The sequence below is a fragment of the Paenibacillus sp. S33 genome (genome assembly GCF_053615415.1).
Genome location: NZ_JBSIEZ010000001.1, coordinates 1375687 through 1433357, shown reverse-complemented (window position 1 = coordinate 1433357; position 57671 = coordinate 1375687). Strand labels below are relative to the sequence as shown.

The 57671-nt window shown below is 46.3% G+C and carries 56 protein-coding genes, 1 pseudogene and 1 other annotated feature (1 of these 58 running past the window's edge); of the genes and pseudogenes, 17 read left to right on the top strand and 40 right to left on the bottom strand.

Going from position 1 to position 57671, the window contains the following annotated elements; all coding sequences use genetic code 11:
- Positions 1-202 precede the first annotated feature (202 nt).
- Both ACWGXJ_RS06665 and ACWGXJ_RS06660 read left to right on the top strand, forming a co-directional pair.
- A complete protein-coding gene (locus ACWGXJ_RS06665; protein WP_029516322.1) occupies positions 203-1426 on the top strand; it encodes a quaternary amine ABC transporter ATP-binding protein in 1224 nt (407 codons plus the stop codon).
- A complete protein-coding gene (locus ACWGXJ_RS06660; RefSeq protein ID WP_452566436.1) occupies positions 1401-3998 on the top strand; it encodes a glycine betaine ABC transporter substrate-binding protein in 2598 nt (865 codons plus the stop codon). The genes ACWGXJ_RS06665 and ACWGXJ_RS06660 overlap by 26 nt, the downstream gene beginning before the upstream one ends.
- 96 nt (positions 3999-4094) lie before the next feature.
- Here the strand turns inward: ACWGXJ_RS06660 and ACWGXJ_RS06655 are convergent, their stop codons facing one another.
- The 6 genes from ACWGXJ_RS06655 to ACWGXJ_RS06630 form a co-directional block, all read right to left on the bottom strand.
- Positions 4095-5318 (bottom strand): ABC transporter permease, encoded by a 1224-nt coding sequence (locus ACWGXJ_RS06655; RefSeq protein WP_254351548.1) that lies wholly within the window; start codon positions 5316-5318, stop codon positions 4095-4097.
- Position 5319: 1 nt separating this feature from the next.
- Entirely contained in the window at positions 5320-6684 is a 1365-nt protein-coding gene (locus tag ACWGXJ_RS06650) for an HlyD family secretion protein (protein ID WP_235307717.1), read from the bottom strand.
- Positions 6685-6707: 23 nt separating this feature from the next.
- Positions 6708-7292 carry a TetR/AcrR family transcriptional regulator gene (locus ACWGXJ_RS06645; RefSeq protein ID WP_025721531.1) on the bottom strand — a complete coding sequence of 195 codons (585 nt, stop codon included), beginning with the start codon at positions 7290-7292 and terminating at the stop codon, positions 6708-6710.
- A 257-nt stretch (positions 7293-7549) separates the two neighbouring features.
- The gene (locus tag ACWGXJ_RS06640) at positions 7550-8914 is read right to left on the bottom strand and encodes an ABC transporter substrate-binding protein (protein ID WP_452566435.1); all 1365 of its coding nucleotides are present in this window, start codon (positions 8912-8914) and stop codon (positions 7550-7552) included.
- A 124-nt stretch (positions 8915-9038) separates the two neighbouring features.
- The gene (locus ACWGXJ_RS06635) at positions 9039-9860 is read right to left on the bottom strand and encodes a carbohydrate ABC transporter permease (protein ID WP_452566434.1); all 822 of its coding nucleotides are present in this window, start codon (positions 9858-9860) and stop codon (positions 9039-9041) included.
- On the bottom strand, positions 9857-10825 hold the full coding sequence (locus tag ACWGXJ_RS06630; RefSeq protein ID WP_452566433.1) for a carbohydrate ABC transporter permease: 969 nt from the start codon (positions 10823-10825) through the stop codon (positions 9857-9859). Before ACWGXJ_RS06630 ends, ACWGXJ_RS06635 begins: the two co-directional genes overlap by 4 nt.
- A 192-nt stretch (positions 10826-11017) precedes the next feature.
- Between ACWGXJ_RS06630 and ACWGXJ_RS06625 the strand changes: the two genes are divergently transcribed.
- The gene (locus ACWGXJ_RS06625) at positions 11018-11338 is read left to right on the top strand and encodes a hypothetical protein (RefSeq protein ID WP_452566432.1); all 321 of its coding nucleotides are present in this window, start codon (positions 11018-11020) and stop codon (positions 11336-11338) included.
- Between the two features lie 113 nt (positions 11339-11451).
- Here ACWGXJ_RS06625 and ACWGXJ_RS06620 read toward each other — a convergent pair whose 3' ends face one another.
- Positions 11452-11826, bottom strand: coding sequence for a PH domain-containing protein (locus tag ACWGXJ_RS06620; RefSeq protein ID WP_103048873.1), 375 nt, complete (start codon positions 11824-11826; stop codon positions 11452-11454).
- Positions 11827-12197: 371 nt separating this feature from the next.
- Between ACWGXJ_RS06620 and ACWGXJ_RS06615 the strand changes: the two genes are divergently transcribed.
- Positions 12198-12986, top strand: coding sequence for a polysaccharide deacetylase family protein (locus ACWGXJ_RS06615; protein ID WP_061829598.1), 789 nt, complete (start codon positions 12198-12200; stop codon positions 12984-12986).
- Between the two features lie 203 nt (positions 12987-13189).
- Here the strand turns inward: ACWGXJ_RS06615 and ACWGXJ_RS06610 are convergent, their stop codons facing one another.
- The 3 genes from ACWGXJ_RS06610 to ACWGXJ_RS06600 form a co-directional block, all read right to left on the bottom strand.
- Complete coding sequence (locus ACWGXJ_RS06610; protein WP_452566431.1) at positions 13190-14518, bottom strand: prolyl oligopeptidase family serine peptidase; 1329 nt, start codon at positions 14516-14518, stop codon at positions 13190-13192.
- 100 nt (positions 14519-14618) lie between these two features.
- A complete protein-coding gene (locus ACWGXJ_RS06605; protein ID WP_452566430.1) occupies positions 14619-15500 on the bottom strand; it encodes an AraC family transcriptional regulator in 882 nt (293 codons plus the stop codon).
- A gap of 735 nt (positions 15501-16235) precedes the next feature.
- Entirely contained in the window at positions 16236-17180 is a 945-nt protein-coding gene (locus tag ACWGXJ_RS06600) for an MBL fold metallo-hydrolase (protein ID WP_452566429.1), read from the bottom strand.
- 193 nt (positions 17181-17373) lie between these two features.
- Here ACWGXJ_RS06600 and ACWGXJ_RS06595 point away from each other — a divergent pair, with 193 nt between their 5' ends.
- Positions 17374-17781, top strand: coding sequence for a MerR family transcriptional regulator (locus tag ACWGXJ_RS06595; RefSeq protein WP_254326524.1), 408 nt, complete (start codon positions 17374-17376; stop codon positions 17779-17781).
- Positions 17782-17953: 172 nt separating this feature from the next.
- Here the strand turns inward: ACWGXJ_RS06595 and ACWGXJ_RS06590 are convergent, their stop codons facing one another.
- Complete coding sequence (locus ACWGXJ_RS06590) at positions 17954-18181, bottom strand: hypothetical protein (RefSeq protein ID WP_452566428.1); 228 nt, start codon at positions 18179-18181, stop codon at positions 17954-17956.
- A 728-nt stretch (positions 18182-18909) separates the two neighbouring features.
- Here ACWGXJ_RS06590 and ACWGXJ_RS06585 point away from each other — a divergent pair.
- Entirely contained in the window at positions 18910-19305 is a 396-nt protein-coding gene (locus tag ACWGXJ_RS06585; protein WP_452566427.1) for a hypothetical protein, read from the top strand.
- 345 nt (positions 19306-19650) lie between these two features.
- Positions 19651-19910 (top strand) — a binding site (T-box leader).
- A 124-nt stretch (positions 19911-20034) separates the two neighbouring features.
- Positions 20035-20493 (top strand): DUF5662 family protein, encoded by a 459-nt coding sequence (locus ACWGXJ_RS06580; RefSeq protein ID WP_250267713.1) that lies wholly within the window; start codon positions 20035-20037, stop codon positions 20491-20493.
- A 313-nt stretch (positions 20494-20806) separates the two neighbouring features.
- Here ACWGXJ_RS06580 and ACWGXJ_RS06575 read toward each other — a convergent pair.
- From ACWGXJ_RS06575 to ACWGXJ_RS06540, 8 genes and pseudogenes are all read right to left on the bottom strand, one after another.
- Positions 20807-21220: pseudogene (locus ACWGXJ_RS06575) on the bottom strand (transcriptional regulator); the annotation flags it as partial.
- Positions 21221-21395: 175 nt separating this feature from the next.
- Positions 21396-23024, bottom strand: coding sequence for a chaperonin GroEL (gene groL, locus ACWGXJ_RS06570; protein WP_013369880.1), 1629 nt, complete (start codon positions 23022-23024; stop codon positions 21396-21398).
- Positions 23025-23097: 73 nt separating this feature from the next.
- Positions 23098-23379, bottom strand: a complete 282-nt coding sequence (gene groES, locus ACWGXJ_RS06565; RefSeq protein ID WP_007429271.1) for a co-chaperone GroES — start codon at positions 23377-23379, stop codon at positions 23098-23100.
- Between the two features lie 358 nt (positions 23380-23737).
- On the bottom strand, positions 23738-24505 hold the full coding sequence (tatC, locus tag ACWGXJ_RS06560; protein ID WP_452566426.1) for a twin-arginine translocase subunit TatC: 768 nt from the start codon (positions 24503-24505) through the stop codon (positions 23738-23740).
- 112 nt (positions 24506-24617) lie between these two features.
- Positions 24618-24869: a twin-arginine translocase TatA/TatE family subunit gene (locus ACWGXJ_RS06555; RefSeq protein ID WP_013309213.1), complete on the bottom strand. Its 252-nt coding sequence runs from the start codon at positions 24867-24869 to the stop codon at positions 24618-24620.
- A gap of 103 nt (positions 24870-24972) precedes the next feature.
- Complete coding sequence (locus tag ACWGXJ_RS06550; RefSeq protein WP_013309212.1) at positions 24973-25455, bottom strand: MogA/MoaB family molybdenum cofactor biosynthesis protein; 483 nt, start codon at positions 25453-25455, stop codon at positions 24973-24975.
- 113 nt (positions 25456-25568) lie between these two features.
- Positions 25569-26057, bottom strand: a complete 489-nt coding sequence (gene moaC, locus ACWGXJ_RS06545; protein WP_013309211.1) for a cyclic pyranopterin monophosphate synthase MoaC — start codon at positions 26055-26057, stop codon at positions 25569-25571.
- 52 nt (positions 26058-26109) lie between these two features.
- Positions 26110-26742 (bottom strand): 5-formyltetrahydrofolate cyclo-ligase, encoded by a 633-nt coding sequence (locus ACWGXJ_RS06540; protein WP_254326656.1) that lies wholly within the window; start codon positions 26740-26742, stop codon positions 26110-26112.
- 270 nt (positions 26743-27012) lie between these two features.
- Here ACWGXJ_RS06540 and ACWGXJ_RS06535 point away from each other — a divergent pair, with 270 nt between their 5' ends.
- A complete protein-coding gene (locus tag ACWGXJ_RS06535; protein WP_452567875.1) occupies positions 27013-28977 on the top strand; it encodes an ABC-F family ATP-binding cassette domain-containing protein in 1965 nt (654 codons plus the stop codon).
- A 546-nt stretch (positions 28978-29523) separates the two neighbouring features.
- Here the strand turns inward: ACWGXJ_RS06535 and tsaD are convergent.
- From tsaD to tsaE, 4 genes are read right to left on the bottom strand one after another with little or no spacing between them, the layout of a single operon-like run.
- Complete coding sequence (gene tsaD / locus ACWGXJ_RS06530) at positions 29524-30588, bottom strand: tRNA (adenosine(37)-N6)-threonylcarbamoyltransferase complex transferase subunit TsaD (RefSeq protein ID WP_452566425.1); 1065 nt, start codon at positions 30586-30588, stop codon at positions 29524-29526.
- Positions 30585-31100 (bottom strand): ribosomal protein S18-alanine N-acetyltransferase, encoded by a 516-nt coding sequence (gene rimI, locus ACWGXJ_RS06525; protein ID WP_039269584.1) that lies wholly within the window; start codon positions 31098-31100, stop codon positions 30585-30587. The genes tsaD and rimI overlap by 4 nt, the downstream gene beginning before the upstream one ends.
- A gap of 17 nt (positions 31101-31117) precedes the next feature.
- Positions 31118-31954 (bottom strand): tRNA (adenosine(37)-N6)-threonylcarbamoyltransferase complex dimerization subunit type 1 TsaB, encoded by an 837-nt coding sequence (tsaB, locus tag ACWGXJ_RS06520; RefSeq protein WP_039269583.1) that lies wholly within the window; start codon positions 31952-31954, stop codon positions 31118-31120.
- 3 nt (positions 31955-31957) lie between these two features.
- A complete protein-coding gene (gene tsaE / locus ACWGXJ_RS06515) occupies positions 31958-32437 on the bottom strand; it encodes a tRNA (adenosine(37)-N6)-threonylcarbamoyltransferase complex ATPase subunit type 1 TsaE (protein ID WP_023987468.1) in 480 nt (159 codons plus the stop codon).
- A 133-nt stretch (positions 32438-32570) separates the two neighbouring features.
- Here tsaE and ACWGXJ_RS06510 point away from each other — a divergent pair, with 133 nt between their 5' ends.
- The 5 genes from ACWGXJ_RS06510 (at position 32571) to ACWGXJ_RS06490 (ending at position 37053) form a co-directional block, all read left to right on the top strand.
- Positions 32571-33101 carry a cysteine hydrolase family protein gene (locus tag ACWGXJ_RS06510; protein ID WP_069291351.1) on the top strand — a complete coding sequence of 177 codons (531 nt, stop codon included), beginning with the start codon at positions 32571-32573 and terminating at the stop codon, positions 33099-33101.
- 611 nt (positions 33102-33712) lie between these two features.
- A complete protein-coding gene (locus tag ACWGXJ_RS06505) occupies positions 33713-34897 on the top strand; it encodes an acetyl-CoA C-acetyltransferase (protein ID WP_250267699.1) in 1185 nt (394 codons plus the stop codon).
- Between the two features lie 55 nt (positions 34898-34952).
- Positions 34953-35693, top strand: coding sequence for an acetoacetate decarboxylase (locus tag ACWGXJ_RS06500; protein WP_061829615.1), 741 nt, complete (start codon positions 34953-34955; stop codon positions 35691-35693).
- Positions 35694-35734: 41 nt separating this feature from the next.
- The gene (locus ACWGXJ_RS06495) at positions 35735-36400 is read left to right on the top strand and encodes a CoA transferase subunit A (protein WP_452566424.1); all 666 of its coding nucleotides are present in this window, start codon (positions 35735-35737) and stop codon (positions 36398-36400) included.
- Positions 36397-37053: a 3-oxoacid CoA-transferase subunit B gene (locus tag ACWGXJ_RS06490; RefSeq protein WP_452566423.1), complete on the top strand. Its 657-nt coding sequence runs from the start codon at positions 36397-36399 to the stop codon at positions 37051-37053. Before ACWGXJ_RS06495 ends, ACWGXJ_RS06490 begins: the two co-directional genes overlap by 4 nt.
- A 241-nt stretch (positions 37054-37294) precedes the next feature.
- On the opposite strand, the gene ACWGXJ_RS06485 is transcribed toward ACWGXJ_RS06490, so the two are convergent.
- Together ACWGXJ_RS06485 and ACWGXJ_RS06480 are read right to left on the bottom strand one after the other, a co-directional pair.
- On the bottom strand, positions 37295-37474 hold the full coding sequence (locus tag ACWGXJ_RS06485; protein WP_069291346.1) for an H-type small acid-soluble spore protein: 180 nt from the start codon (positions 37472-37474) through the stop codon (positions 37295-37297).
- Between the two features lie 56 nt (positions 37475-37530).
- A complete protein-coding gene (locus ACWGXJ_RS06480) occupies positions 37531-37770 on the bottom strand; it encodes a hypothetical protein (protein ID WP_061829618.1) in 240 nt (79 codons plus the stop codon).
- Between the two features lie 211 nt (positions 37771-37981).
- Between ACWGXJ_RS06480 and ku the strand changes: the two genes are divergently transcribed.
- Entirely contained in the window at positions 37982-38896 is a 915-nt protein-coding gene (gene ku, locus ACWGXJ_RS06475) for a non-homologous end joining protein Ku (RefSeq protein WP_013309197.1), read from the top strand.
- Positions 38897-38918: 22 nt separating this feature from the next.
- Here ku and ACWGXJ_RS06470 read toward each other — a convergent pair whose 3' ends face one another.
- The 8 genes from ACWGXJ_RS06470 to ACWGXJ_RS06435 all read right to left on the bottom strand — a co-directional run bounded on the left by ACWGXJ_RS06470 (position 38919) and on the right by ACWGXJ_RS06435 (position 47676).
- The gene (locus tag ACWGXJ_RS06470) at positions 38919-40730 is read right to left on the bottom strand and encodes an ABC transporter ATP-binding protein (RefSeq protein WP_452566422.1); all 1812 of its coding nucleotides are present in this window, start codon (positions 40728-40730) and stop codon (positions 38919-38921) included.
- Between the two features lie 20 nt (positions 40731-40750).
- Positions 40751-42247, bottom strand: coding sequence for a nucleotidyltransferase domain-containing protein (locus ACWGXJ_RS06465; protein ID WP_322173269.1), 1497 nt, complete (start codon positions 42245-42247; stop codon positions 40751-40753).
- Positions 42248-42292: 45 nt separating this feature from the next.
- Positions 42293-42778 (bottom strand): lasso peptide biosynthesis B2 protein, encoded by a 486-nt coding sequence (locus tag ACWGXJ_RS06460; protein ID WP_322173271.1) that lies wholly within the window; start codon positions 42776-42778, stop codon positions 42293-42295.
- Between the two features lies 1 nt (position 42779).
- Positions 42780-43082: a lasso peptide biosynthesis PqqD family chaperone gene (locus ACWGXJ_RS06455; protein WP_025720436.1), complete on the bottom strand. Its 303-nt coding sequence runs from the start codon at positions 43080-43082 to the stop codon at positions 42780-42782.
- A complete protein-coding gene (locus ACWGXJ_RS06450; protein ID WP_322173273.1) occupies positions 43069-44112 on the bottom strand; it encodes a serine kinase in 1044 nt (347 codons plus the stop codon). The genes ACWGXJ_RS06455 and ACWGXJ_RS06450 overlap by 14 nt, the downstream gene beginning before the upstream one ends.
- A 191-nt stretch (positions 44113-44303) precedes the next feature.
- Positions 44304-44432: a paeninodin family lasso peptide gene (locus tag ACWGXJ_RS06445; RefSeq protein WP_134902123.1), complete on the bottom strand. Its 129-nt coding sequence runs from the start codon at positions 44430-44432 to the stop codon at positions 44304-44306.
- A gap of 53 nt (positions 44433-44485) precedes the next feature.
- Positions 44486-46411, bottom strand: coding sequence for an asparagine synthase-related protein (locus ACWGXJ_RS06440; protein WP_452566421.1), 1926 nt, complete (start codon positions 46409-46411; stop codon positions 44486-44488).
- Positions 46408-47676, bottom strand: coding sequence for a sulfotransferase family protein (locus ACWGXJ_RS06435; RefSeq protein WP_452566420.1), 1269 nt, complete (start codon positions 47674-47676; stop codon positions 46408-46410). Before ACWGXJ_RS06435 ends, ACWGXJ_RS06440 begins: the two co-directional genes overlap by 4 nt.
- Positions 47677-47890: 214 nt before the next feature.
- Here ACWGXJ_RS06435 and ligD point away from each other — a divergent pair, with 214 nt between their 5' ends.
- Positions 47891-48793, top strand: a complete 903-nt coding sequence (gene ligD / locus ACWGXJ_RS06430; protein ID WP_061830254.1) for a non-homologous end-joining DNA ligase — start codon at positions 47891-47893, stop codon at positions 48791-48793.
- Positions 48794-48862: 69 nt separating this feature from the next.
- Here the strand turns inward: ligD and ACWGXJ_RS06425 are convergent, their stop codons facing one another.
- Together ACWGXJ_RS06425 and cls are read right to left on the bottom strand one after the other, a co-directional pair.
- Positions 48863-49807: a YitT family protein gene (locus tag ACWGXJ_RS06425; protein WP_081276708.1), complete on the bottom strand. Its 945-nt coding sequence runs from the start codon at positions 49805-49807 to the stop codon at positions 48863-48865.
- 195 nt (positions 49808-50002) lie between these two features.
- Positions 50003-51433, bottom strand: a complete 1431-nt coding sequence (gene cls / locus ACWGXJ_RS06420; RefSeq protein ID WP_061830255.1) for a cardiolipin synthase — start codon at positions 51431-51433, stop codon at positions 50003-50005.
- A 146-nt stretch (positions 51434-51579) separates the two neighbouring features.
- Between cls and ACWGXJ_RS06415 the strand changes: the two genes are divergently transcribed.
- Both ACWGXJ_RS06415 and ACWGXJ_RS06410 read left to right on the top strand, forming a co-directional pair.
- A complete protein-coding gene (locus ACWGXJ_RS06415) occupies positions 51580-52611 on the top strand; it encodes a M23 family metallopeptidase (protein WP_023987449.1) in 1032 nt (343 codons plus the stop codon).
- 44 nt (positions 52612-52655) lie between these two features.
- A complete protein-coding gene (locus tag ACWGXJ_RS06410; RefSeq protein ID WP_061830256.1) occupies positions 52656-53117 on the top strand; it encodes a bactofilin family protein in 462 nt (153 codons plus the stop codon).
- 43 nt (positions 53118-53160) lie between these two features.
- Here the strand turns inward: ACWGXJ_RS06410 and ACWGXJ_RS06405 are convergent, their stop codons facing one another.
- From ACWGXJ_RS06405 to ACWGXJ_RS06385, 5 genes are all read right to left on the bottom strand, one after another.
- Positions 53161-54246, bottom strand: a complete 1086-nt coding sequence (locus ACWGXJ_RS06405; RefSeq protein ID WP_061830257.1) for an AI-2E family transporter — start codon at positions 54244-54246, stop codon at positions 53161-53163.
- A 242-nt stretch (positions 54247-54488) separates the two neighbouring features.
- On the bottom strand, positions 54489-55271 hold the full coding sequence (locus tag ACWGXJ_RS06400; RefSeq protein WP_061830258.1) for an ABC transporter permease: 783 nt from the start codon (positions 55269-55271) through the stop codon (positions 54489-54491).
- Positions 55264-56184: an ABC transporter ATP-binding protein gene (locus ACWGXJ_RS06395; protein ID WP_069291337.1), complete on the bottom strand. Its 921-nt coding sequence runs from the start codon at positions 56182-56184 to the stop codon at positions 55264-55266. The genes ACWGXJ_RS06400 and ACWGXJ_RS06395 overlap by 8 nt, the downstream gene beginning before the upstream one ends.
- Before the next feature lie 109 nt (positions 56185-56293).
- On the bottom strand, positions 56294-56785 hold the full coding sequence (locus tag ACWGXJ_RS06390) for a hypothetical protein (RefSeq protein ID WP_061830260.1): 492 nt from the start codon (positions 56783-56785) through the stop codon (positions 56294-56296).
- A 132-nt stretch (positions 56786-56917) separates the two neighbouring features.
- Positions 56918-57671, bottom strand: partial view of an LCP family glycopolymer transferase gene (locus ACWGXJ_RS06385; protein ID WP_452566419.1) — the 3' portion only. 224 nt of this gene lie beyond the right edge of the window; 754 of the gene's 978 nt are visible here — the last part of the coding sequence; the start codon falls outside the window, past its right edge — the gene reads right to left on this strand; its stop codon occupies positions 56918-56920.

Sequence of the window (57671 nt, the reverse complement as noted above, 5' to 3'; positions counted from 1 at the left end):
AGCATATCAGAGGAAACTTTGTACAGTTTTTTCTGTACGTACTTTATGAACAGTTTTTTTGTTTGAAATGTAAGCAATGCTTCTGTTACAATTAATTTTGTCATTAACCGTTCAGGATGTTCAGAATTATGATTTTTATACTCAATCCTTAATGCAACAAGGGGTTAATACCAAGCAAAGTATAGAAAGAAGAGGTGTATGTATGACGATTTTGGAAGTCAAAAATGTCAGCAAACTCTTTGGTCCTCACGCAGAGCAAGGTGTTCCGCTCCTGGAGCAAGGCTGGGGCAAGGAAAAGTTGGCCAAAGAAAAACAGATTACTGTTGGTGTCAATAAGGCCAACATGGAAATTAAGCAAGGTGAAATTTTCGTAATTATGGGGCTATCGGGCAGTGGCAAGTCCACTTTGGTGCGAATGCTAAATCGCTTGATTGAGCCTACCTCCGGTGAAATTCTGGTCCACGGCAAAGATCTCCGTAAGATGAACAAAGAACAACTTCGCGAAGTTCGTCGTAAAACCATCAGCATGGTTTTTCAAAAATTCGCCCTGTTCCCACATCGGACTGTATTAGAAAATGTAGAATATGGTCTTGAAATTCAAAAGGTAGAAAAAGCACAGCGTCAGGAAAAGGCGCAACAAGCGCTGGAACTGGTTGGTCTTAAAAACTGGGGCGATAAAATGCCCGATGAATTGAGTGGCGGTATGCAGCAGCGTGTCGGCCTGGCACGGGCGCTGGCTAATGACCCTGAAGTGCTCCTGATGGATGAAGCGTTCAGTGCATTGGACCCTCTCATTCGCCGTGACATGCAGGATGAGCTGTTGGAGCTTCAAGATAAAATGAAGAAAACAATTGTGTTTATCACCCATGATCTGGATGAAGCGTTGCGGATTGGTGACCGGATTGCCTTGATGCGAGACGGTGCGGTCGTACAAATCGGTACACCGGAAGAAATTATGATCCAACCGGCTAACTCTTATGTAGCCCGCTTCGTCGAGGATGTGGATCTGTCCAAGGTATTGACGGCTGCTCATGTCATGCTTCGTCCAGAAACCATCACCATGGATCGTGGTCCGCGTGTGGCTCTGGAATTGATGCGGGAGCGTGGGATTTCCAATTTGTTCGTCATTGACCGTACTAAAAAGCTACTGGGTGTTATTAACGCCGAGGATGCTGTTCATGCACTGCGCAATAATTTGAAAATTGAAGATATTTTGATTACTGACGGACCGCAGGTTGCTGCCGAGACTGTCATTAATGATTTGTTTGAAATTACAAGCTCGTCCAAGGTGCCGCTGGCTGTGGTCGATGACAAGCAAAAGCTGCTGGGCGTTATCGTCCGTGGAGCATTGCTTGGCGCACTTGGTGGAGATGTTACCACTACAAAGGAGGTGAATGCCCATGATACCGAAACTGCCAATCGCTGAGTGGATTCAATCCATTGTCGACTGGATGGGTATTCATCTGGCTGGATTGTTTAATGTTATTTCTTCTATTATAGAAGCTGTAGTAGGCTTTTTCTCAGGCCTGTTCATGCTTCCGCATCCTCTGGTGTTCATCGTGATCATCGGGATTATCGCTTTTATGATCGGGCGGGTTCAGCTTACGCTGTTTACTGTCATCGGCTTCCTGCTGATTGATAATCTCGGCTATTGGAGTGAAACAATGAATACGCTCGGACTGGTCATCACGTCTGCACTCGTATCCATTGTTATCGGGATTCCCATCGGGATCTGGTGTGCATACAGTAAATCCGCATCCCGCATTATCACGCCTTTACTTGATTTTATGCAGACGATGCCTGCGTTCGTGTACTTGCTCCCAGCGGTTACCTTTTTCAGTCTGGGTGTTGTACCTGGTGTTATCGCATCTGTTATCTTTGCTATCCCCCCAACCATTCGCATGACTAACTTGGGGATTATGCAAGTATCAGGTGAGCTCATCGAAGCCTCAGATGCTTTCGGTTCAACCTCTGCGCAAAAGCTGTTCAAAGTTCAGCTTCCACTGGCATTGCCTACCTTAATGGCTGGTATTAACCAGACGATTATGCTGTCACTATCCATGGTTGTTATTGCTTCCATGATCGGTGCAGAAGGCATCGGTGCTGTTGTATACCGTGCTGTGACACAGCTGCAAATCGGTAAAGGTTTTGAAGCCGGCTTAGCTGTTGTCGTTCTGGCTATTGTGCTTGACCGTTTTACGCAAAACCTGTTTAAACCTACGCAAAAAGGCAAAAGCCGCGTATCCAGCAAGCAAAAAGTATGGATTACTTCTGCAGTTACAGCTGTCATTTTGATCGCTGGTGCTTCCCAATATTTTGTTGATACAGATCATTCCGCATCTGGCAAAGGTAACGCTGCTGCCAACCCGGTTGGCGAAGAAGTCGGTTACAAAATTATCGGTATTGATGCCGGGGCAGGCATTATGAAATCGACTGCCAAAGCAATTCAAGACTACAATTTGTCTGATTGGAAGCTGGTTGAAGGTTCCGGTGCAGCTATGACGGCCACACTGGACAAAGCCATTAAAGCGAAAAAACCGATCATTATTACGGGTTGGACTCCTCACTGGATGTTCAACAAGTATGATCTCAAATATTTGGAAGACCCTAAGAAGTCTTATGGTGAAGCCGAGGGGATTCATACGATTGCCCGTAAAGGCTTGCAACAGGATGCTCCTATCGCTTATGAGTTTCTAAAACGTTTCAAATGGACACCGGAAGATATGGGTGAAATGATGGTTGCCATTCAAGCCGGAACCAGTCCTGAACGAGCTGCCCAGGATTGGGCGGAGAAACATGCCGATAAGGTTCAGGAATGGACTAAAGGACTGCAACCTGTCAATGGCGACACGTTCAAGCTGAGTTATGTCGCTTGGGATTCCGAAATTGCCAGTACGAATTTGCTAAGTTATATTTTGGAGAACAAACTAGGTTACAAAGTAACCGCACTTCAAGTGGAAGCAGGTCCTATGTGGACGGGTGTCGCTAGTGGTGATGTAGATGCTTCACCGGCTGCATGGCTGCCGTTAACACATGCGGATTACTGGGCTAAATACAAGGATAAGCTCGACGATCTTGGGGCTAATATGAGCGGTGTTAAAACCGGATTGGTCGTTCCAGCTTACATGGATGTTAAATCGATTATTGATTTGCAGGATAACGGAGCCGAAGCGGCTCCGGCTTCCGCCACAACCGAGGACTTTGGCAAAGAGGTCGGTTACCGCATTGTCGGTACCGACCCTGGCGCCGGACTAATGAAGCTGACCGCTAAAGCTATTAATGACTATGGCTTATCCGACTGGAAGCTGCTTGAAAGCTCTGGAGCTGCTATGACCGCTACACTGGATAAAGCTATCAAAGCCAAGCAGCCTATCGTCGTAACAGGTTGGACTCCTCACTGGATGTTTAACAAATATGATTTGAAATACTTGAAAGATCCTAAAAAAGCGTACGGTGATAAGGAAGAAATTCATACAATCGCCCGCAAAGGTTTAAAGCAGGATGCTCCTGTGGCTTATGAATTTCTAAGCCGCTTTAAGTGGACTGCTGAAGATATGGGTGAAGTGATGATCGCGATTCAGGACGGTATTGCCCCACAGCAGGCTGCCAAGAACTGGGCTGATAAACATCCTGACAAGGTACAGGCATGGATCAAGGGCCTACAGCCCGTCAACGGTGATCCTTTGAAGCTGAGCTACGCTGCTTGGGATTCTGAAATTGCCAGTACGAACGTATTGAAATATGTATTGGAACAAAAATTGGGCTATAAAGTAACAGCCCTGCAAGTGGAAATCGGCCCGATGTGGACTGGCGTGGCCGGCGGAAGTGTAGATGCTACTGCTGCCGCTTGGCTTCCATTGACGCATGCTGATTATTGGGCTCAATACAAGGATAAGGTGGATGACATCGGAACCAGCATGACTGGCGTTATGTCCGGGCTTGTCGTTCCATCCTATGTGCCGATTGATTCTATCGAGGATCTTAAGGCGCCGCAATAATATTTTTTCCGTTTTTAAACCATACGAATAAGTAAAAGGCAGATCAGGGTTTACTCCTGATCTGCCTTTTTATGATATCCATATTTAAAGTTGCTCTCAGCCTTTTAGCGTGAATCCTTCTTGAGCGGGCACATCGGCATGCTGCCCTGTCGTCTGGTGCTGTCTAAAGAATAACGGATAGATCACAAAGGACACCAGCAGACTCACACAACCAATGACGCCTAGAGCGATCATATCTTTAAAGATGTAGGTGATATCCAGTCCTTTGAGCGTGATGTTCCGTACAGCATCCAGGTAATACGTCAGTGGCAATATTTCAGCAAGCCCCCGCAAGAAGCCGGGCATTGCCTCTAATGGCCACGTATAGCCTGACAGCATAAAGGAAGGAACAGCAATCAGCATCAGCGTTTGGGTCGCATCCACTCTGGTCTTGGAAAAGAGACTGAATAAGAAGCCTAATCCGCACAAGGCAAAGTTAAAGACCAGCGACACCAAAATTAACGGCAGTACCTGTCCCCTAAACGGAATATCAAAGCATAAAGCACTGATACTGAATACAGTCAGCACATTGAAAGCTCCCGCTGCATAATACGGTGCCAGTTTGGCAATAGCCAAACGCCAAGGGGTATTTCTCCATGCACCAAATCTTCCCCAAGTCCCTGCTTCCTTATCACGCGTGCAGGACAACGCGATACCAAGCAGCAAACACTGCTGGAGAGCCGCAGAGATAACCCCTAGTGGCATGAAAAGCTTATAATCATATACCGGGTTAAATAGCACTCTGGATCGGAACGGGATGGTAGTCAGCGTCGACGCGGCCTGATCGGCGTTCATTCCCTTTTGTTTCATGGAATTGACCGATACTCCAGCGCTCACGCTGCTAATGACCTGATTCGCAATCCGACTGGCACTATTGGAATACATCATATTACTGCCGTCAATCAGCGTGAGCACGGGTGGGTTCTCCCCATGCTTAAGCCGAGTCGTAAAGTTGTCGGGAATGACGATTCCGACCTTAGCTTCCCCGGTCTCTACCTGACGGACAGCATCTTCCTGATTGGTCGCTTGCCGTGTAACGGCAAATGAGTCGGTCGAATCGAACGCCTGAATGATCTGGCGACTGAGCTGTGAATTATCTCCATCGTACACTGTGACAGGCATCTCGGTAATCCGCTGATGTGAATATAGGAAGCCGAATAGTATCGTATACACAATCGGCGTAATCAGCAGAATAGCCATAAAGCGGCGGTCCCGGAAGATGCTCAGCCATTCCTCGCGAAACACATCGCGGATACGAAGTCTTTCCTGTGAATCCTGCATATTACTGCGCCCCTTTGCCTGTAAACAGGACCGTGGAGCCTGTTGGAACCGAAGCAGCAAGGTCCGGCAATGCTACTTTAACACCGAAGGAACGGACATCCTTGTCACCGGAGCTTTGGCTCGGTTTTTGAATGGCAAAGTCAGCAGCCGATTCTAACAGAATGACTTTACCCTTCAGCTCCTTACCGCCAGACAGCAATTTAATTTGGACAGTATCCCCTGCTTGAAGGCCATTCAGAGACGTTTCAGGTACATAGAATTTAGCCCAACGTTGTGTCGAAGTTTCAATGGTATAGACCGGGAATCCTGCGCTAGCCATTTCACCTAAGCTAAGCGACTTGGATTTTACGATTCCATCTTCGGCCGCATATAGCGTCGTGTAGCTCAAATAGGTCTGAGCCTCTTGAAGCGCGGCTTCCGCTTGGGCTACCTGAGCATTGGCACCTGCAACCGCAGATTGAGCCTGCTCAACTGTGGATTGCGCCGCCTTCACAGCAGATTGCGCTTGCTCTACTGAAGCCTGAGCAGCTTTGACATCTTCCTGTTGCACAGCAACTTTGCCCGCTCCTGCCTGTGCTTCCTTCACCGCAGCCAAGGCTTGACGGTATTGAGCTTCAGCCGCCGTAATTTCCTCCTTGCGGCTTCCCTCCCGTGCCATATCCAATTTTTGCGACTCTGCATTATACTTGGCCACTGCCTGTTGATGTTCCAATGTCGCTTGATCCAAAGATGCCTGGGTTGCTGCTCCGGCTTCTTGAAGCTTTTTGGCACGCTCCAGATTTTTAACGGTCAGGTCCAGCGTTTCCTTGGCTATCTTCACAGATACTTGCAATTGCTCAAGCTCCTGCGGTCTTGCCCCGCTCTTGAGCGCATCCAGTTTTGCCTTGGCGGCGTTCGCAGCCGCTTTGGCCTGTTCGATCTGGCTGGAGGATGCCTCAGCGGTCACACTGACCGATGTCGTACCTTGGCTCTTCTTGGCCTGAGCGGCGCTCACAGTAGCCTGTGCCTGACCTACGCCTGCTTGAGCCTGCAACACACTGGCTTTTGCTTTGGATACATTACTCTTAGCTGCCAGCAACGCCGCCTGTGCCTGCTTCACCTTATCTTCCAACTCGCGACTTTCCAGATGGGCTAACACCTGCCCCTTTTTAACCTGATCGCCTTCTTTGACGAGCATCTGGTCAATCCGTCCTGCCATTTTAAAGCTGGCATTGAGGGTATCCGACTCCACATAAGCCGTAGGTATGGAAGAAGACTGATCCGCAGACAAGCTGCTCCCACCCCGTGGGAAAGCAGTCAAGGCATAAATTCCTACCGCGATTAAAATAATAAGTACGACGTAAATCGTATATTTTTTAGCTTTCATGTTTTCATCACTCCATCTGTCTATTAATGTTGCATGCCCAATGCATTACACACAAATACTTCGATACTTTCTCGAACCTCTTGCAGATTCATCGTTTCGCCCCAAACCATGGACCGCATCGGAGCGAAAATGTAAATCCCAAATAAGCAATTGGCTGTTGTTTTGGCATCCAGCTTACTTGAAATTTTCCCATATAACTTACCGGAATCGATCTCCGCCTCCATAAAATCAAAATAGTCTGCCAGCACCTGCCTAATATTAAAATGCTGTTCCTGTGAGACCCATCCCTTGCTAACCAGTAAACGGCAAAAATCCGGCTCTCTCCCAATGAACTCAATATGTACTTGGATCAGCTTGCGAACCCTCAATTCTACCTGATCCATAGGAACCTGAGCCATCGCTTCATGGATATCCTGCACAAATCGCTCCATCCCCATCTTCAAAATGTAAATGTACAATTCTTGCTTGTTTTTAAAATTGTAGTACAGGGTTCCTTTGGCTATGCCACAAACCTTAGCAATTTCTTCCATGTTTGTTTCGTTAAATCCTCGTTCGGAAAAAGCTTTAAGTGCGCCGTTAAAAATAATTTCCTTCGTTTGCTGTTTCATGCTTCCTCCTTTTTTGAACTGACCGTCCAGTACAAAAATTATGTATTTATTATAAGCCCATCTTTAGTTACCCAGCAATAGGAAAAATGAAAATAATTCATTTTAGACCTTTCGTCTAAACGCTTATTCTAAAAAAATAAAAATGCAAAAACGGATCGAATAAGTGAGGGGGTCACTCATTCGATCCGCTATGTCATAAAATCGGGTGATAAGGGGGCCATTCTACAGATTATCAACCGATTTTAAGGGAAGGCCGACTATTTTTTCACCGTTTGATTGTATTGCGCAATTTTGCCTGTAATTTCTTGTGCAGCTTGATCCAATGCCTGTTTTGGCTGTTGCTGGCCACTCAGAACGGCCTCGATTGCACCTTCGACGATTTGGCGCGCTTCTGGGAATACGCCCATCACTGCGCCCTGTGTAGCGGTGGATTGTGCCGATGCGTGCAATTGGTCAACCGCCGTCTGGAATTGCGGATATTTTACCATATTGTCTTTGAGTACCTTCTCGTCATAGGCTGCTTTCGTGATCGGGAAGTACCCGGTATTTACACTCCATTGTGCCTGTACAGCTGGGGAAGCGACGAATTTAATGAACTCCCACGCTGCCTTCTGTTGGGCTTCAGGCTTGTTGTTCATAATGTACAAACTCGCGCCGCCTACAACCACGCCGCCTTCTTTAGCTTCATTGGCTCTTGGCAGGAATCCTGTGCCTACTTCAAATTTATCGCCAACCTGCTCCACAATATTACGCAGCGAAGCGGTGGAATCCAGCGTCATCGCAATTTGTCCTGCGGAAAAAGCCTTTGCCGTATCGTCCGAGTTACGTCCCAGATTGGATACAACCTTTTCATCGACCATTTTCTTCCACCACGTCAGCGTTTTTACACCGGCATCCGAATTCAGCATGGATTCCGTTGCCGCTTGGTCACGACCATTGCCATTATTCACATAATCCGCGTTCTGATTGGCAAACAGTTGCTCCATAAACCAGCCGTAGATGGCAATGGAAGCACCGGATTTACCATCCTTGCTCAAGGCTTTTGCAGCCTTTTCGAACTCATCATACGTTTTCGGAGGATTAGCTGGGTCAAGTCCTGCGGCTTTGAATGCATCCTTGTTATAGTATAGTATCGGGTTTGACGTATTGAACGGCATAGCGTTTAATTTACCATCAATCGTGTAGTAACGTGTAATATTTGGCTCTAACTGCGACAGATCGAACTTGTCTGCATCAATAAATTGTTGTACAGGTGTGATCATTTTGGAGTCGATCATGAATTTACTACCGATTTCGTATACTTGAATGATGTCCGGTCCGCTGTTGGAACCAAGCGACGCCTTCAGCTTGTTCAAGCTATCATCATATTTGCCTTGATATACTGGCTCTACCTGAATGTCCTTATGACTGGCGTTAAAATCAGCAGCGATCTGCTTGATTGCTTTTTCACCGTTACCGGACATCGAATGCCACCAAGTCAGCTTCACTGGAGAAGTCGCTGCTGCCCCTTCACTACCATTACTCGGCTTCTCTGCAGCAGTATTATTGCTACAACCTGCTGCAACCACCATGGCAGTCAGAATAAGCAGGATCAATGTACTTTTCAGACGAAAAAATCTCATAATCTCTCTTCTCTCCCTTTGATTAAATGATCTTGAATTGGCATTCTCTTGCGATATTCTTGTGTGTTGAAGCTCTGTATATGGGCTGCTTGCGCAGGTGTTGCTTTTCATTTGAAATATGTGATCAGCCTTTAAGCGCACCCGCTGCCATTCCACGTACCAACTGCTTTAGTCCAAAGATCAGCAGGAGCAGAGACGGTAAAATGACAAGGGCCGTACCCGCAAACACCAGATTCCATGAAGTCGATTCCTGAAATTCGAGCATGGATATTCCGATCTGTACCGTACGCATATTCTCACTATTGGTGATCAGTAAAGGCCAGAGATACGAATTGTACATATTCAGGAACGAATACACAGCCAGTGTTCCAAGCGCAGGGCGCGATAATGGAAGCACATGGAACACAAAGTAACGGATATGTCCGCACCCATCCATACGAGCCGCCTCAAACAGTTCCTTGGGAAGCTGGAGAAAAAATTGCCTTAATAGGAATGTTCCGAATGCCGTCGCCAGAAAAGGAACCGTCAATCCTTGATATGTATCAAGCCAGTTCCAGCTTCGTACCGTCAGGTAGTTTGGAATAATGGTCACTTCCCAAGGGATCATCATCGTCGCTACAAACATGCTGAAGATGAAGTTTTTTCCCTTGAATTCCATTTTGGCAAAGGCGTAGGCCGCCAAGCTGGCTGTAATCAACTGCCCAATCATCGTCAGACCCGAAATGAGAAATGTATTTCCAATAAAGGCTGCAATCGGAACAATTTCAAACACTTCAGTGAAATTTGCCATATGAAAAGAATGTGGAAGAAAGCTTGGTGGATAAGAGCTTGCTTCCTCCGGCGACATGACTGCCATAAAAAACGTATATATAACCGGATACAAAATGAGAGCAGCTGCAATCGTAAGCAGTACATACAACAATGTTGAATTCAGGTGTCGTTTCATTGGTAATGCACCTTTCTTTCCACCCATTTGAACTGAATCATCGTGAGCAGCAGAATGACGGCAAACAAGACAATCGCCTGCGCGCTCCCCGTTCCAAACCGGAAATTAACGAAAGCTTCCTGATAGATGGAATACACGAATACATTCGTACTGTTCACCGGACCGCCTTTGGTCAAAATGTTAATTTGAGCAAAAGACTGGAAGGCTCCAATGATGGAAACTACTGTTACAAAAAAGATCGTCGGTGATAACAGTGGCAAGGAGATACGCCAGAACGTGACGAGCGGGCCAGCTCCGTCCATTTTGGCACTTTCATACATGTCATCTGGAATCCCTTGAAGTCCGCTCGATAAGATAATGTAATTGAAGCCAAGATTCATCCAGATGGTCATCATGGCTACTGAGAACAGCGCCCAATCCGGGCTGGTCAGCCACGGAACCGGATTAATATGTAGCAGGGAAAGCACATAGTTGAACATCCCCAGTGTCGGATGAAAAAGAAATTTCCAAATGACCGCAGATGAACCGACCGACAACACCATCGGCAGCGAAAAGGCAAACTGGAAGATACGCATTCCCCGCAATTTACTGTGTGTAAGTGCAGCCAGTACCAGCGCCAATAAAATACCTACTGGTACTGTTAACAGTGCAAACAGGAGTGTGACCTTAATTCCTTGTAGAAACAGTCCCGAGCTGAAAAGTGTAGTAAAATTATCTAACCCCACATAAGCTGCAACGTTTCCTGCGGGATCTGTAGAATGCAAGCTGAGATATACGGACTTGATCATCGGGTAAAACATAAATACAGCAAACAAAATAAGCGATGGAGCCAAAAAGGTATACGCCAGCGCGTTTTCGCGCAATCTTTGAATTTTTAGCGAACCCGTGCGTATGCGGGGTTTAGACGAAGCCTGTTGCTGACTCCTCCTCGTCCCTAGTCCCATAGATTTGTTAAGCTCACCCAAAACGGAGCGCCCCTTTCTTTTCAAACCAACCTCAGTAAGTGTATCGTTTTGATGTAAAGGGAACGTCAAGTGGACTGGAGTAAAATGTTAATGTTTTTTCATTTTGTAAAAGCAACTCTCTATAGGTATAAGCACAAGGACATAGACTCCTACATATAATGCATCATTACAGGGTATGGAGGTTAGAGGCGAATGCCATACAACACCGTCAGTCCGCAAACGTTATATCAAGCTAGACCGGAATTACAGGCGGAACTCAAAAATATCCGCGATCATTTGCATTATCAATTAAGCCCCTACATGAATCACACGGTTAGGGTGCAAACGATGGATCATCAAGTATATGAAGGAACGATTATACACATCGATGCGCATCATTTGTATTTAAGAGTTCCTCAGCAATATCACTCACCCTTCTCAGGCACCACCACCCCTGATCGCTCCTATGCCTACAACAATGTCATTCTGCCGTTGGTGTTATATAATTTATTGGTTATAACTCTGTTGAGCTGACGCTCGATCCACATCTCTCTCTAATTAAAAGACAAAAAAACCTCCAAATTTGTAAGGAGCCTTCTTGGCACATTACGAAGTTGGAGGTTTTAGTTATTTGTTTTTCATAATCATTAGTTCTCACAAGAGATACCTGCTTCTTGCTCTAGTACAGCTATAAACCTTTCTATACAATCTCCACTCGGCAGGTGGGTGAACACCTCGTTCACACCCTGATTGATCAGCGTGATGTTCCCCCTAGAATCCGACAAATCCTTATCCAGCTTAGCCAGTGAAATATGGTGATAATTGATGAACTTGACCCAAGGAGTACCCATAGTGCAGGAATAAAAGATGATTCGTTGGGATGTCACTGCCAGCATTCCATGATGCGATATCTTCTGGGAGCTCTGTTGCAAATCATACGTACACCCCATACATGATCGGATGTGTTCGCCCGCTTCTAACGTCAGACTAATAGCTCGCAACTCTTTTTCATTTGTTTGCATCCCGTCTCATCTCCTGTTCGAAGTTCAGGAACGAGTCGCAGCTCCTTGACCTCAGATCAGCTTTTGCGGCTTGTCCTGTCGACCTCTTCATTTTTCGTCAGATTAAGACTCTCACGAACTGGACAATGACCTACCTCAACTGCACATTGAAACCAAGGATGGATATGTACAACTTAACATGGGTACAGGATGTTATCAACAAGCAAGCTATCACTCTTTTTCAGCATAACTTTGTAATCTACGCATTGCTGAAGAAGCAATTAGATCTAATTTTAAGTGATTGGAATGGATGAATTTCAGAAACGAGGAATGGTATACGCTTCTTCTTGGCAAGCTAATGTGAGAATACGTTAGAACGGAGAAGAAGCCTTATGAAATATAACCGTTTGCTGTGCGCTGGAATTGCTGTTTCTTTACTGTGTATCAGCTCTTGTCCCACTCCATCTACCAATGCACAAGCCCCATCATACGCCTCCCCTACTCCTACAAAGGGAAGGGCCTATTACGAAGAACGGGGCGACATTGTGTGGGAAGTTCCTACCCATCGTAAGCTTATCGCTCTCACATTCGATGACGGACCGGACAAAAGCAATACGCCTGCCATTTTGGATTTGCTTAAAGAGTACAATGCTAAAGCGACCTTTTTTGTCGTCGGCAGCCGTGTAGAAAAGCTTCCTGATATTGTGAAACGAGAACGAGCAGAAGGGCATGAAGTAGGCAATCATACCTTTTATCATTCATCTTTTCAGTATATTTCCCGTAACAAAGCTCTATCAGAATTGGATCAAGGCCAAGCGAGCATCGTTCAAGCAACTGGTGCGGGAACCCATCTTTTTAGGCCCCCCGGCGGCTCCTATACCGATTCGTTAGTCAAGCTCTCCAAAGAGAAGGGACTGAAAATTATTTTATGGTCCTGGCATCAGGACACCTTGGATTGGCGAAAACCAGGCATACACCGTATCGCTAATAGGGTGCTTCGCAACGCCCGTAATGGCGACATTGTCCTGATGCACGATTATGTACATCAAAGTACACAAACCGTCGAAGCCCTGAAAATCATTTTACCGGAGCTCAAGAAGAAAGGGTTTACCTTCGTCACGGTATCCGAATTACTCTCTAATCGGGAGAAACCGGATGGGCTCATTGAAGTGAATAAGTAAAAGAGAGCAATAAAACTCCGTCAATTATTTGTTGACGGAGTTTTATACATGAGGATTTTGCGAAAACCCAATAAGGAACTGATAATTCTCCGAGCGATAACGTGTTGTTAACGAATGACTCAGAGAATGTACGGTAAGGCTGGCTTGAACTTTAAAGAAGCCTATTACATCATATTGCTATTTCCATTTGCTAGCTGTACCTTTCAGTCCAACGTTTTGGAGGCTAGCCATTGCATCATCGTTATTTTCTTTCCGTTAATCACCTTCGATACTTCGTTGTTATAAACGTAAATCCAAGACCAGTGGCCATTGTATTCATACGGTGTTTGGTCCTTCTTTTTGTACAAACCAGAGGTATCTACTACGCTATCAAATAACGACATATGAACATCCTTTGCTCCAGCATTCACTAAACGGTTGTAGGTCGGAACCGTATAATCGTTCGGCGGTACTACGGTGTCGGTTTTGGCAGCCACAAACCAGATCGGCAGGTCCTTCATTTCGTTAATCTGTTCATCGGTTATAAGGCTATCCTTCAAGGCTTCACATGCAACCACAGCGGCTGCAAAATAGTCTTTATAATCACGGATCATCAGCATAGTCATATAACCGCCGTTGGAGTCTCCTCCAATGTAAATTCGATTTGTATCAATGTCTTTGTTCTTGGCCACGTACTCCTTAATTAAGGACATCAATGCTTGCTCGTATTTGGAGGTCCCGTCTCCGAAGCCTGTAAAACCATCCATCCAGTAGGTTGGAGTCTGAGGTGCCAGCACATAAGCCCCTTCAAAATAGGATTGAATATCTTTAGATGCAAAATTCGCTGCATTATTTCCGGAAATCGGAATCGTCGGATCTGTACCTCCCTCACCCATACCATGCAGCCAGATCACCAAGGGGTTTTTCACTTTGTCTTTTGACGGTGCATAGTCCGCATAGGTTAAAGTAATCCCGTCAAAAGTAGCTTTGCCGGTTGCAAATTGATCAACTAGCTTCCGTATCTGACCTGCGGAAGTATCAATTTTCAAGCCGGAAATCGTTCCTGATGTGGTTTTAAAAGCTTTTTGCTGCGTGATTGTGTATTTGTTATCATTCCATGCGTTAAACCCGGAACCTGCCGCATCATAATGAATAGCTGAGCTTAGTGTTAAGGCTGGGCCGACTTCCATTTCTAATACAACGTAGCTTCCGGTTTTATTTACAGGGTTGCCACTTTTGTCCGATACATAGGCCTTGGTGACTTTCCGGTTGCCACTCTCAATAAAGGGATTTACCAGCCTATTGTCGCTTCTTCCCACATGCACCTTAAATGTATCCTTTGTTATCGCATCTTTAGGTACTGGCTTACCCAGGTTAACAATGATCTTTGTAATGGCTGCTCCCCAATCCTTAACCTCCGCAACCGTCCGGTACGAGGTGGGCTGTATCTTTACATCCTTGGCCCATGCAGCGGAATTGAAAGCAAGGGTCGTACCGATAGCTAAAGTGAATAACATAGTTGTTTTAGCAGCCTTTTGAAACCGTTTAAACATGATGTCTTACCTCCCAGGTCCATTAATAAAACGCTTACATTATTTATTTTAATGATTTTTTTATTTGTATCCTGTCTTTTATTAGCCTATTTCTGGTCAATTACTGACTCCTTGCTCCAGAATACCTCTTGTTCTCTTTTCGATATTGATGCGGTGTTGCCTGATAAACCTTTTTAAATACCCTGGCAAAAGACTTCTCGTTCGGAAATCCATGCTCCAGCGCAATTTGTATGATGGAATGATCCGTATTCATGAGAACTCGAAAAGATCTCTCCAGACGGATGGCATTGATATATTGAAATAGGGTCATCCCTACATGCTTCACAAAAAAACGGGACAAATATTCGGGAGACAACCCAAAAACCTGAGCTATCGAATCCAAGGATAAACTTTGATCGTAATTCTTTTTGATATAATCGGTTATCAACATCAGCCGCTCCAAATATTTATCGGAGTTAAAGCCACGGATAGATTCATGATCCATTTTAAAATGCATTAATAACAGATACACCAGTTTATAAGATAATGACGTTAAATGGATATGCGCTAAAGGGTCATTATGCCGGTTGAGATAAGCCACAAATAAGGTGTTTAATAAGTCACGCAGCTCCGCAAAATGCAGTAATCTCTGCTCGTTAGTTTCAAAAATGGATATGCAGTCAAATGAAATCGGGTCACTGCCGTTAACATTTTCTCGAATAAATTCAGAAGGAATCAGAACGGTTATAGCCTCTCTTCCTTGTCCCTTAGCCACAGAAAAGGAATGAATAGCATTCGAATTAATGAGCACAATATCTCCTTCTTTGGAGCTATAACTCGCGCCATCAATATAGATATTATCGATTTTTCCTGAAAGCACATAGGATATTTCGATGCTGTCGTGCCAATGCCTAGGTATGTACGCTGGTTCATTGGAGGAATGAACTATAATTTTTAACGGAAAATGATTGTCTGCCTGGACCAGCTCATATTTGTATTCCAAGTTTGTCGCTCCTCTCAGATGTGAACTCATAAATAGAAGAAAATGGCTTCAGCAAAGTGCCGAAACCACTTGTATTTAACCTTCCTTTCTCTATAAACAAAAAAACCTAAGTATAACAAAATACATAAGATCCTTAGATCTTAACATTTTGTTCCTTAGGTTTTGCCTGCGTAACAGTAACAATCCTAGTGCTATTCATTTAATTAAGCTAAGTATATAGTGGGTTGAAAATCATGTCAACGCTTTCATTCAAGGCGTAATAAACGAAAAGGTCTTATAATAATTCATTCTAATTAACAACTTCCTTGCAATTGTATAATGGGGTATACAAAGTAGCAATGATATTTCTGAGAATTTAATTTTCTAAAATATCTCACCTTCTCTTGGCCGCATAGGTATGCTCTATCCCGCTCCCAACTCTCCAGAATGACGATATCTCGTAGTGTAGACTTATCCGGCCCCATAATATAGTTATTTTGCTCTAAAGCAAGCAACTAACATTTATGCTTTCTGTACACCTCCGCGTCTTTATTTCCAGATCTAACATATTACGGCAGCCTGCTGAAAAGTTGTAGACTGAACGGCGATGTTAAGCTAACGTGGCAGGTTAGCCTAACAAGCAGACTGCCAATTACGTTTGAAAATACCCAAACGTGCTGCCGGGTTGACATTCAGAACTGGCCTTGCGAATCTGCTTGCGAATCTGGTGGAGTTAAAGGGAGTGCTAGTTGTGTCTCATCTATTATTTTGAACAAGCATTGTATTGAAGAGCCAGCGAAAATTCCATCTGAAATACTGAGCTAGATGCCAATCTTCATAGCCATTTAATACACCTTCATTTAACCAGTAAGACTCTGGTTTTCCGCTCGTCGCAGCTTCAGACACATAAGCGATCGTTTTTTCTAAAAAGCGAATGACATCTAGGATTCTATCTGGAGTGGACACATCTCCATGCCCGGGAATGACAGTATCTATCTTCAGATCTCTTTGAATGCGTCTAAGGATGCGTATCCAAGCGTAGGGATTACCGTATGGCATGACCGGAATCGTCTTGTTGGTTATTAAATCACCAGCAATCAAGGTTCGTTCTTCAGGCACGTAAATAACGGCATCGCTTAAAGAATGGCCGCCTCCGTAGGATAAAACTTCGACAGTGCGTTTTGCTCCTTTTATAACTAGTTTATCGTCAAAAGTTATCGTGGGTATCACCCTACGAAGGGAAGGGACAGCATCATACAGGGCTCTCTGCACGGAAAGATCATAGCCGATTTCGGTTAACATGTGCGGATTTTTTTCTTGTGAACGTACTTGATGTAGGCTATTTATTAACTTCTGAATGTTTTGTTGCATTAGATCAATATTCACTTTACCCATTTTAGATAGCAAATCTCTTGTCCAAACGGTAGATATAAAATCACTTTCCATGAATTCCTGATTGCCGTTGACATGATCTCCATGAAAATGAGTATTGATCACATATTTAATTGGTTTATTCGTTAATTGTTCTGCGGTTTGACGTAACAAAGCACCAGAATGCGGTAGGTTGGTTGTGTCCACAACAACGGTCAAATCCCCAATGTCAATAATTGCTGCATTCCCCAGCGAACCACTACCAGGTACCGAAATAGCACCCCAGATACCTTCCGCTGCTTGTTGAATCGTGAAATATTTGTTGTTCATTGTTTATGCCTCCATCAAATTTATGTTTCATGTATATCAATTAGCAACTTTAGCTTACAAGTTAGAGTCAACTAGAAATCAAGCACAAATTTTTGAAATGAAGTTAGAGGTGCAAATATCGACTTCGAGTTGACTTAAAGATGTATAATAGTTTTAAATTTTGGTTTAGAAAAAAGGAGTGACATAAAAAACAATGCTTACTATAAGTCAAGTATCAGAAAGAACGGGGCTAACTCCTTATACGATTCGCTATTATGAAAAAATTGGAGTGCTACAGGAACCAAATCGAAGAAATGGAAGGACACGCATTTATACCGAAAGTGAGGTTTCATATATACAATGTTTAATTAGATTAAAAAAATTGGGATTGTCGCTTGAGGAGATTACGGAATTTACTCGTGACGGATGTGTACTGGATAAAATTCAACAAGGGGAAGAAGTTGCTAATTTTACTCCTGCCTTACACATACGGATAGAAATTCTGGAAAAGCATCTGGTGGAACTGGAATCCAAGCGGCAGGAACTTGAGTGCATGATTTCCCTTGCTAACGAGAAGATAGCCCTGTACCAAAAACTTACGAAAGACGATATAGTAATGTAGAAGACCTGGTTCACCACCAGCATATACGATGGCAACAGAATTGATTGAACTAACGAGAAACGTTAGTTCAATGAAATAGCGATAGTCTAGGGCTTTATTTTCCCGTCCTAGGCTACCATTGTTTCTTTTGTTGTAGTTATCAACGAACTTTTAAAAAGTAGACTCATACCAGTTACCCAGTTGAGCCCTTTACATCTACTCTAAATTCAAACTGATTCCTCATGAAAAAGGTTCCGTTAATCTTAACCGACTCCGGTGTAATATTCTCCACTGCTCCACTGTAATCCACAATATCTATCAAACCCTCGTTCAACGGCTGAACCATATATACTCTTACCTGGCTTAATGCAGCAGCAAATAGTTCTAAATCCGATTTTAACACTTTATATGTATGCTTCATGCTGATCACCTCGGTCATTCATTCGATGAATGATCTGAGAAATCCTTCAATATAATATTCCCCTGCCGACAAAACCAAACAAGCGCATAGGCTATTGCCAAATACGCTTGTTGGGCTCTACTTTTTACCATCCTTAAAAAATGAGTCAAGTCAAGTGAAGTAGTATTATCCAACAACAATTCTTTTCACGTAATTAAATCCAACACGCTTTAGTAATTATGACTAACAGGATAAAGAGCACCAAAATTGCACCCGTCGATGTGAAAGGACAAAATTGTTTGGCCTTATGCTCATGTCCACATTCACTCACATGAACTCCTCCTTTTTTTAAGTTACGGTATATAGTATGTGTCCTTAAAGAAATTGACAGGGCTAAACAGCAAATCAAAAAACATCCCACCAGCTTAGCCAGCAGGGTGTCACCGATGCTTTCGGATTGCACAACAGTGCTTCCGTATGTGTTGTTATAAGCGTAATTCATTGGGTCTATTTTGTGAATATATATAAAAATATTCCTAGGACTGATAGACTATCTTAAAATAAAACTGAGGTGAATAATCGAATGTCAATATCGTTAAAAAAAATATGTATTGCAATTTTTACAGTAATCATTTTTTTCATTCGTTCTTCCTGGCGTATATGCTCAAAAACCTTACGAAAATTACACTACTATAGGTGATTGGACGCTAGGCTCCGCCTTTTCCGATCTACAACCAAAGTTCAAAAACATGAAAATAGAAACGGAATATTATCAGATCGCATACAGTGGAAATGTTGCTTTTTTTGATAACAATCAGTACCTTCATTTCCATAAGGGAATTCTTGAATATGTAGGTGTTTACCAAAAGGGAAAAGATATCAAACGCAAGGTCGTGGTGGGTGATACAGTAAAAAAAGTTGTGGAAAAGCTAGGCAATCCATTGACTCAAATGAACGCATCCGAATCAATTTATTATTCTTATGGTACTGATTATACCGATCCTGAGTTAACGGTAGAGATCAAAAACGGAAAAGTTTTCTCCGTCCAGCTAGAAAAATTCACAGAAGGGTTCCCGGACGAAAACAGGGCAGTTCAATACTATCTGAATAAAAACAAAGATAAATTAGTTTCACAAAATGATTGAACCCCGGAGCAATCCAGGGTTTTAATATTCCGTATAGTACCTATTAGCGCTTCCTGGGGGCGTTGGCGGCGTAGTAACCTTTGGATCTCTATCCCAGTCCTCCAGGATTACAATGTGTCGCGTGTCCGTTTTGTTTTCACACAAGAGAAGATATAGTTATCCTGCTCCAAGGCTAGCAAACCCGCCTTTATGTCCTCTGTACGCCTCCCTGTCTTAATCTCCAGATCTAACATATCACGGCGGCCTGCTGAAAAGTTGTAGACTGAACGGCGACGTTAAGCTAACGGGCAGGATAGTTCCAACATTCTTGTATTTACAAACTCAATAGGTATTTGGTAAAATTACACAAATGCAATGACGAGAAGAGTAAATAAGGTTTACTTTAACAGAGAACTCTGGTAGCTGAAAAGGAGTAAAGGAGATCTTATTGAATCAAGTCTCTGAGCATCACATCGAAACTTGAACTAGTTCGGGGGATGGTGTGACAGGAGCTCCTGTTACAGAGCTAGAGTATAAGTATGTGTTGGCATGCCGTACTCGATGAGGCTAATCTGAAGACAGATTAGCGAACTGGGGTGGTACCACGACGAGATCTCGTCCCCAAGACTTCGTTCTTGGAGGTGGGATTTTTTATCTTTTTGGAGAAGTAGAAAGCCAATTAGCATTAATAATCATGGGGAGGCCTTTCAAGCAAAATGAAGGTTATTATGGAAAGGAGATATGAATCCAATGATGAAAGCTTATTTGAAATATTTCTTATACATCCTTAATCACAAATTGAATGTTCTCATTGAATGTTGGAAGGAAGGCTTGTATATTCAGGGGATTATTCATGATTGGTCGAAATTTTCACCGGCTGAGTTCTTTCCCTACGCAAAAAAATTTCACTCTGGAAAACCTTTGAATTTAGAAGATGAGTTGAATTGGAAATACGCATGGCTTCGTCACCAACGTAAAAACAAGCATCATTGGGAATATTGGGTTGTTAATCCCGACACCAAAGAGGTATTACCCATGCCGAGGAAGTATGTCGTCGAGATGGTATGTGATTGGCGCTCCTTTTCAAGGAGATGGGGGAGAAAGGTAAAAGAATCTACCCTAAACCTTACAGATAGCATAGTTGTTCATCCTGCAACGAAAAGAGAACTTGAGCTTCTAACATCCCTCAAGGGAAAGATAAACCATTGAGCTAACGGGAAACGTTAGTTCAATGAAACAACGACAGTCTAGGACTTTATTTTCCCCGTCCTCGCCTACCGTTGTTTCTTTTATTGTAGTTGGCAAAACTTTTATTTTCAATGAACTTTTAAAAAGTGGCCTTATACCAGTTCCACCTAGAAATATCCGTCTGTAAGCAGTTCTTCAACTAAAAATCCCCGCCGACCAATTAAGGTTAGCGGGGATTGCTGTACTGACGTTTAGGAACCTCCAACTTGCACAAGGATTTAGATACCAGGTACAGTCATGAAAAATAAAAAGCTACTCGCAACAATTAACAGTCCTACACCTTTTCAATTAGATTGGAGAACTCTATTTTGATTTCAGGAGTCGCATAGACTTGGAAACGCATAAACAGGCCAATACAATTTATAAAGTAAGTCTCATTATTTATTATATGTGACTTTACCATTGTAAATAACAATTGTTTAAAACAAACACTGTACCTTTCTCTGTTTAAATAATAGTAGGCCATTTCGTAACCAAACCATGCAATGTAGTCGGGTACTACTTGTTGGCTGTACATATCAGTAGATGTCGGGAGTTGAGTAACGGCATCAATGTCTTTTTTAAACCTTGAAAGTACATCATCATCAACATCCAAATTATATTGATTAGCAGCTATCATAACGTTTAACAGCTTTGAAAGTTTCTCACCTTCCATGGTATCTGCTGTTTCGGCTATGTATTCAACATATGAAAAAGGATGCTAATGAGAAAATAAGAATTCACTTTACAGATATATTGAACTTCAATTTCACGAAAGATCATCTCCCTTTGCAAGAAATGTGATTTTTTCGTGATTTAATGAAGAAAGGCTCCCTCTCGGGAGCCTTTTAAATAGCGGTATTACAGGGTTTTTGGACCCTTTGTTACATCATGCCGCCCATACCACCCATGCCGCCCATGTCAGGCATTGCAGCCTTTTCTGGTTCTGGCTTGTCAGCGATAACCGCTTCGGTAGTCAGGAACATTGCTGCTACGGAAGCAGCGTTTTGCAATGCATAACGAGTTACTTTCGCAGGGTCCACGATACCAGCTTCGATCATGTTTACCCAGTCGCCAGTAGCTGCGTTAAAGCCTACACCAACTTCTTCGCGTTTCAGACGCTCAACGATTACAGAGCCTTCTTCACCTGCGTTAGCAGCAATGGTGCGGATTGGAGCTTCCAGAGCGCGCAGCACGATGTTCACGCCTGTTTGCTCGTCGCCTTGCAGTTCAACAGCTGCAACTGCTTTGTATACGTTCAGGAGCGCTACACCACCACCGGATACGATACCTTCTTCAACCGCAGCACGGGTTGCATTCAGGGCATCTTCGATGCGCAGTTTGCGTTCTTTCAATTCTGTTTCAGTTGCCGCACCGACTTTGATGACTGCTACGCCGCCGGACAATTTAGCCAGACGCTCTTGCAGTTTCTCTTTGTCGAACTCGGAAGTGGTTTCTTCCAGTTGCGTACGGATTTGGCTAACACGAGCGTCGATGTCGGCTTTGTTTCCAGCACCGTCAACCACAATCGTATTTTCTTTAGTGATACGCACTTGACGTGCTGTACCCAGTTGGTCTACGGAAGCTGTTTTCAGGTCCAGACCCAGTTCTTCTGTAATCACTTGACCGCCTGTCAGGGCAGCGATATCTTGCAGCATTGCTTTACGACGGTCACCAAAGCCTGGAGCTTTAACAGCTACAGCGTTGAATGTACCACGCAGTTTGTTAACAACGAGCATAGCCAGTGCTTCGCCTTCGATGTCTTCAGCGATCAGAACGAGTGGCTTGCCTTGTTGTACGATTTTTTCAAGCAATGGCAGGATTTCTTGTGTATTTGTGATTTTTTTGTCTGTGATCAGGATATACGGATTGTCCAGTACAGCTTCCATTTTGTCCGTATCTGTAATCATGTACGGGGAAATGTAGCCACGGTCAAATTGCATACCTTCAACCACTTCCAGCTCTGTTGCAAAACCGCGGGATTCTTCAACAGTGATTACACCGTCTTTGCCCACTTTTTCCATAGCTTCAGCGATCAGTTCGCCTACTTCGTCATCAGCAGCGGAAATACCGGCTACTTGAGCAATGGATTGTTTGCTTTCGATTGGTTTGGAGATGGCTTGCAGTTCAGCAACAGCCGCTTTAACCGCTTTGTCGATCCCTTTACGGATACCGATTGGGCTTGCGCCAGCAGTTACGTTTTTCAGGCCTTCTGTGATGAGGGCTTGAGCCAAAACAGTAGCAGTAGTCGTACCATCACCAGCTACATCGTTCGTTTTGGTTGCTACTTCTTTAACCAGTTGAGCGCCCATGTTTTCGAACGCGTCTTCCAGCTCGATTTCTTTTGCAATCGTTACACCGTCATTGGTGATGAGCGGGCTACCGAATTTTTTCTCCAGTACAACGTTACGGCCTTTCGGTCCGAGTGTTACTTTAACAGCATTAGCCAATGCGTCAACCCCGCGCAACATAGAGCGACGAGCGTCTTCACTGAATTTAATATCTTTAGCCATTTGTGATAAACCTCCCTATGGATTATGAATGATTTGTTTCAATTCCTATATTCAGGTCTTGTCCGGGTTCCGGTTAACCGATGATCGCGTGGATATCGCTTTCTTTCATAATCAAATATTCTTTACCTTCATATTTGATTTCCGTTCCAGCGTATTTAGAGAAAATGACACGGTCGCCTTCTTTTACTTCCAGAGGAATACGGGCACCGTCTTTCAATGCGCCTGCGCCAACCGCGATAATTTTGCCTTCTTGCGGCTTTTCCTTGGCAGAGTCAGGAAGTACGATCCCGAAGGAAGTCGTTGTCTCTTGCTCAATTGCTTCCACCAATACGCGTTCACCCAAAGGTTTGATCATGAAAAAATAGCCTCCTTATTAAGTGTTTTATCCTGTAATTTGGTTGTTATGTTGTATGTATTAGCACTCGACAGTCGTCAGTGCTAACAACCAACTTTATGATACTCAACTTGGGATTGAATTTCAAGTCCCTAATGTATTTTTTATGGGAATTTTTATGGACAGCCCTTCCCGATTATATCCATCTATCTGAAAAATAACCGTTAACTCAAGGCTAATGGTTAGATTTAAGGCAGCTAAGCTGCTGCTGTTATGCTCTATAAATAGCCATGATATACAAATGCCATTCATTATCTGCAATTGCCATGTAGCGCGGACCCGAATAAATTGTTTACTGAGCCATTCAGGTCCTGCCTTATTATTCTGAAGCTACACGCAATTGGGCCTCACGTTCCTCCCGTGCACGCAGCTGCTTGCGGTACACGACCGAAGACAAATACACGCTCACTTCATATAGCACCAGCAACGGAATCGCCACCAAAAAATCGGAAATAAAGTCCGGCGGGGTAATGACAACCGCAACGAACACAAGCAGAAAATAAGAAATCTTCCGCCACTTGCGAAGCCGCATTGGTGTTAAAACATGAATCCCCGTCAGAAACATGATAAGCAGGGGGAGCTCAAACAGCAGCGCTACAGGTAGTACAATATTAAACATAAAGGTGAAATATTGTGCGATCCCGTACGTTTCCTGTAATCCCATACTTTTGGTGACCGACGATGTAAACTGAATTGCCATCGGGAAAATAATGAAATAAGCAAAAGCTGTCCCAATGATGAACAAAAGCAGCACATAAGGCACATACCGCAAAGTCGCACTCCGTTCTTGTGGTCTTAAGCCCGGGCTGACAAACTTCCACAGTTGGTAGCAAGCAAACGGTAGCGCCACCGCAATCCCGATGATCATGGCGATCTTCATGTAGATACCGATCCCGTCCCAAAAGGAAAACGCGTTTAACTGAAAAGCTTGCGCCGAACCGGAGCGAATAAGCCAGTCATAGACAGAACCCGCCGCGAACAGACCACCAGCCAGTGCCAATACAAATACAATTAGCACATAGATAATTCTGCGGCGAAGCTCTCCCAGATGTTCCATTAGCGGCATTTCATGCTCTGATGGGGTCAAGTCCACTCCTCCTTTCTGAACGGAACGCAGCAGCGCCTCCTAAAAAATAAAGCCCTTCACTGAAGAAGAGGCTTTTGTTTATTGTACAAGCATCAAGAATCGATCACTAAATCTATGACAAGCGTTTATCCTCAGGCTGAGGTTGAACTTCTGAAGACGTCGTCTGTGATGCTTTGACCACACTATCTTTGCTGTCTTTACGCTCAGTCCGTTCATCTTCTGATAAAATATCGCGTGCCCCGTTTTTAAACTCACGGAATGTACGCCCTACAGCTCGACCCAACTCAGGCAGCTTGTTCGGACCAAATAGCAGCAGCGCCAGAATGATCAACAAAATATAACCCGGTGCTCCAATATTGGGCATGTGTAGTAATCCTCCTTATGTTGACGGACAAAATAACAATCTTTGTCCGTATACGGCCTTATAAATTCTTATAGGTATCATACCACACACGATGTGCTGCCTTCTACCGGAACTGGCCTGTCACCATAAGTAGCGCTTCTGGAAGTTGGTCCATTATCGCTGCCAAATTTTCATGCACACCTTTGGGCGTTCCTGGTAAATTGACGATCAGTGTACGTCCGCGTATTCCTACGATTCCACGGAATAGCATAGCCGCTGGATTTTTCTGCATCACGATCATTCTCATGGCTTCCGCCATGCCTGGCACTTCCCGTTCCACAACCCGCCTAGTCGCCTCCGGTGTCACATCACGGATCGCCAGCTCGGTTCCACCCGTAGTTAGTACCAGGTCTGCATGAAAATAATCGGTCATTTCGATTAAAGCTGCAATAATTTCATCCGGTTCATCGGGAACGATCCGGTATTCCACAATCTCTCCGCCCAGTTCTTCTTCGATGAGTTCCCGGATGACCTGTGCGCTTGTATCCTCACGCTCTCCCCTTGCCCCTTTATCACTGGCAGTTAGGATCGCCGTTTTCCACACCATAAGATCACCCTTCTCCTATCATGAAAGAATACTTTCTCTTCTGAAAATCAGAAACAGCCACGCTGCATCCTCCATCACATCACAGTACCCTCTCGGCGACAATGTTGTCTATGTCAAGGTTCCCGGTGGTCCTCCCTTTGAAAATCCCCATGCTTGCCACCTGTTTTGGATTGCAGCATGGTAGGGCCGATGATCATATCTTTTTGCAGCGCCTTGCACATATCATACACGGTTAACGCTGCGGCTGAAGCCGCTGTCAAAGCTTCCATTTCTACACCTGTCTTACCTTCGGTCTTTACTTCAACTTCAATATGAAGCACATCATGTCCATTATCGGAAAAAGTAATGTTCACGCCTGTCAGGGCCAGTGGATGACACATCGGTATCCAGTCTGACGTTTTTTTCGCGCCTTGAATCCCTGCGACCTGCGCCACAGCAAGAACATCACCCTTGCCGATTCTTCCTTCTTTTACAGCCGTCAATGTAGCCGGATTCATTGTAATCTGAGTCACGGCAACTGCTGTACGAATCGTAGACGTTTTACCCGAAATATCTACCATCCGAGCCCGTCCCTGTTCGTTAAAATGAGTAAAGGAATCCACGACTCCCTCACAGCTCCTTTCACATACCCAACTTTACTTCATTCATCATTTGTCAATAATCACAATCTAAGCGTCCATCCAGAGTAAACAGCACGTCCACTCGCAAATCCCTTGGCTCCATGGGCACCTGTGTCAGCAATTGTCCCGGCAACAGCAGCGAGACATAAAGCGGACCTACATGGCTGTTGTTACGCTTCTCTGCCTCTACCTGTACGGTAAAGCGGTCATAATAGCCTCCGCCGTAGCCGATCCTGCCCCCACGACGATCAAAGGCCAAGCCGGGCACAACAACCCAGTCAATTCCCGTCCACATTTCAGGCGACCATTCCTTGCATGTCAAAGCAGGCTCAGGGATGTTCCAGATGCCGGGTACAATATCTCCGTACTGATCCATCTCCCTCAGCTCCATAGTCCGAGTTACCGGATCCACTCTTGGGGCTAGGACACGATCTCCCTGTGACCAGCAATGCTCAATGAGGGGAGTCGTCGAAATCTCGCTGCCAAAAGAGAGATAACTAAATAAGGTTAGCTTATCTCCGTTTCTGTCTATTCTAAGCTGCTCCCATGCCTCGATTGCATGCCGACAGGCCACAGCCGATGCCTTCTGCCTTGTCAGCGGGTCCATGGAGTCACGCGCTTCCCGTTGCTGCAAACGCAGCGCGTTCTTCACATTACAGACATCCATCACATCCGCCCTCCCGCACAATCGTCGATAATCTTTAAAACGTTACTATTGTCCCATTTGTCAGTAAGTGCTGTACGTTGCAAGTTTTTTTCATTCTTTTTCACTTCTCGTTTAAGTTTATCATTGTTTATACAAATTGACTACACGCGGCTCAAGGGTTTACAGGGTGAAATCAGTGCAATAGTGGGTAATTTCATGTAAACTGGAAGGAAGGTACCTGTGAAGAAAGCAGGTAGAACTGTGCAAAATGTAATGGAGGAACGATACGCTATGCTATTGCAAGTAACCGGAATTACTAAATCTTATGGAATTGAGCCCGTTCTGGACGGGATTAACCTTCAAATATTGGAACGTGAACGTATTGGACTCGTAGGTGTGAACGGTGCAGGCAAATCGACCCTGCTCAAAATCATTGCTGGTGAAATATCCTATGACAGTGGACAAATTTTCAAGGCGAAGGAGACCAGCATCGGTTATCTGGCGCAAAACAGCGGCTTGAATTCTGACCGTTCTATCTGGGGGGAAATGATGCTGGTGTTCACTCCCCTGATTGAAGCGGAACGGGAACTGCGGCAAATGGAACAGGACATCGCTGACCTGGCCAATGCTCAAAATGAAAAACGCTACGCAGATCTACTGGAACGCTATGCACGTCGTTCAGACTGGTTCAAGGATCACGGTGGTTATGAAATGGAGACCCGTATTCGCAGCGTGCTGCACGGTATGGGCTTTGGTTCATTTGCACCTGAGACGCCCGTAGCTACTCTGAGCGGAGGACAGAAAACTCGGCTTGCGCTAGCGCGCATCCTACTGCTCGCACCAGATGTCCTTATGCTCGATGAGCCTACCAACTATCTGGATATTCAAACACTGACCTGGTTGGAGGATTATTTGCGCGGCTACTCCGGTTCTCTGCTGGTTGTATCACATGACCGTTATTTCCTGGACCGACTGGTAACGACGATTATTGAAATTGAACGCCATCGTTCTACTCGATATACAGGCAACTACAGCCGCTACATGGAGCTGAAGGCTGCCGAGTACGAAACGAATCTGAAGCATTACGAAAAGCAGCAAGGAGAAATTGCCCGTTTAGAAGCATTCGTACAACGTAATATCGTGCGGGCTTCCACGACCAAACGCGCTCAAAGTCGGCGCAAGCAGCTAGATAAAATGGAGCGTATGGATCGGCCCATGGGAGACTTGAAAAAGGCTCATTTTTCCTTTGAAACAGCCCATATGTCAGGTAAGGAAGTACTGGAGGTACGTGACCTCTCTGTGGGGTATGAAGGTAAAAAGCCTTTATTCCAGCATGCATCGTTCGATTTAAAACGTGGAGATACCGTGGCACTGATTGGTCCAAACGGGATCGGAAAATCGACGTTGCTCAAATGTCTGACCGGATCACTTAAACCTGCTGCTGGCTCCATCCACTGGGGCACGAAAATCAAAATCGGCCTGTATGACCAGGAGCAGACGAACCTGAACCCCGCCAATACCGTACTGGAGGAGTTGTGGAGCGAGTACCCTCATATGGAGGAAGCACGGATTCGTACAGTGCTGGGTAATTTCCTGTTTAGCGGTGACGATGTACTTAAGAAGGTAGCTGCATTAAGCGGAGGAGAAAAAGCCCGTGTATCTCTGGCCAAGCTCATGCTGCGCGAAGCCAACGTGTTAATTCTAGATGAGCCTACCAACCATCTGGATCTGTTTAGCAAGGAAGTGCTGGAAGCGGCTTTGATGGACTATGACGGTACGCTGTTGTTCATTTCCCATGACCGTTATTTCCTGAACAAAATGGCGGAACGTGTCATCGAGCTTCATCCTGGGGGGATAGAACATTTCCTGGGGAATTATGATGACTATGTAGCCAAAAAACAGGAGTTAGAGGAAATTGCACAGGAAGCTCTGGAGGCAAATCAGGCCACACGCGGCAAAACATCGGCTACCTCTGCATCCGTGACAGACGAGACCACATCCAAATCACGCGCCGCCACCTATGCGGCAGACAAACAAGCCAAAAGCGAGGAACGTAGCCGTCAACGCAAGCTGGAGGCATTGGAAAACCAGATCAAAATGCTGGAAGAACAAATTTTAGGGCTGGAGGAACAAATGACCCTGCCTGAGATTTATCAGGATTACACAGCGCTTCAGAATATTCAGGCACAACTCGACACCCATAAACAGGAATTGACTGAAACCTATACCTCTTGGGAAGAGCTGTTAGAAGAATAAAAACTACTGCATAAAATCTTAGCCTTAAAAATTTCACATTTTCCTCTTCTATATTTTTGTACACAAGATTATCCACAGCTTATGTGTATGAATGAGATTGAAAAATGGCCTTTTGGGCCATTTTTTTATTGATAAAAAGCCATTTTCAAATGAAAACCAAATTTATCCACTCTTTTATCCACATTATCCACAGATTTCACAAGAACTAAAGGTGTTACATATCCCCCAACTTGCTATCTCCAAAAAGTCTTAGCCTGCTTGCTTCGGACTAGGTTATCCACATTCAAAGCGGTATATGTGGATAACTTTGTTCACAACTTGACAAATCACATCATTATTCGGGCAGTATCAAAATTCCAGATTTTTTTGATGAATCATGAAAAATCGTGAACAATTGTGACGAATAATGCGAGTGAATGAGATGCTGCCATTCATTTGCTCAAACTCCTGTATTTTATCCTCTTGCATTATATTTTTATGATAGTTATGGAGCGGAACAAAAAAGACACGACTCAACTGTGCCGTGTCTTGCTCATTCTTCTTCAATTAAGTTTGGACAGACCATTCTTCCAGAGACAGCCCTGGATCAGCCTTCATATCCAATGAGGTAAATTCCCCGCGCTTCCATTTGGCGTAGGCCGCAGCGCCGATCATCGCTGCATTATCTGTGCAATATTTCAACGATGGTACAAGCAGCTCGATCCCTTCGCGCTCACAACGCTCCCTCAATGCTGTACGCAGTCCGCGATTAGCAGCCACACCGCCACAAAGCAGAAGCTGCTTCGCACCGTATTCACGCATGGCACGAATCGCCTTTTCCACCAGCACCTCGACGACCGACTCTTGAAAGCCTCTTGCGATCGCTCCCACATGAACGGTTTCTCCGCGCATTTTTGTCTGGTTAATTACATTCAGCACCGCAGATTTCAAACCGCTAAAGCTAAAATCATAAGAATCCGGCTCCAGCCATGCACGCGGCAAAGTAACCACTTCCTCCGATTCATGAGCCACACGATCCACATGCGGGCCACCCGGATACGGAAACCCAATCGCTCTCGCTACTTTGTCGTAGGCTTCCCCAACCGCATCATCTCTTGTACGACCAATGAGTTGAAAATGACCTTCGGACTCCATCAGCACCAGCTCTGTATGTCCTCCTGACACAACGAGAGCAATGCACGGATATACGATATCATGCTCCAGCTGATTGGCATAAATATGTCCCGCGATATGATGCGTCCCGATTAATGGCTTGCCGAACGCCAAGGCAGCACTCTTGGCAGCGACAATCCCAACCAACAATGCGCCAACCAGTCCTGGTCCTTGTGTCACGGCAACCGCCGAAATCTCACGAGGGGTAATTCCCGATGTTTGCATGGCCTCGTCCAGCATGTAGGTGATGCTCTCCACATGTTTGCGTGAAGCCACCTCTGGCACAACACCACCAAAGGCTTTGTGTGTTTCAATCTGACTGGAAATCAAATTTGAGAGCACCTCTGTGCCATTTTTCACGACGGAAACAGCCGTCTCATCACAACTCGTTTCCACTGCCAGTATATAGCAAGGCTCGCCGGAGGCGGAGCCTGTACCTGCTTTTTCCTCTTGCGTCATTGCTTCTGCACGCTTCCTTCCTGTTCACCGGATGCCCCATGCGCGGGAAGATCCGCCCACATGATCACGGCATCCTCGTTATTATCCGAATAATAGCCTTTGCGCACACCTGCGGGCTTAAAGCCTTTTTTCTCATACAAGCCCTGAGCGATCCGGTTCGTTACCCGCACCTCCAGCGTCATACGTTCCATCCCTAAATAAGATGCCGTCTGCATCAGCTCATCCAACAGCTTGTCCCCAAGCTTGCGTCCGCGATAAGCCTCACGAATCGCAATATTCGTAATATGGGCCTCATCCATAATCGTCCACATGCCTGCGTAACCAATGGCTCGTCCGTCTAGTTCCATAATCATATATTTAGCGAAATGATTCATCGTCAGCTCATTGCGGAATGCTTCCTCCGTCCACGGCAGCGTGAACGCTTCATGCTCAATCTCCAGCACATCGGGAATATCATCCAGTTGCATCAAGCGAAACTCAAGTTTCTCTTCCCGCTGTATGTTCTTTGCCATGTTGTTCACCGCTCTCTTCAGCGCTGACGAAGCAGATTGGCTTCCGCCTCAGCCAGCTGGGTATAATTAGGAACCAGCGTATGTAGCTCGTCATGTTCCTGACGAAGCAGCTTATCCGCCCCAAGGCGGCCAACCCATCTTCCCTCCAGCTCATAAGGTACGATACGCAGCTCGCTCCATGCACGCAGGCGCTCGGCTGTTTCGGCGTGAACCGCCGTTTCACCGACTAGCCAAATGACCGGAGGACGCTCTTCAGAAGGCAAAGCCTCGAGCCGTTGCAGCAGATCATCGGTCCAAGCAGTCATCAAGCGAATTGCATCTGGCTCCAGCCGTTGAGGGCTCTCGGTGTCGTCAACTGTATTCACGCCGAACAGCCCCGTGTAAACCTGACCACGGCGCGCATCCAGCACAGGCACAATCCAGTCTGCTGCCTGCGCTCCGGATGAACCGTTATTCACAGACTCATTTTTATCTTCTTGTCCCTTCATCTCGATGCCGCGATTCCAACCACCCCACGCCAAAGCATGCAAAGTGGATATGGACGTCACCGGGATACCCCAGGCCCAAGCGAGTGTTTTGGCTGCAGTCACCGCAATCCGGATACCGGTATAAGACCCCGGTCCAACACCAACTGCAATACCATCTACATCATCTCGTGTCAGCCCTTCTTCATTCAGCAGTCGTTCCAGCTCGGTAATCACATGCACGGAGTGATTACGTTCGCCATATACGTTGCTTTCTCCCAGCAATTCTCTTCCGTTCATCAGAGCGGCCGCCATCACGGTCGTCGCTGTATCTAACGTCAAAAACCGCTCACGCGGCTTTACATTCACATCTGTATGCTCTCTTTGCATGGTTCAAACTCCATTCTCCCGCAAACTGCGGCACCATTGTTCATAAGGCTCGCCGTACCCGGTCAGGTGAATCAAGCGCTCCCCCACATCCGTTGTTTCTATATACATGTGAAGCCGCTGCTCCGGCAATATATCCGGTATAATACTACCCCATTCCACCAGACATACTCCTGTCCCGTAAAAATATTCGTCCAGCCCGAGATCCTCCGCCTCGTCCTGGGAAATCCGGTACACATCCATATGATACAAAGGCAATCGGCCCTCGTACTCCTTAATGAGGGTAAAGGTTGGACTATTTACGATGCCCGGCACACCTAAATGGCCGGCAAAAGCTTTGGAAAAAGCAGTTTTGCCCGCTCCCAGATCTCCATCCAGCACAATCACCGTTCCGGGAACCGCTTTGGCTGCCAAAAAACCAGCCAATGACCCGGTCTGTGCCTCTGAGACAGAACGGAACGTAAACTGCTCCTGCGAAATTGTCATATATTTTAATCACCTTTCGTCCGAATCGGACCGTTCCAACTTGTTCTTTATTATATAGTTCACCTTATGTCGCCGCAAGGCATGAAGACATGCTATTGTAAGTTAGTGATACACACAGGGAGGGATTGAAACGATGGGGCAAACCGTTTTACTCATGATTGATGTTCAGCAGGCTATGTTCATGTATGATGAGAAGCTGTATCGTGAGCAGGAAGTTGTAACGCATTTGCAGCAGCTTTTGGACAAAGCCAGAGCTACAGGTACACCGGTGATTTTTGTACAGCATACCGATGAAGCGGATGAGGATTTCCGAGAAAACAGTGTAGGCTGGGCCATCGCCGACGTAGTGCGTCCTCTTCCTCATGAACGAATTGTCCGTAAATCATCCTGGGACAGCTTCTACCAAACCGAATTGGGCCATGTACTGAAGGAACTGGGGGCCGATCAACTCGTAATCGCGGGGATGCAGACCGAGTTTTGCCTCGACACGACTTGCCGAAGCGCCTATAGTCTGGGATACCAGAACAACGTACTCGTATTGGATGCGCATAGTACATTTGATAGCAAGGTGCTAAGCGGTGAACAAATCGTAGCTCATCATAATGGTATGCTTGGCAATCGTTTTGTGCGTTTACTTGCGACGGAAGATGTACATTTTTCGTGAGTTGTTGAAGTTTAATGTTCCAAGCCGATTGCTTTCAAGCAAGTCGGCTTCTTTTTTTGTTCATGCGAAAAAAGCGCACTTTCGGGTGACACTGTTAACAAGAAGCGAGCTAGCACAATATAACGAAGATCATGAATATTGAAAGGCAAAGCCGTCTTCAGAAAATTCTGGAGGCTTTTTTTATTACCCAGCGATGAGTTAGATGATATTGCGAGGAAAACTTTCTCACGTATGGATTGCAACTTTCATTTTTAACATAAAATTCAATTAATGATCATGATTTTCAGAAAAATTAAGAAATTAACAGAAAACGTTAGAATGGCCTAATTATTGTGGAGTATATGGCCCTATAAACATCTGTACATAGATATGTGTAAATATTTGGACATTGAGCAAAATCTGCATTAGAACTATGATGAAAATGGTTTTAATTTCCAATGAGAGAAGGCGATCGAACCGTCACACTCACTGTCTTAGGCACCATGATATGCCCGCATGCAAATGTATCTTGCAGTCGCTGCTTCTCGTAGGTTAAGAGCGGAAATTACCAATTGAAGTGCAATCATGGATGTATTGTGTTTTGAACACAGCGAAAGGAATGTGAGTTTTTAATGAAAAAAGTAGCTTTAGTAAGCCCGTTGAGAACAGCGGTCGGCTCTTTTAACAAAACCCTTGCGCCTCTAAGCGCTTCCGAACTGGGGGCAACTGTGATGACAGCATGCCTTCAGCAAAGTAAATTAGAGCCTTCTTTGATTGATCAGATTTATTTGGGAAATGTTCTTCAGGCGGGCAATGGACAAAATCCTGCCAGACAGGCGGCATTAAAAGCCGGTATCCCTATTGATGTACCCGAAACAACGATAAACACGGTTTGCGGTTCAGGACTTCATGCCGTTGCTTTAGCTTACAATTCAATATTGGCTGAACAAGGCAACATCGTCTTGGCCGGAGGCATGGAGAGCATGTCGAACGCCCCTTACCTGCTAAGGAATGCAAGAAACGGCTACAAACTTGGCAACGGTGAGTTGGTAGACTCCCTAGTGGCCGATGGCCTTACGTGCCCGATCAACCATTACCATATGGGAATTACCGCAGAAAATGTTGCCGAGAAATATGGAATTTCAAGACTTGAACAGGACGAATTTGCTTATCATAGCCAGCTAAAAGCCGTAGAAGCAAAAAACAAGAAGCTTTTTGAAGAGCAAATTGTTCCGGTCATGATCAAAACCAAAAAAGAAACTATTTCTTTCACAGAGGACGAACACATAAGAGGAAATACAACGCAAGAAAAACTTTCTCAATTAAAACCTGCGTTTAAAGAGAACGGGACGGTTACCGCCGGAAATGCTTCAGGAATCAATGATGGCGCGGCGGCCGTGCTTGTAGTGTCGGAAGACAAATGCAAGGAACATGCATTAAAACCATTGGCATATATCAAGGGTTATTCACTTGTTGGCGTTGACCCTGCATATATGGGAATGGGGCCAGTGAAAGCCATTTCGACACTTCTTAAGCAGCAAGGTATATCCATCGATGCCATTGATCTTTTTGAAATTAATGAAGCGTTTGCCTCACAAGCATTAGCGGTAGTAAAAGAGCTAGGTGTCAGTCCGGAGAAGGTGAATGTCAATGGCGGCGCAATCGCAATCGGGCATCCTGTCGGTGCCAGCGGTGCTAGGATATTGACTACGTTGGTTCACGAAATGGTGCGAAGATCTTCACGCTACGGCATAGCCTCGTTATGCATCGGAACAGGAATGGGAATAGCGATGCTGGTTGAAAATGCGCTCATTTAAAGTGCGTGTTCAGGATGACTTTTAGAACTATCTCTTAAAAGGAAGGGAGATCGCTATGAATCAAAAAGATGTACTTTCACTCCAATCTATGCCTGCGGCTAGCGGTAGCTACGGGCGCCCACCATACCGCTTCATCAACCGGGAATTTTTTATCATTACCTATGAGACCGATCCTGCTGCGATTAGACAGGCGGTCCCAGAGCCTCTTGAGCCGGATGGAAGCAATACGGTCTCCTATGAATGGATCAAGATGCCCGATTCTTCCGGTTTAGGATGCTATGAGGAAAGTGGTATTGTCATTCCGTGTACTTTTCATGGAGAACCCTGCAATTTTGTTGCCCAAATGTATTTGGATAACGCGCCTGCTATTCTCGGGGGACGTGAAGTCTGGGGATTTCCGAAAAAATGGGCAAAGCCTCGCCTGAGCGTGGAGGAAACGGAGACGCTAACGGGTACATTGCATTATAATCACGTCCTGGTGGCCACGGGAACTATGCCTTTCAAATATAACATTCTTGATGAAAAGGAAACGGCAAAAGCCATCGCAAAAACGCAAGTTAATTTAAAGCTAATTCCTGATGTTGACGGTACCCCCAAAATCGCTCAATTAGTAGCGTATAATCTCGAGAACATTACTGTAAAAGGCGCCTGGTCAGGGCCTGCCAGATTAAGCTTGATCCCCCATGTCAACGCTCCAGTGGCAGATTTGCCTGTTAAAGCTTATATTGGCGGGAAACATTTTATTGCTGATTTAACGCTTCCATATGGAAGAGTCCTCTACGACTATCTCCAATAAAGTTTGCTTTCCTAAAAATATATATATAAGGAGAAGGAACCATGAATAACAAAGTAATCTCCGCTGAAGAAGCAGTTAAGAAGGTCAAAGACGGAGACACGGTGATGGTCGGAGGTTTTCTGGCAGGAGGCTTTCCAGAGGACCTGGTTCGTGCGCTTGTCGACACCAATCCTGCCAGCAATCTTACGATTGTTTCCAATGACACAGGCACACCGGAATTATCTATCTATAGACTTGTTAAAAGCGGCAGAGTAAAGCGGATTTTTGCATCCTATATCGGCTCCAATCCAGAAACGGGAAGGCTCCTGATGACGAAAGAAGCTGAGGTCCAACTCTTCCCGCAAGGCACGCTCGCTGAAAAAATACGCGCAGGAGGAGCCGGTTTGGGCGGGGTTTTAACACCTGTAGGTGTAGGCACCGTTGTAGAGGAAGGAAAACAGAAAATCAAAATTGATGAAAAGGAATACTTGCTCGAACTGCCGCTCAAAGCCGATGTGGCATTAATTAGAGCCCATAAGGCTGATGAAGCGGGGAATCTTGTCATCAACGGCTCTTCACGTAACTTCAATATGGTTATGGCTACAGCGGCAGAGTATGTAGTTGCTCAGGTAGACGAATACGTAAAGACGGGTGAAATTGACCCCAATCATGTCAACGTTCCCGGAATATTTGTCGACGCAATTGTAAAGGTGGGTGAAAACGCATGAATAACAGAGAATTTATTGCTCGAAGAATAGCCCAGGAATTCAAAAATGGTGAAGTTGTCAACCTTGGTGTCGGATTGCCTACAATGGTAGTGGACTATATCCCCGAAAACATTCATATTATGCTGCAGGCTGAGAACGGAATCCTCGGTGTAGGCCCCAAAGCGGCTCAGGGAAAAGAAAGACTCGATTGTATCGATTCAGGCGGTAACTATGTAACAACTATGGAAGGAGCATGCTTTTTTGACAGTGCACTTTCATTTTCCATCATCCGCGGAGGGCATGTGGATATCACCGTGCTGGGCGCCCTGGAGGTCGATGAGAAAGGCAACCTTGCAAGCTGGATGATCCCTGGAAAAAAGGTGCCAGGCATGGGGGGAGCCATGGATTTGGTGGTTGGAGCCAAGAGAGTGATTGTAGCCATGGAGCATGTGAACAAAAATGGGGCGCCCAAAATTCTGAAACAATGCAAGCTGCCCCTGACTGCTGTAAATGTTGTAAAGACCATAGTAACCGAAAAGGCTGTCATCGATGTTATTCCGGGTCAAGGGCTGATGCTAAAAGAAATTGCTCCGGGTTTGTCGGTGGAAGATGTTCAAATGGCGACAGAGGCTAAACTGATGGTTTCACCACATTTGAAGGCCATAGCAGTATAAAGGTCATAGAAAGGAACCAGCTGCACCTTCAAATTAACTGGTCTGGCGCTTAACTTGTCCCCTCGACTGCATTTATTATTACAAATAAGGTTCGCTAATTGCTCATTGAGCAATTGCGAGCCTTTTTTTGTTGGAGTGGGACCTTTCAAGCAGCATTCTGCGATGAAAGACTACAGCTGTCCAAGATCTTTCTACAGCTATACCCCATACTATGGAAAAAATCTGTTTTGGTGCTCCTCTTCTATTGTTCTTCCAGACGATCCACACGGACGGTTTGGGTATTGGTGGGTCTGCTACCTATCTGTACAGTGGCCATACCGTTCGCTTCGTCTACATGCTCAATCCAGATCGGTTTTCCATCCATTTGTACGGCAATGGTATCGGGCGAATCATAAATAGCTTTTGCTCGTTCCACGTTCATGCTATTCTTCCCCTCCTGATTGTTGTTGTCTGCATTCATTCAGAAATATAGTTCACCTAGTCTTCATCTATAATCCGTTCAACATCTAATGAAGGGATGCTATGAGAAGGCGAAGTTGAAACTACAGCCTCCAAATCCACATGAGCCACAGCTATGGGAAAAGGCGGTTGGATTCCATGGGAAAGGGCAAACTCTGGCGGCAATGCATCCTGTTCTCCTCCGGCGGGTCCCCGAAAGGCGACATGGTTTTGACCTACACGATGCCTGATTTGCCGAGGAAAGGATTTTCCGGACATAAATTGTGTACCTCCTTTTGAATCGGATATGCCTTACTATGCACCAAAATTGCTGTAACCATGCACAAGCAGAAGTAATTCGCAGTCTTCATTTGCACCTCATACAATCACTTGTACGAAGCATACTAAGTGAAAAATCATATGCTCATATCCCGGGGTGACCGGAATCGAAGGTGCAAAATGCGGATTTAAGAAAAGGGGGACTGGCGGTATGCATACGGTCTGGAAAGGCGCAATCAGCTTCGGGCTGGTTCATGTGCCCGTTAAAATGTTTTCAGCGACGGAGGATAAGGACATTTCCATGCGTTATATTCACAAGGAGTGTGGAAGCCCACTTAGCTATGTACGAAAGTGTCCCGTTTGTGATAAAGAGGTTGAGTGGGAGGAAATTGGAAAAGGCTACGAATATGAAAAAGGAAAATTTGTCATGTTCGACAAGGAGGAACTGGAGCAAGTTAGCGGACAAGCGGATAAAAATATTGTCATTTTAGATTTTGTGGATTTGCAGGAAATTGATCCGATTTACTTTCAGAAAACCTATTATTTGTCCCCGGATCAAGCTGGCTCCAATGCGTATAAGCTGCTCATGAATGCGATGAAGGATACCGGGAAAATCGGGATTGCCCAAATCTCCATCCGCTCTAAAAGCAGCCTGGCGGCTATTCGGGTGTTGGATGAATGCTTGGCGGTGGAGACGATGTTTTACCCAGATGAAATTCGCCCCATTGCTCAAGTTCCTAACTTACCGGGGCAGGAGGAGGTTAAAGAGAAGGAGCTAACTATGGCAAAAATGCTGATCGAGCAGCTATCTACACCTTTTGATGCAGCGAAGTATACGGATCAGTACCGCGAGCGTCTGCTGGATCTCATTCAGCATAAAGTGGCTGGTGAAGAGGTGCGAATCGCCCCAACACAACCTCAAACCAACGTAGTAGATTTAATGGCCGCCCTTCAGGCCAGCATCGAGGCAGTGCAACCTGTCGTTACCGATCCCGGCCCTGCTGCGAAAAAACGCCCTGCGCGTAAACCAGCAGCCCCAACAGCACAACAGGCTGTTGCAGGCGAGAACATCTCTCCGACTCCAGTCAAAAAGAAAAGAAGCACTGCCAAACGTAAAGAAACTTAAGCTGAGTTACAGAAAAGTCTGGCTAAGGGGTGGCGGTGAGACTGCTTTGATACGATAGTAGCTGACTGAACGCCCCCCGCTCCTCTTGTTCCAGTTGGCGGTAGTTCCCCTGCTGTATGACCTCGCCTTGATCCAGTACGACAATTTGATCTGCATGTCTGATGGTTGACAGGCGGTGAGCGATGACGATCAACGTCATTTGACCTTTCATCCGTTCCAGTGCTGCCTGAATTGCGGCTTCATGCTCACCATCCAGCGCACTTGTCGCTTCATCTAGTATAAGTACTGGAGGATGATGCAAGACAGCCCGTGCTAATACTAGCCGTTGACGTTCTCCTCCAGACAGACGAATCCCGCGATCTCCAATGACCGTGTCCAGCCCTTCGGGCAGTCTGGATACAAAGCTGTCTGCGGCTGCAAAATGTAACGCCTCCCATAGTTGCTGCTCACTAGCATCCTTATCTGCCAGCATCAAATTTTCACGGACAGTCGCATGAAATAAAAATGGGTCTTGTGACACGTAGCCAAACGACTGCCGCCACTGGGGCAACAATTCGTCGTCCAGAACAAGCCCGTCTATTGTAATCTGCCCCCCAGTTGGACGTAAAAAACCCATCAGGACATCGACCATTGTACTTTTACCTGCTCCCGATTTCCCTACAATGGCTGTCATTCCCCGGGCGGGTATGAACAAATTGATACGATGCAGCGCAGGCTCTGCTGCACCATCGTAGCGATAACCCAGATGGCTGCATTCAATTCCATGACGAAGGGACAGGGGTTGCCGTACAGCTGCAGATGATAGATTGAATACCGATGGATCGGAGAAAGCTTCGCACTCCTGTTGCACCTTGGTGACACTTTCAAAAGCGGAGATCATAGACATGATGTATTCCAGACTCGCTTGAATAAGGGCAAATCGGGGCCATAAGCGGGAAAATATAAGAATCAACACAATCAGTTTTTCAGATGTAACATGCAACCACTGCAACGATATAAATATGACACAAGCGACAAAAACAGCTGCCGCTGTACGATGAAAAAACTGTGTGGACGCATTTTGCCGGACAAATTGGGTCGTATTATCCTCCATTCGTTGTGTCAGGGAGCGAAACCAATGGATATTCGCCGCTTCCAACAGATTGCTTTTAATATCTTTCATGCCGTTCATGTGATCCGTAATTCCAGCAAAATAAACCTGCGACAGCTCAGTCGTACGATCACCTAATTGTTTGGCATTTCGAATGGAGCGGCGGAACACGACAAACAGCCCCAATCCACTCAGAAATACCAGTCCGGTTAAAGAGGGGGATAACCAAAAAGCCAGCGCAATCTGGATCAGCGTAAACATGACGGCTGTAGTCAGTTGAAGAAGCAAATTCGTTCCCTGACTGACACGCGCCAGCTCAGTCGTCATCACATGGCTAAAATCAGATTTACGCTGACGCAAATAAAAAGCCCACTGCGCCTTCATAAAGGAAGTGTACACGTCTATACGCAGAGAACGCATAAAACGCTGCTGAATCCGCGAATTCAGGATAGTTTGGTAACGCTGAAGCAAAGCCTGCCCTGTAAGCAGCACTACAAAAACCATCAACATCCCCGGCAACAGCCAGATTTTAGGAATGAACGCCAAAAAATGATCCAATCCATCAGACAGAAATGGCATCCCTGAATGACCGACAAATACGCCGATGGCCGCCAGCATAGGAACAAGCATATAAATGCCAAAACCCTCCAGCAGGCTAACAATGATCATACATCCAATATTGAGAAATAACGCACCGCCGTTCACGCTATACAGCTTTGTCATATATAATCGCAGGTGAACCATAATGCACACTCCTTATCGAGTCAGTGCTTTGAAAATCGCCGCTTCAGCCAAAGAAATGGACGTAAAGGGATATACAAAAAATGCAGCTGGCGAGGCAGTGGAAAAACGGCCGAATCCCCCGTAGAAGGAAACAAACGGCTGATGAGGTAACTTAGTCTGTGTCTTGGCTCTTTTAAGGAAAGCAAGTAAGTGCGGCTGACCGGCTGATGGGCAGCCGCCGTGTTTCTGGTCATGACTTGGCTGGAGGCGGCAGCTGGAGTAATGGGGGCACAACTGGTAGCGGTGCTCATCGGGCTATAGTCGTCGTTACTGTCACCTTCTGTGATGCTAGTAACGCCAATGGTGGCAAGCATGGCTGCTTCGCCACAGGTACTACACAATGAAGGACCGCCATCCAGAGGGGCGGCCTCCGCTTGCTCCGCCAAAGCTCTGCTGCGCAGCAGCTCTGATGGAGCAAGCCTACCTGTACCCGACCCGTGGGCAATCGGGTATGGTGCGGGAACGCTGGCCTGCATGAAGGCCAGCGCGCTCAGCGCGAGCCTGTGCGCCTGCCGGGTAGCCGATACCGGACGCATCGGCTCCGGTATCGGCGTACCCAACAGCGCAGCGGCGAGCGCCCAGGCCTGCCCGCCAGCAGGCAGGCCCCCGTAGCGGCGCATCATCGGCAGTAGCGCCTCCCAATCGACAGCACATACCGCAAGCCTGTCGATGTCAACCAGCCAGCGCAGCCTGAACCATCCGTGACGCGCACCATGCGCACTCAAGTACAGAAATTGATGCTCGCTGCCAAGCGTATACATACAGGACGTCATCGCAGTCCTGTTGCCGGCAGGTGCCAACGGTACCATCCGACTGGCTCCTGTAGCTTTACCCATTTGCCGACAGCTCCACAGCTCGTCAAAAGAGGGTTCCCCACCCCCATCCGGGTGAAGACGCCAATGCAACTCTATCTCTACCCGCTTTTGCGGATGGAGGTAGGATGCATGATGGTCCTTCCATTTCCAACTGCCAAGGACACGCACTTCTCCGCTCTTGGACGCATATCCGGCTTCCTTCATCCAATGCTCAGCCTCATCCATATCGTCAGGGGCAATGAGTAAATCGATGTCCTTGGAGGTACGCAGAGAAACATCCCCGTACAATTGCTGTGCCAGAGCAGGACCCTTCAGCATAAGCACACGGATTCCATGAGCTATGAGCAGCCTGGTCAGACGCCCGGCTTCTGCTTGAAGATGGAGCATGCGAAGCGTGTTTCGATGATATTGCGCCTGAAGGTTTCGCAACAATTCTGCGGGAATGAACGGATGATTCAATGTTTTCAGTTGGAGATACACCGTAGGTACCACTCGATGGTGCTCGGTCAGACGTAAAAAGCGGACCCAATCCATCTCACGCAGCTGGGTAGCAGCAGTCTTATCCTGCCAATGAGAAACGTCTTTCCCCAATAGAGAGAGTAACAACGTTAATTCCTGATCCTCATTCCAATTCGCAAGTTCCAAAACAGACTTGGTGGGCATGCATTCTTCTCCTTCGATTCTTTGGACTTCTTTTGTCTCATCGCCTTAAAGCAAAGAACTACCTTTATCTTCCATCTTTGTATTTGTATCCGTCACAGCACGTCTCCCGAATATCCCCACCACCGTAAATGCTTCCATCTCCCGTTTCCCCGTGACATAAATCGGTCCGCTACGTACCCATGCATGTGCGGCCAAGCGGCCAGCGGCATTTTTGGCTGTGCCCAGATACAGCGTGCAGTCCAGTTTTCTACGTCCCAGCAACGTCATCGCCGCAGCGGCTTGTACAAGACAACTACTGCGCCAAGGAGTATAACGGCTTGCCAGCTCCACAGCGTGCGAAATCTGCTGAATGGACTTCTCCTGCCTGACATCACACTGCCATGGAGTTTCTTCCGTACATATACCCCAAACCCTTGAGTAATCCCCAAAAGAACGACGCTGGCGCAGCCTCGCCCATCCCAGCTCCAGCCAAGCTTCCGGCAACAATCTCCTGACCTCTGGAGACAGGAGAAAAAGCCGTTGTATCCGCATATTATACCGACTCCCGTAGAAGCTTTAACAGTCCTTCCCGCTCCAACTCAGCCACAAAGGTATGTACCTGCTGTCTGCACTGTTCCTCGTCCACCTCATATTCGTTCGTCAGGACAGTTACGATATCGCCAAGTGAAGGACCGGATTCTGCCAGTTCCCAGATTCGTCCTCCTGTGAATCCTAAGTTGTAATATTTACCAGTGTTAATACTCATCATCACTTTTTCCCCGTCCATATCACTGACGTAGACCTCTTCACCGTAAATGACGCGATAATGGTCTTTAGCTGGATTAGTGGCTGCCATAACTCTTTTCCTCCTTACGAATGATATCAAGTACCCGTTGTACAACCTCGGACGCAGTAAAGACGGAACCATCCCTCAGCAGCCGCCAGCCCTCTACTTTACGAGCCATCCTAGCCGCTGTATCAAACGACCATTCACTCAAACCCATTCGCGGAATAATCACCCTACGATATGTATGTTGTAGTAATGTATGCAAGCACTCCAGAACGTTCAAGGGCTGTTCCGTAACTGCCACTAACTCCCCTTCGCGCATCAACGCACGGATTGGTGAATCTGCCACTAGCTCAAATACGCCTCCTAAGGGCAGCGGATCGTTAAAAAATTCATCTACGGCGGGTACGGCATATTTATTCAGCTCATCTGCAAGCATACGCAGATCCCTGTATTGTGGCATTACAGAATTGCCATCCGTTAGGGACCGTATGTGATTTATTGTGCGTGCATGCTTGTTCTCCCGTAAAGCCTCCAGTTGGAGCAAGCTATCCAATCCCAACTTTTGCTGCGGATAAGCTGGATACACGATGACTGAGGAAGCCGTAGCTTCTACAGCAATCACGTCATCACTAACCATCTGATAACCTGCCTGCCTAAAAGTAGCCGCCAGTGTCGATTTCCCCGTACCCGATTCACCCACAAATGCGTAGGCCCTCCCCCCAATGACGACCGCACTTCCGTGAATAGGTAATATTCGTCTTTGCATCAGCAGAACACCCATGCATGTACCCAGCACAAATAGCCGCACGGTGTCAGGATCGGCCCCGGAGAATATGCTTACCTCGATTTCCTTGCCTTCCCTGACGGCATATATGGCCGTGCCTGGTATTTGGAACATAAATCGTTCATCCAGCATCACAAAATTGGCCTGTTCCAGCTGACCACTCCATGCAGTCAAATCAGCCTGTCGAATGACTACATCCTCTACTGCTTCCGGTGCTGCCAGGAGCAGCTCAGGCAGATTCAGTTCACTGGCAATCCTGAGTCCAAAGGCTGTATATTTCGTCCAACTAACATTTGCACTCCTGTCATGCACGGTAGGACTCACTCCTCTGTCCTTAAAAATCCCGTCTTTATTTCTTGGGCAAAATCTCTAACCCGAAAGAAATAAAGACGGCTCTGTATTGAATACGAGTCCAATGGATTGTGCTATTTTCGTTCATTCAATCGTTATGGGCCGAGCTGACTGGCTTCCAGTCCAACATCGGCTGCATGTATAACCATCTATTAGCTTGGATTATAAATATCGGCATCGTGGTCGGACACCCAATCAATCTGTCTCCAGCCTTTCCCCGCCATGGTCTGGCTAATATCCAGCACCTCTATCGTCGGTTCCTGCCATTCTTTTTTACTCATTTCATCACCTCCCCTCCAACGAATGACGAACTGTCCGCCCGGATCAATCTGAATCAGTTCAATCCACAGAGAAAACGGTACACGATCAGGCTATGCATTAGTAGTCGTATATTTGGATCAGACGCCTGTTCAGGGCGAGGGTGGCGAAGTTTCGCCATAGCCGTCTTTATTAACTCAATATTGAGATATTCAGTCGCTCGTAAATCATGACACATCAGTTGAAGCTCCCCCATAAACGTATCCCAGCAAGGAAGCATACGATGTAGCCAATCGGCAGGCTGCACACCGCGTACCCGCTGGTTCAACCGAACATCATCAGGTAGATGATCACGCATGGCTTCACGAATGAGGGCACGGTCCCGACCGTTTTGCACATACTGCTCAAAAGGCACCGATAAGCAAAAACGAATTACCCGGCTGTCCCCGGTCGGATCACGTTCCCATAGGCCATAACGTAGTGAAAGTTTGGTCGCGACCACACCATTTTTGTTGGCAATCGCCAAATTTGAGAACTTCTCTTTTCTCGTCTGATCGGCATTTTTTATCCAACCTGTTCCGCTCAGTACAGGAATATCTTCTACATACATCCGTTTGGCAAACTCCGGGTGAATCAGGGAAGGAACGGGACTTCGATTGCTACGCCGCAACCATGAATGAGATTCAAGTGAAGTCGCTTTTTTCAACATTACGGGGAGCAGATGTGACATGCGTCTGCCCGTAAGCTTGCTGTACCGCCACAATCCCTGAAAGGATTGCAACCAGTGCAAACGACGAAACTGCCGGGCATAATAGTCTAGTGCAGGGCCCCACGATACGGTAAAGTTGCCTCGTGCCCCGGTCAACAGTACACCGACATTGTGCTCCTGTGCTTTTTCGTAAAAACCTCTGATCCAGAAGGAGTTTTCAAAATATTTGTAGGGTGCTTCCATGAGTTCCAGCCAAATATCAATTTCTGAAAACGGACTTTTCCCCTCAAAATCCATATAATTCTCGTGAATGTTGCCCACATAGCGAGCCGTAGACTGAATATAGCTTCGTTCGTTCGCCAGCAATGTAGGCGGTGTCCAGTCTGTAAAATCTTGAACAGGCACATAGCTGTAGGCATGCAGCGGCTTTTGTTGCAAGTGCAGCGATGGCGCGGCAAAGCTGGCAACCGCTCCAGAATCCAGCCCTCCGCTTAAGGCAGCCCCTACAGCGCGATGCGTCCGTAGTCGGGCAGTGACCGCTTGTGTGAACACCTCGCGGAAAGCTTCTATGTACTCGCCCCCTGTTTTGAGCCGCAGTGGCTCTACCTCATCCAGACATGCATATTTATGAAGGGTTCGCTTTCCCTCCTCCATAGTGAACCAATGTGCAGGAGGAAGCTGATTGATATGCTTGTATGCGGTCGTTCCGATATCGACGGATTCCTGCATGGCGCGGATGGACAAAAATTCGGCCAGCCATGGCTCATGCAGTTCTTTTCGCAGAGAGGACAGGGCTAAAAGCGGAGCGACTACCGTGCTAAACGCGAATCCTCGGTCATGCTGGTAGATGTACAACGTACGATTGCCTGTCATATCTCGAGCACCATATAACCGATGTTCCTTGGCATCCCAAATAACAAAGGCAAAATCACCTATCAAATAACCGGCTGCATCCACTCCCCATTTGTCATATGCCAGCAAAATCAGCTCGCTGTCCGTGATATCTTGTCGCCGTTCCTGCTCAACTCCCAGCCGTTCAAACAGTTCGGAACGATTGTCAATAATTGCATCCGCTGTGATTGCCAAATCTCTTAGCTCATCATGGAAGGGAAGACGCTCATGAACAGATTCCGGGGTCACATGCTGGGCATGACAACCCAAAAAAATAGAGCCTTCACACCAAGCGCATACGCGGTCAGCGGGATATTTTCGCAGGGCTTGCATCATTTTCCCGCCTTCTTCGGTGCATACGGACTCATGCCCAAAGCTATAGATTCCGGCAATCGCACTCACGTTCTTCCCCCTTTTTCTTTTCCTATACTTGATAACACTACAGACGCCAAGCGCCCGAGCTTACGGGCAAAGAGGCTGCGATATCGGAGACCTTGATTTGGGCGTTGATAGCTTTGGAGCTGAGCGATAAGACGGTTCCGCTCCTCATAGCTATGTGCCAACCTGTTTTCCAGTGATTGAATCCGCCGATCGTTCACGATCTGGTCCACATGCATCCTTGCCGGATCTTGAGGTGCAGCATGACGGGTTGCATTTATCACGAGTTCTCTGTTATCTGCATCCTGTTCTTGCAGCATCCGATAAGCTGCCTTCCATTCAAAGCCGCTTTGCTGGAGGAATTGTTGTGTACGTCGACTCAGCAACTCTATATCCGGCTCATCCTCAAAGCGGACTCCAGTTATCTGCTCAGCCTGCTCCAGCTCTTCCGCGTAACCAAGTTGCTTAAACATGCGGGACCCAATGCTTCTGCAATACAGCTCAATTTCCGTTTTACTCAACAAGTGTTGCCAGCTATGTACCGAATCTTGATGCGCCTGCTCATGCTCTCCTACGAAGGGATCACCCGCTCCCATACTATAAAAAAGACTGGATTTGGGCGTATCCGCAAAGTCCCCGTACTTTTCCATCCCCAGCTCATACTTGATTCCCAGAAAATCGCACAGCTTCTCGATCTCCATCGTTGGATTGGATACGAGTTGTTCATACCTAAGCGGGTATGCAAGTGGATGAGGTGTAGCAAAATAATGAGCATAACGGAATAAACCGACCGTAATATCCGTCATTTTCATATTAAAATGCAGACCCCCCAGTTCCTCCAGCAGTTGAAAACGTCCATGCCGTAGCTGATTAACCTTTTTGAATGAGGCCACAATGGCCAAAGGATTCCGGATAAGCCATAGCCTACGGGCAGCAGGGAATAAACGGTCTATAAATTCTAAAACCGTATAGTAACGCGGGGATTTGTCGATAAGCATATCTGCTGTTGTTCCTTGAAGCAGACCATTATATATTTCAAGTGCATACGAACGGGAGGCCTGCTCCAATACATCGGGGGGGACCATACCTTCAAAAAATTGCCGAAGTATCCCTGTTCCTCCATATGGCCGTGCATGTGACTGAGGAAGATCATATAAACTGAGCAGAAACCACATTTCCTGCGTGGCAAACAGGCGGGAATGGTTTTGCAAAATGGCGGTAAGCAGCGAGCTTCCACTCCGAGGGACACTTAACAGGAATACCAGCCCTCCGCCTTGCTTTTCAATCAAGCAAACTCCTCCTCTACCTCTGCTCAAGACACTTTAATAGATACATATCGTATTTTTTATTATAAATTTATGATACATAGTGTATCTTGTCAATCCCTTTGATGGATAAATTCAGCACTTCACGTTCATGTTAAACCATATGTAGATCTATGAGCTCAACAATCAGCCTATAAATAAAGATTTTGCTGTATATTAACCAAAGGAGGATAGCACTATGGGACAAGCTGTTAAAGGTACAATTACCATTGAAGGTCAGGAAATTCCTATCACAAACCCCGATAAACCGCTGTGGCCTGAAGCAGGCGTGACTAAGGCGCTATATCTTCGCAAGCTCGCGGTATTGGCTCCCTTCCTGCTCAAATATTGCCATCATCGTCTGCTGACCGTCATCCGCTGGCCACATGGGATTCATGGTGATTTTTTTTATCAAAAAAATGCCCCACGTCCTCGGCCGGACTATATTGAAACCGCTCTGCATGACGGTATTGAATATATCGTGCTCGGCAAATTGCCACAACTTCTCTGGCTTGGTAATCAAGCTGCGTTGGAATTCCACCCCTCTCTGCATGAAACGGGAAGCAAGCTGCCCTGTGAATGGATGATAGACCTTGATCCATCCAGAGAGGTGGAGCCACGTATTATGGAGGCCGCCTCTATTGTCGGTGAAGTACTGGCTTCGCTTGGTTTGGATTCCGTCCCCAAAACATCCGGGGCTACAGGTGTACAAATTATCGTTCCGATCCGTACAGGCATAACCTTCGATGAACTTCGCAGCATCGGGCTATTAGTCGGGCAGTTTGTGACAGAAAAGCACCCGCATCTGTTCACACTCGAACGGTTAAAGAAGGACCGTGGAACAGCCATCTATTTTGATTATTTGCAGCATTATCAGGGGAAAACTCTGGCCGCTCCTTATACCCCGCGGGCACGCCCCGGCGCTACGGTCTCTACTCCGCTAACCTGGGAAGAGGTACGGCAAGATGTATCACCACTTGACTACCATTTGCTGAATATTGAGGAACGACTAAACCAGGTAGGCGACTTGATCGACAAGGTTCCTCCCCAGCCCGTAGAAGACGTCCTCAAGCATATGCGCACCAAGGCACACCGAACTTGATCCATGCTTGGAAGAACAAAAAAGGGGACGAACCCCGCAGCCATTAGGCTGAGAAATTGTCCCCTTGCGCTAGTGTATTCCTTTTTTCTTAAAGCGTCCGCCCTTCACATCGTGAATGTTACCGATCGCAACGAAAGCGTGCGGGTCCCAATCTTCAACGATGCTCTTCAGCTTCGCTTCCTCCAGTCGGGTAATGACGACGAAAATCACTTTCTTGCTTTCACCCGTAAAGCCGCCTTCACCTTCCAGATAAGTGACGCCCCGTCCAAGACGGTCTGTCAGGGCATCCCCGATATCACGGTATTTTTCACTAATAATCCAGACCGATTTGGACTGATCCAGACCTTCAATCGTAATATCAATCATTTTCATGGCGATATAATAAGCAATCATGGAATACAGGGCATTCGGCCAACCGAACACAAAACCTGCACTTCCCAGAATGAAGATATTAACGAACAGTACGATCTCACCGACCGAAAAAGGAGTTTTTTCACTGACGAGAATAGCTACGATCTCTGTCCCATCCAGCGAGCCGCCGGACCGAATCACAAGACCCACCCCAACACCGAGAATGACGCCCCCAAAAATAGCGCCGAGCAGCGGTTCGCCAGGAGTCAATGCACTTACATTGTGAAGTAACGCGGTTCCGATGGACATAACGACGATACCGAATAATGTGGATAAAGCGAAGGTTTTACCGATTTGTTTGTAGCCGATAAGTAAAAATGGAAGGTTCAACAGGGTCAGGAAAATACCGAGCGGATAGCCAGTAATCTTGGAGGCCATGATGGAAATACCTGTAACGCCTCCGTCAATAACGCCGTTAGGAACCAGAAATATTTCCAATCCCACTGCCATCAGAGCTGCACCAACCACAATCATGGCTGCACGCTGAAACAGGCGTTTTACTTTGTTCTTCGGATTAGCTGGAATTTTGCTGATCTTGGTCAACTCTCCGGTCACATCTGTGATCTCAGACAGATTTTGGACTTCCTTGCTCACTACACTCATATATAAATCCCCCCGTTACAGTATGGTATATAGGACCGAAAAAGGGGCTGCTATCCGCAGTCCCCTCTCCTTTACCGCGCTTGTGTTATATGAATAGTATACCATAAAACTGCGATTTTGCGCAAAAAAGTTAGCAAAGAGCACATAAATCACAATAAAGTGGGATTATAGCGATAAAAACGTCGAAAATCGCCTTTAAAGGAGTGGAGAGAGCATGCGAGTTAGAATTTCAGCTGTTTTCTGAGATCGAGGCCGTCTACGGAACACGTTCAAATCAATGCGTGAGGAGTTGGAAATGTCCTCTACAAAATCTGCCGAAAGCCGTTCCAGCGCTGAATTAGCAAAAACTACAGCGGTCAACTCAAAATTATAGAAAAAGCTGCGCATGTCCATATTGGCGGTCCCGACCGAGCCGAGTAAATCATCGACAATCACCACTTTGGCGTGAATAAATCCTTTTCGATATTGGTAGAACTCCACCCCTGTCTCCAACAGTTCTTGCACATAGGATAAAGACGCCAGATGAACCAGCTTCGAATCAGATTGGTAGGGAATAATAATTTTCACATCTACGCCACTGACTGCTGCCAGCTTGAGCGCCTCATGAATCCCCGGATCGGGAATAAAATACGGCGTCGTAATCCAAATCCGCTTTTTGGCAACCGTGAGCGCACCAAAACACATTTCCTGAATCGTATCCCATACCTGATCGGGACCGCTGCTCAAAATCTGTACTTCCTCATCCCCGGTGCAGGTATGTGGAGGAAATAAATTCACATCCATCAATCTCTCCCCTGAGGCCAGCTTCCAGTCGCTAAGAAATGCATTTTGCAGAAAATAGACGCTATCTCCTTCAATCTGCAAATGCGTATCCCTCCAAAATCCCACTTTGGGGTATTTTCCGAGATAATCGTCGCCTATATTAATCCCACCCACAAATCCAATCATGCCGTCCACCACCACGATTTTCCTGTGATTGCGATAGTTGATCCGGCGATCCAAAGTGGCGAAAAACGGAGGTAGAAAATAATGAAATTCCACTCCCGCCTCACTACAGGTACGAATGAAGGAATAAGGCAAATTGTAGCTTCCTACACCGTCCACAACGAATCGTACCTTTACTCCCTCACGTGCCTTGCGGATCATAACCTCTTGAAACTTTCTTCCGATTTCATCGGCCCGAAATATGTAAAACTCCACATGGATATGATGTTGCGCTTGTTCCATCGCTGTCAGCATAGCCTCGAAGGTTTCTTCACCGTTCGTCAGCACACGTGTGCGATTACATCCAGTCAACGGGTTTTCCGACATGCGAATTAACTGGTTAAACAGACGCTCCTGATGCTTGAAATGAGGATTATGCATTTGCTCCACATGTTCAATCACTTTGGATTGCGCCCACAGACGCTCGCGAAATTCACGAAACAGCTGCGATCCCCCTTTTCGGACCATTTTGCGCTTCTGATAATCCTGTGCAACAAAGTAGTACACGACAAAGCCAATGAGCGGGAAGCAAAACAAAATAAAGAGCCAGGCTACCGCTTTGGACGGCTTGCGAAATTCAAAGAGCAGGATCGTCCCGGTCTGAAAAATAAAAACAATTAAAACCAACAGCAACCACAGCATGTCTAAGCCTCCTTATATATCTTAGGATTTTGCAAAATCCTCATCTACGTTTTATACTAAGCTCCAATTTTTTTGACATGTTTGCCTCTTAAGCTGAATAGATAGTAACCAAGCACTATAGGAGCGATGTCCGGAAAGGAGCGATTATGAAAAAAGGAAGCCTAAATCGCCGGATGACCCTGCTTGTTATTCGGGATGCACAGCAACCGCCCAAGCAGCTACAATGCTCTACAGCCGCTGTCATTCTCGTCCCGACTCTTGTGATCGCGTCTATCTCTACACTCGTGATCGGGCTGCAAATCCGTTCTTCCCATATTATCTCCCAAATGGAAACGAATCTTGCTGTCCAGAGTTTGCAGATGGAGGTCACGGTAGCGGACAAGGATGCAGCCATTGGGCGACTACGGCAGGAAGTCATGGAGCTGACGAATCAAGCCACCAATATTCGTGAACGCCTTCAGCGCGTAACAGAGCTGGAACAACAAATGCAGCAATTCATTCGTAAACACGGAAACTCATCTGCCACAAGTAACCATAAAAAGACCATGACGCCGCTCTCCTGGGATGCTTCCGGCCATATTGGAGGTGAACTGATCGCAGTGCATGAAAATACTGCCCTCCTAACCCGTCAGGCAATGGATGATTTTCAGGAGATCGAATCTCTGTTGGACACGGTGGAACGTACGGTTCCCCGCTCTATTCAGCAAGCAAATGCCGTACAGCAGAATCTGGAGCGCAAACAAGCCGCACAGCTACTCCAGACCCGTAGGCTGGCTCTTGCCGAACAAGGGAATCCCTCCGTTTGGCCTGTTGGTTCACGGCGAATGACCTCCAGCTTCGGCTATCGCAGCGACCCTTTTACGGGTAGATCTGCCTTTCATTCAGGCGTGGACATTGCCGGACAAACCGGTGATCCTGTCTATGCAGCAGGAGCCGGCACCGTCTTGGAGGCTGCTTCTAGCGGAGCCCGCGGCAAGTGCATCATCATCCAGCATCCTGACGGACTCCAGAGCTGGTATATGCACCTGAGCGGCATGCAGGTGGCTCCGGGAGATCGCGTCCACAAAGGACAGACCATCGGTCTGTTAGGAAGTACCGGGAGAAGCACGGGACCTCATCTTCATTTTCAGATCGTCAAGCATAACCAACCTGTCGATCCATTACTGTATGTACAATGAGGACTTTTCAAAATCCTTACAATAAAGATTGGGGGAAAACCATCATGTTCAAGGAATCCAAAAAAAAGCTCTCCGCCCCAGCTATGGATACACTGCTCGCTAATGGCACCAGCTTTGAAGGTACAGTTGAGGCAGAGGCCAATATTCGGATTGACGGTCATTTTCAGGGCGATATCCGCAGCACTCGTACTGTCGTCATTGGAGAATCTGCTGTGGTACGTTCGGACATCATCGCACAAGACGTCATTCTTGCCGGTAAGGTGTTCGGCAGCATTACTACAGAAGGACGACTGACCATTACGCCGACAGGTGAACTGTACGGAAATACGGCGACCGCTGCATTGGTCATATCTGAAGGCGGTGTACTGGACGGCACAAGTCAAATGAACCGAACAAAGGATGTAGAGTTGTCAACTTCTACGGATGAGTCAAACGACGAAACCCAATCTAGTTTCAGCAAAAACAGGGAGGACAGCCAAGCCGATCTGCAATCCGAAGCAGGATAAAATCAATATACACTCACTCCATTAAACCCAGTGCATTCTCCATTCATTCCATAATATCCTCCACTCTGCGTTCCAAAAATAATTGGTACACCTTACGTATGACAATTTTTCCGCACATATACAATGGAATCACCAAAATGATACCCAGAATCCCGAGCAGGTCGCCACCAACCAACAGTAAAATAACGACAGTCAACGGATGAATATCCAGCTGCTTGCCAAAAACTATAGGTGACAGCCAATTATCCTGAATTTGCTGTGCAGCAATCACCACGACCAGCGACCAGAGCGCCATCGAAGGTGATTCGAGAAAGCCAATAATAACTACAGGTATAGAAGCAGCCACTGCCCCCACATAGGGAATAAAATTAAGAAAAATCGAAATAACGGCGAGCAGCAAGGCATAAGGCAAACCTATAATTAAAAATCCAAGGAACATCATCACACCCAACGCGACATTGATCAGCACCCGACTCACGATAAAGCTGCTGAGCGCGCTATCGATATCTTCCATGACCTCCAACGCGTCTTTGTGATATTTTTTAGGAAAGAAGTTTAGCATTTTAGGGCCAAACTTGCTCCCTTCCTTCAGCATGTAATAGAGCAATATGGGAAAAGTAGCCAATACGATAAAAAAGTAGGACACGAACGATACCAGCTTTACCGAGTAATCAGACAGTGTCGAAAAAGCTTCGTTCAACGTATCTGACAGTTGTGACAGCGGGTCTTCACCCGGAGGCAGTACTTGTCTCAAGGATTGATTATGCCGCCATTGGCTCAATTGATCAACCAGACTTTTAATGAGCTTCGGCGCATTTTCAAATAAATTGGTTACCTGATCACGCAGCGTAGGCCACACACCCCATGAGAAAACAAACAATAACACTCCAATGACCAAATAAATCAGCAAGATGGAGATAGATCGTTTGATTTTTCTACGTTCCATTACATCTACAATCGGCCTCAATAAATAATAGAGGAAAAAAGATAGCATCAACGGTACAACCAGCAAGCTGACCAAAGATACGAGAGGACTGAATATAAAGCTTACTTTGGTACCCAAGTAAATGATGAGTAATAGCATGACAATACCAGTAGTCAGACGAAAAAAACGATTATTTTGCAGCATATCATGCGGCCCCCCTCTGTTCTGTTCTCTCTACCTCTTTAAACGCAAAATGACCCTATTGATTGATTGTTGCTGAAAATAGATTACAATATACCCCTACACTCAGAATGTGCAGCAAAAATAACATAGATACAGGATAAAATAGCGTAAAATGAATATTTTGCAAATTCCTGAAATAATAAAAAGGACGTCCAAATGCTAGGCATTTGAACGTCCTTTGTGTTACTCTACGGCACTTCCATTTAGGTCGAAACATCCCGTTTTACGAAAACCACCCAGGCAATGGCGATAAAAATCACATAATAGGCGGCCAGCACGGTGAGCGAAAAGGTTAGACTGGAACTTACTGTACCCGGCGGCATATCTAGATATTTTTTCAGATCCATATGTGTAAATAGTACGTATTTGGTCCATTCATAACGATCTGTGCTGAACAAGCCAATAGAGTTATAGACTGTTTTGGTGAACATCATGAACAACGACAGCCCAATCGCCAAGGCACTGGAACGGAAAACTGCGGATAGCATAAATGCAAAGGCCATCGTCACGAATAAGGCGATATAGCTATACAAGAAGTTCAGCGTTACATAAGATATCGGATCACTGAACAGCGGAACAGAACCCGCTGGTGCATCTTTGGATAACATCAGCCATGAGGACAGCGTAACCATTAAGATCAAAATGATCGTTCCGAGCAAACTGAACAAAATCACGGATATATACTTGGACAACAATATTTTGCTGCGAGTCCAAGGTCGGATGAGCAACAACTTAATCGTTCCCCAAGTAAATTCACCAGCCACCGAATCAGCGGCTACAATGACCGTAAACGTCGTATTGAGGAAAAATGTAAACAACGTCGTCAACGCAATTCCATCCCACACACTGACCTGATCGGAAACCAGGGAAATCAGCATCGGAATCGCAGCCGTGATGACCGCCAGCAGACCCAGCATAATCCATGTGCGCACACGCAGGTAAATTTTCAGATTTTCGTTATGTACCAACTTGAAAAAATCAGCCAATGAACCCGCCTCCCGTCACTTCCAAAAATTGATCTTCCAGCGTACGGGCAATCGGGCGAATCGCATATACTTTAATTCCGTTTGCAGCCAGCAGGCTGTTCATCTCTGCGATCTGTTCCCGCTCCAAGTGAAGCAGCAGTTGATTGCCTTCGACGCGCCCTGCTCCAGCAAGCGCATAAGCTTGCTCGGCATCATTTACCTCAAAAGCAATTTCTGCCGTCTGCACTTCCTCCCCTGTATTCTTCAGCTGCTTGATATCAACCAGCCGTCCGCTCTGAATAATGGCTACACGGTCGCACATCAGCTCCATCTCGGACAACAAATGGCTTGATACGAACACGGTAATTCCTTCCGTACGGGTCAATTGACGCAAATAATCCCGCAGTTCTCGAATACCCTGCGGGTCCAAGCCGTTGGTCGGCTCGTCCAGCACGAGCAGCTTCGGTCGATGCAAAATCGCCTGAGCTACCCCAAGTCGCTGCCGCATCCCGAGCGAGTAGGTTTTTACTTTGTCATGAATTCGGTTTCCGAGTCCCACCAAACGAATCGCTTCATCCACGCGCTCTTGGGTCACCCCAGGAGACATTCGCGCAAAATGCTGCAAATTTTGATAGCCTGTCAAAAACTTGTACATCTCCGGGTTCTCAACAATCGCGCCGACATGGGAAACGGCCTTCTCAAAATCGGTATTAATGCTGTCTCCACAAATATGAATATCGCCCTTGCTGATCGAAATCAGGCCAACCATCATACGGATGGTAGTCGTTTTTCCCGCACCATTGGGTCCGAGGAAACCAAATACCTGGCCCGCTGGAACCTCCAGCGTCAGATCATCCACGATCGCTTTTGAGGAAATGATTTTACTCACACCCTCCATACGTATGACGGGAACCTGTCCTGTCGCTTGCTGCATACTATGAAACTCCTTCCATCCGGAGTGAAGCTGTTATCCATTTTACTGTACATTTCCGGTTTTGGAAGTATTGTACCATATTTAACCTTTTAGAAACACCACGCAACCTCTATTCCTTGTCCTTGTATATCCAAAGCACCCGCCATTTCTCATCTTCCTGTGTCACATAACAAGGCTGTACGATATCAAAATTACCGAATCGGGTCTTGTAATGCTGAGTGACCGTAATACGGTAAACCTTCCCTAACTCTTCTCCATTCGGATCGGTACGAATGTCATACTCAGCCTGCGGCTCCCCCAGTTCAAACGTGAACGTATCCGTCCCCATATCCTGCATAAAAACGTGCGCACGCTGCTGTACATACGTAGATTTCTCGAATTTCTTTTTCATTTGCGAATGAAAAAACTCCCATGAACCTCCGAAATTTCCCGATTGCTCCATAGTGTAGAACTCGTTCAGTGCTTCTACCGCTTGATCGCCCTCGCCTGTAGACATCACCCCACGCAGACCCAACCACAGCAGCCATAACAATCCACATATGATGGCAAAATATAATAGCTTACGGACGAACGCCGAAGCCGCTCTCCTTCTAAACAGCACACATTGCCCCTCCCTCTGTTGGACTATACCGAATTCTCTACAGATGTATGTGGGACAAGCCTTGTTTAGAAGTCTTTAGAAGAAAATAACGGGTGACCTCCCAAATAGGGCACCCGTCTACATAAGGCTTACCTAAGGCGATATGGCCGTGGTAAGCATGTGCTTCTCCAGCACTTCATGGAGACGCTGGCGTTCCTGCTCCTCCACAATGTAATAATATACACCGTTAATTTTACGCCCATGTCCCTTCAGTTCAACGGTATCCGTCTGCTTGAGGGACGGACCGATCCGGGTCAGGAAAGTGGTCATATCGTCAAAGGTAATGTCTGTGCGAATCTGCTCCCCCGCTGCTTCCAGTATCGGCTTTACCCTCAACAGCCCTTCCTTGCTGATGGACTGGGCCAGAATTTGCTTGAGTAGCTCCCGCTGGCGGGCATTTCTTCCGAGATCCCCACGTGGATCATCGAATCGCATACGGGCGTAGGCCAACGCCTCAGCCCCGTTCAAGTTCAAATTACCCTGCGCAAAATGATGGCCCTCATATTGAAAATCAAGTGGATTATGAACCTCCACTCCCCCCATAAGGTCCACCATTTTCGCAAACCCTTCCATGTTCATCTGCACATAGTAATCTATCGGATGGTTCAAAAAATGCTCAACCGTACGAATCGACATATCCACGCCCCCAAAAGCAAAAGCGTGATTGATTTTGTCCTCACGCCCCTTGCCGATCAACACTGTTCGCGTATCACGCGGAATGTTGAACATCAACATAGAGCCTTCGGCAGGGTTAACAGACAAAACGATCATCGTATCCGATCGTCCTGGATCGTGAGGCCGCCGATCTACGCCCAGCACCAGCACGGTGAACGGCTTGAACTGGGAG

What these genes read in the sequence shown, in the direction of transcription:
- ACWGXJ_RS06410 (WP_061830256.1), top strand. Translation starts at nt 52,656, where the DNA reads ATGTTCAAGGAATCCAAAAAAAAGCTCTCCGCCCCAGCTATGGATACA.
- ACWGXJ_RS06580 (WP_250267713.1), top strand. Translation starts at nt 20,035, where the DNA reads ATGATGAAAGCTTATTTGAAATATTTCTTATACATCCTTAATCACAAA.
- ACWGXJ_RS06655 (WP_254351548.1), bottom strand. Translation starts at nt 5,318, where the DNA reads ATGCAGGATTCACAGGAAAGACTTCGTATCCGCGATGTGTTTCGCGAG.
- ACWGXJ_RS06645 (WP_025721531.1), bottom strand. Translation starts at nt 7,292, where the DNA reads ATGAAACAGCAAACGAAGGAAATTATTTTTAACGGCGCACTTAAAGCT.
- ACWGXJ_RS06650 (WP_235307717.1), bottom strand. Translation starts at nt 6,684, where the DNA reads ATGAAAGCTAAAAAATATACGATTTACGTCGTACTTATTATTTTAATC.
- ACWGXJ_RS06595 (WP_254326524.1), top strand. Translation starts at nt 17,374, where the DNA reads ATGCTTACTATAAGTCAAGTATCAGAAAGAACGGGGCTAACTCCTTAT.
- ACWGXJ_RS06465 (WP_322173269.1), bottom strand. Translation starts at nt 42,247, where the DNA reads ATGCCCACCAAGTCTGTTTTGGAACTTGCGAATTGGAATGAGGATCAG.
- ACWGXJ_RS06620 (WP_103048873.1), bottom strand. Translation starts at nt 11,826, where the DNA reads ATGCAAACAAATGAAAAAGAGTTGCGAGCTATTAGTCTGACGTTAGAA.
- ACWGXJ_RS06480 (WP_061829618.1), bottom strand. Translation starts at nt 37,770, where the DNA reads ATGTCCGGAAAATCCTTTCCTCGGCAAATCAGGCATCGTGTAGGTCAA.
- ACWGXJ_RS06585 (WP_452566427.1), top strand. Translation starts at nt 18,910, where the DNA reads ATGAAAATAGAAACGGAATATTATCAGATCGCATACAGTGGAAATGTT.
- ACWGXJ_RS06505 (WP_250267699.1), top strand. Translation starts at nt 33,713, where the DNA reads ATGAAAAAAGTAGCTTTAGTAAGCCCGTTGAGAACAGCGGTCGGCTCT.
- ACWGXJ_RS06535 (WP_452567875.1), top strand. Translation starts at nt 27,013, where the DNA reads ATGCTATTGCAAGTAACCGGAATTACTAAATCTTATGGAATTGAGCCC.
- ACWGXJ_RS06495 (WP_452566424.1), top strand. Translation starts at nt 35,735, where the DNA reads ATGAATAACAAAGTAATCTCCGCTGAAGAAGCAGTTAAGAAGGTCAAA.
- ACWGXJ_RS06485 (WP_069291346.1), bottom strand. Translation starts at nt 37,474, where the DNA reads ATGAACGTGGAACGAGCAAAAGCTATTTATGATTCGCCCGATACCATT.
- ACWGXJ_RS06550 (WP_013309212.1), bottom strand. Translation starts at nt 25,455, where the DNA reads ATGGTGTGGAAAACGGCGATCCTAACTGCCAGTGATAAAGGGGCAAGG.
- ACWGXJ_RS06395 (WP_069291337.1), bottom strand. Translation starts at nt 56,184, where the DNA reads ATGCAGCAAGCGACAGGACAGGTTCCCGTCATACGTATGGAGGGTGTG.
- ACWGXJ_RS06510 (WP_069291351.1), top strand. Translation starts at nt 32,571, where the DNA reads ATGGGGCAAACCGTTTTACTCATGATTGATGTTCAGCAGGCTATGTTC.
- ACWGXJ_RS06415 (WP_023987449.1), top strand. Translation starts at nt 51,580, where the DNA reads ATGAAAAAAGGAAGCCTAAATCGCCGGATGACCCTGCTTGTTATTCGG.
- ACWGXJ_RS06445 (WP_134902123.1), bottom strand. Translation starts at nt 44,432, where the DNA reads ATGAGTAAAAAAGAATGGCAGGAACCGACGATAGAGGTGCTGGATATT.
- ACWGXJ_RS06500 (WP_061829615.1), top strand. Translation starts at nt 34,953, where the DNA reads ATGAATCAAAAAGATGTACTTTCACTCCAATCTATGCCTGCGGCTAGC.
- ACWGXJ_RS06665 (WP_029516322.1), top strand. Translation starts at nt 203, where the DNA reads ATGACGATTTTGGAAGTCAAAAATGTCAGCAAACTCTTTGGTCCTCAC.
- ligD (WP_061830254.1), top strand. Translation starts at nt 47,891, where the DNA reads ATGGGACAAGCTGTTAAAGGTACAATTACCATTGAAGGTCAGGAAATT.
- ACWGXJ_RS06590 (WP_452566428.1), bottom strand. Translation starts at nt 18,181, where the DNA reads ATGAAGCATACATATAAAGTGTTAAAATCGGATTTAGAACTATTTGCT.
- ACWGXJ_RS06490 (WP_452566423.1), top strand. Translation starts at nt 36,397, where the DNA reads ATGAATAACAGAGAATTTATTGCTCGAAGAATAGCCCAGGAATTCAAA.
- ACWGXJ_RS06540 (WP_254326656.1), bottom strand. Translation starts at nt 26,742, where the DNA reads ATGGATGTCTGTAATGTGAAGAACGCGCTGCGTTTGCAGCAACGGGAA.
- tsaE (WP_023987468.1), bottom strand. Translation starts at nt 32,437, where the DNA reads ATGACAATTTCGCAGGAGCAGTTTACGTTCCGTTCTGTCTCAGAGGCA.
- ACWGXJ_RS06640 (WP_452566435.1), bottom strand. Translation starts at nt 8,914, where the DNA reads ATGAGATTTTTTCGTCTGAAAAGTACATTGATCCTGCTTATTCTGACT.
- ACWGXJ_RS06615 (WP_061829598.1), top strand. Translation starts at nt 12,198, where the DNA reads ATGAAATATAACCGTTTGCTGTGCGCTGGAATTGCTGTTTCTTTACTG.
- tsaB (WP_039269583.1), bottom strand. Translation starts at nt 31,954, where the DNA reads ATGCAAAGAGAGCATACAGATGTGAATGTAAAGCCGCGTGAGCGGTTT.
- ACWGXJ_RS06635 (WP_452566434.1), bottom strand. Translation starts at nt 9,860, where the DNA reads ATGAAACGACACCTGAATTCAACATTGTTGTATGTACTGCTTACGATT.
- groL (WP_013369880.1), bottom strand. Translation starts at nt 23,024, where the DNA reads ATGGCTAAAGATATTAAATTCAGTGAAGACGCTCGTCGCTCTATGTTG.
- cls (WP_061830255.1), bottom strand. Translation starts at nt 51,433, where the DNA reads ATGCTGTGGTTGCTGTTGGTTTTAATTGTTTTTATTTTTCAGACCGGG.
- tsaD (WP_452566425.1), bottom strand. Translation starts at nt 30,588, where the DNA reads ATGACGCAAGAGGAAAAAGCAGGTACAGGCTCCGCCTCCGGCGAGCCT.
- groES (WP_007429271.1), bottom strand. Translation starts at nt 23,379, where the DNA reads ATGATCAAACCTTTGGGTGAACGCGTATTGGTGGAAGCAATTGAGCAA.
- ACWGXJ_RS06470 (WP_452566422.1), bottom strand. Translation starts at nt 40,730, where the DNA reads ATGGTTCACCTGCGATTATATATGACAAAGCTGTATAGCGTGAACGGC.
- ACWGXJ_RS06610 (WP_452566431.1), bottom strand. Translation starts at nt 14,518, where the DNA reads ATGTTTAAACGGTTTCAAAAGGCTGCTAAAACAACTATGTTATTCACT.
- ACWGXJ_RS06405 (WP_061830257.1), bottom strand. Translation starts at nt 54,246, where the DNA reads ATGCTGCAAAATAATCGTTTTTTTCGTCTGACTACTGGTATTGTCATG.
- ACWGXJ_RS06555 (WP_013309213.1), bottom strand. Translation starts at nt 24,869, where the DNA reads ATGCCCAATATTGGAGCACCGGGTTATATTTTGTTGATCATTCTGGCG.
- ACWGXJ_RS06600 (WP_452566429.1), bottom strand. Translation starts at nt 17,180, where the DNA reads ATGAACAACAAATATTTCACGATTCAACAAGCAGCGGAAGGTATCTGG.
- ACWGXJ_RS06660 (WP_452566436.1), top strand. Translation starts at nt 1,401, where the DNA reads ATGATACCGAAACTGCCAATCGCTGAGTGGATTCAATCCATTGTCGAC.
- ku (WP_013309197.1), top strand. Translation starts at nt 37,982, where the DNA reads ATGCATACGGTCTGGAAAGGCGCAATCAGCTTCGGGCTGGTTCATGTG.
- ACWGXJ_RS06460 (WP_322173271.1), bottom strand. Translation starts at nt 42,778, where the DNA reads ATGCGGATACAACGGCTTTTTCTCCTGTCTCCAGAGGTCAGGAGATTG.
- ACWGXJ_RS06455 (WP_025720436.1), bottom strand. Translation starts at nt 43,082, where the DNA reads ATGGCAGCCACTAATCCAGCTAAAGACCATTATCGCGTCATTTACGGT.
- ACWGXJ_RS06625 (WP_452566432.1), top strand. Translation starts at nt 11,018, where the DNA reads ATGCCATACAACACCGTCAGTCCGCAAACGTTATATCAAGCTAGACCG.
- ACWGXJ_RS06425 (WP_081276708.1), bottom strand. Translation starts at nt 49,807, where the DNA reads ATGAGTGTAGTGAGCAAGGAAGTCCAAAATCTGTCTGAGATCACAGAT.
- rimI (WP_039269584.1), bottom strand. Translation starts at nt 31,100, where the DNA reads ATGGCAAAGAACATACAGCGGGAAGAGAAACTTGAGTTTCGCTTGATG.